The organism is Streptomyces melanogenes, assembly GCF_014649795.1.
GTDB classification, from domain to species: Bacteria; Actinomycetota; Actinomycetes; order Streptomycetales; family Streptomycetaceae; genus Streptomyces; species Streptomyces noboritoensis.
Window position 1 is genome coordinate 236,568 of the sequence record NZ_BMTS01000009.1, and the last position, 57,067, is coordinate 293,634.

The following is a 57,067-nucleotide window of genomic DNA, read 5'->3' on the forward strand; positions in this document are numbered from 1 at the left end:
CCTATTCCGTTCAAGTTTCAACAAACGAGTTTTCCGGGCGTGGCGAGGCCTGTACGGCTGGGTACAGGGGGCGGAGCCCCCTGCGCGGGCGCCCTAATACCGCGGCGGCACCGGCGCGGGCCCCAGCGTCGTAGTCCCCGGTGCCGCCCGATGCCCCAGCCCCGTCCGGTACGCGTCCAGCGCCGCCTCCGTCCGCCCCGTGCGGCGCAGCAGGTCGCCGAGGAGGCGGCACAGGTCCGCCAGGTCGCCCGTGGCGCCGCTGCGCTCCAGCAGGCCCAGGGCCGTGACGTAGTGCTCCTCCGCCGCCTCCAGGTCGCCGCTCTCCTCGCGGATCAGGCCGAGCAGGCGGTGCGCGCCGCCCGCGTGGACCGCGCCGTGCCGGTCGCCCAGCTCCGGCGCCGGATCGACGAGCGGGGTGAGCAGCGAGGCGGCCTCCGCGTGGCGGCCGAGGCGGCGCAGCACGTCGGCCAGCTCGACCTCGACCTGGCAGGTGAAGAGCGCGGCCCGCTTGGCGGCCAGCATGTCGCGGGCGGTGCGCAACTCCCGCTCGGCGGCGCCCAGGTCGCCGTCCTGGGCGTACACGTACCCCCGCATCCAGTGGCAGTGCGCCAGATCGGTCCGCAGGCGCAGCTGGCGGTAGACCGACTGGGCCTTGGCCAGTGACGCGTCGGCGTCGGCCGTGCGGCCCTCGGCGAGGAAGGTGCGCGCCACCTGCCGGTGCATCCCGGCGACCAGTGCCGGGTCGGAGACCTGCGGCGCGAGCGCCAGCGCGAGCTCCGCGGCGTGCGCGGCGCGCGCCTGGGCGCCCATGTCCAGGTAGGGGCCGATGACCGCCGAGTAGAGCAGGACCAGCGACTCCGGGTCGTTGAGGCCGCTCGTGCCGAGTTCGTCGATGGTCGATTCGAGCAGGTAGCAGGCGTAGCGGAGCTCGCCCGCCAGGACGTGGGCGATCGCCCGGCCCCGGATCGCCCGCGCCCGGCGCGGCAGCGGCTCGCCGACCAGCTGGCGCTCGGACGCCTCGAAGTGCCGTATCGCGTCGGCCAGTTCCCCGGTCTCCAGGGCGCAGTCGCCCAGACCCAGCAGGGCCTCCGCCTGCTCGGGGAGCAGGTCGTGCAGCTCGGCCTCGGTCAGCAGCTGGCGGTAGCGCACGGCCGCCTCGTCCGCGTCGCCGGTCGCGAGCAGCCGCTGGGCGTCGGTGAGTCCCAGCCGCAGCTCGGTCGCCAGGTGCGCGGGACGGCCGGTGGCCAGCTCCTCGTACGTGGTGCCGAGGCGCTCGGCGAGGTGGCGCAGCGCCGCCTCGGAGGGCCTGACCTTGCCGGACTCCAGGGTCGACACATAGGCCGGGGTGTAGGCGGGCTCGGCCAACTGCCGCTGGGTGAGTCCCCGTTCGGCACGCAGTCGCTGCACCCGGCGGCCGATCGCGGCAGGTTCGTCCATCGTGTCTCCCTCGTACCGGGGCATTGCGCATGCCCCGTGCGCCCCCTAACTTAAGCGAGCCATTCAATAGATTTACCCGACTGCTTAACTTCCGTCACTGGGGGAGGAATTCATGCGCTCAGCCTTGCGTCTGCGCAGAACCATAGCGGCGACCGGACTCGCCGCGTCCGTCGTTGCGGCACTCCTGTCCGGGCCCGCCGCGGCCGCGGGCACTCCGGCTCCCCGGCCGCGCGTCGAGGTCGAGATACCCGGGCCCGAAGGGGGAGTTGCCGCCGGATCCGGCCATGTGCGGGTCCCGGCCGCCGGGGTGAGCCGACCCGCCGCCCGGCTCTCCGGGCGGGCCGCCGACGCCGACGGCGACGTCAGCGAGATGGTGGACAACGGGCCCAGCGCCGACCGCCTCGACGTCGTCATCGTCGGCGACGGCTACACCGTCGACCAGTTGGCGAAGTTCCACGCCGACGCCAAGGCGAAGTGGGGCGAGGTGACCGGCGTCGAGCCGTACACCACGTACCAGAACCTGTTCAACGTATGGACCGTCGACGCCGTCTCCGCGCAGTCGGGCGTCTCCGGCGACCCCGCCCAGGGCGAGGTGAGGAACACCGCGCTCGGCTCCTACTTCTGGTGCGACGGCATCGAGCGGCTGCTCTGCGTCGACCAGGACAAGGTCGACTCGTACGTCGCCAAGGCCCCGCAGGCCGACCTGGTGATCGTGCTGGCCAACAGCGCCAAGTACGGCGGCGCCGGGTACAACGAGCCCAGCCAGAAGCTCGGTTACGAGGGGATCTCCACCGCGTCGGCCGACAACGCCAAGTCCGGCCAGGTCGCCATCCACGAGACCGGCCACTCGCTGGGCAAGCTCGCGGACGAGTACTTCTACCCGGGCACGCCCGGCTACGAGCACTACTCGGGGCCCGAGGTCGCCGAGTCCAACATCTCGGTGCTGAGCGCCTCGGAGATGGCCGCGCGGCGCACCAAGTGGTACCGCTGGCTGGGCGAGACCTCGCCCGACGGCGGCACGGTGGGCGCGTACGAAGGCGGCGGCTACTACGTCACCGGGCTGTTCCGCCCCACCGACAACTCGATCATGCGCATCCTCGGCAAGCCCTTCAGCCTGCCCGGGCGCGAGGCGATGATCGCCGGGTTCTACCGGCACGCCTCGATCGCCACGGCCGCCGTGCCCACCGCGCAGACCCTGCGCGCCCACGACCGGGCGCGGGTGACGGTGCCCCGCCTCGCGGGCGCGGACGTCAAGCAGCCGGTGATCCGCTGGTACCTGGACGGCCGTGAGCTCCGCCGCTTCGAGGGACGCACCTGGGTGGGCGTCGCGCAGGCGATCATCTCGCCGTGGGACCGGCAGGCGCACCAGCTGAAGGTGACGGTGACCGACCCGACGACGTCGGTCCGGGATCCGCAGATCGCGGCCGGGCTCACGGACTCGGTCACGTGGAGCGTACGGCGGTAGTGGGCAGCCCTTTTAGCAAGCGCTTTCCCTTCGGCGTGTCCGGGGCATTGAACGCCCCGGGCACGCCGTGCTACACCAGCGGGCAGCGGTCTACACCACTTCCCTCCGGGAGTTCCCCGTGTCCTTGCTGCCCCCGTGGTCCCGTCGCACGTTCCTCACCGTCGTGGGAGCAAGCGCTCTCACCCTGACCGTGACTCCCGAGGCGTCCGCCGCCGACGAGTTCGCCCTGCTGCGCGGGCGCTGGCGCGACCTCTCGCTCGGCACCGGCTACGACCCGGGCGCCGAGCCGTACGCCTCCCGGCTCAAGGAGACCGGCGACCGGGCCCGGACCTTCCGGGCCTCGATGGCCCCGGCCGACCGCTCGCTCTGGCCGGACTGCCCGTTCGACCCGCCCGCCGGGATCACCCAGAGCTACGGCCGGCTGTGGACCATGGCCCAGGCCTTCCTCCAGCCCGCCACCGGCCTCACCGGCGACCCGGGCCTGCTCGCCGACGTCGTCGCCGGTCTCGACCACCTGTCGGCGAAGGTCTACAACCCGTCCACCACGCGCTACGGCAACTGGTGGGAGTGGCAGATCGGCAGCCCCCGGCTGCTGACCGACCTGGTCAACGCGCTCTACGAGCACCTGGACGAGGCCCGGATCCAGGCCGCCTGCGCCGCCGTCGACCACTTCGTCCCCGACTCCGCCCTCGGCGACTACTCGGGCACCTCCACCGGCGCCAACCGCGTCGACCTGTGCCGCTCGGTCGCCGTGCGCGGAGCCGTCGGCCGCGCCCCCGCCAAGCTCGCGCTCGCCCGCGACGCCCTGTCGCCGGTCTTCCCGTACGTCACCAAGGGCGACGGCCTCTACGCCGACGGATCGTTCATCCAGCACACCTCGATCGCCTACTCCGGTACGTACGGACAGGTCATGCTCGACGGGCTCGGGCGGCTCTTCACGCTGCTCGCCGGGACGAGCTGGGCCGTCACCGACCCCAACCGGCGGATCGTCCTGGACAGCGTGGAGCGCGCGTACGCGCCGCTGATCCACAACGGGCTGGTCATGGACAGTGTCAACGGGCGGGCGGTGAGCCGGGGGTATCTGCTCGCGGACGATCTGCACGTGATGCGCAGCGACCACTTCCACGGGCAGGGGATCATCGCCGCGATCGCGGTCCTCGCGGGCGGCGCCTCCGAGGCCGAACGGACCCGCTGGCAGGGCATGATCAAGGGCTGGATCGAGCGGGATCCGACCCATCCGGTCCTGGCCGCCCGCCAGTTCGGGGTCGCGGACCTGGCCCGGCTCCAGGCGGTCGTCGAGTCGCCGGTGCCGGCCGCGCCCGAGCCGGTCGGGCACACCCTGTTCGCCGCCATGGACCGCGTCGTCCACCGCCGCCCCGCCTGGACCGCCGCCCTCGCCATGGCCTCGGAGCGGATCTCGTACTACGAGTGCGGCAACGGCGAGAACCCGCGCGGCTGGCACACCGGCGCCGGAATGCTCTACTGGTGGCCGGGGGAGCGGGGCAACGACCAGTACACGGACTGGTTCTGGCCGACCGTCGACCCGTACCGGCTGCCCGGGACCACCGTGTCCACCAAGCGGCTCGCGGACCGGGCGGGCGGCGAGTGGGGCGCGGCCAGGCCCGCCGTGAAGTGGGTGGGCGGGGCGAACGACGGCGAGTTCGGGGCCGTCGGCCAGCACGTGAAGGGCCTCGGCTCGACCCTCGATGCCCGCAAGTCCTGGTTCTGCACGGCCGGGACCGTCATCTGCCTCGGCGCCGGGATCACCGCGACCGACGGCGTCCGGGTCGAGACGGTCGTCGACAACCGCAACCTGGGCGAGGCCGGGACCGGTGCCTTCACCCTCGACACCGCCACTCGCCCCCGCTGGGCGCACCTGGAGGGCCACGGCGGCTGGGTCTTCCCCGGCGGCACCACCGCCCTGCACACCCTGCGCGAGCCCAGGACCGGGGCCTGGAGCGACATCAACACCACCAGCTCGACCGAGCGCCGCACCCGTACCTACCAGACGCTGTGGCTGGACCACGGCGTCGACCCGGCGGGCGCCTCGTACAGCTACCAGCTGATGCCGGGCGCCTCGCGGCAGACGGTCGCGGCCCGCGCCGCCGACCCGGGCTGGCTGTCGGTGCTCGCCAACACGGCCGCCTGCCAGGCCGTGTCCGTGCCCGCGCTCGACCTGCTGTGCGCCAACTTCTGGCAGGCTGGAAGCGCGGGCCCGCTGGCGGTCTCCGCCCCCGCGAGCGTCCTCGTACGGAGCAAAGGCGCGACGGCCACACTCCGGATCAGCGAGCCGCCGCGCACCGGGCAGCCCTTCGAGGTGACCTGGAACCGTCCCGTACGACGGGTGACCAGTGCCGATCCCACGGTCGAGGTGCTCGCCACCGGCAAGGCGCTGCGGCTGCGGATCAGGCCCGGCACGGCGGGCGCCAACCACCGCTGTGACGTGGCTCTCACCTGATCGGGTTGTTGAACCCCCACAAAGCCGGATGGGCCTGAGCTGGCACTTCGCCTGCATCGCGGGATTGTTCTGTTCAGGGCTACCAGGAAAACGGTCCGGAGACTGTACGGAGTCGACGGCGGGAAATTCTTGGTCGGGTTCGTAGGGTCGATGCATGACCGTTGTGGACGAAACCCCGGGTGAGCCGAGTGACGCGCGTGGCCGCGTGGCCGAGCTGCTGGCCCTGCGCGAGCAGGCCCGGCGCGGGCCGAGCGAGCGCGCGACCGAGGCGCAGCACGCCAAGGGCAAGCTGACCGCGCGCGAGCGGATCGACCTGCTCCTCGACCCGGGTTCGTTCAAGGAGGTCGAGCAGCTCCGGCGGCACCGGGCGACCGGCTTCGGCCTGGAGAACAAGAAGCCGTACACGGACGGTGTCATCACCGGCTGGGGCACGGTCGAGGGCCGTACGGTCTTCGTCTACGCGCACGACTTCCGCATCTTCGGCGGCGCCCTCGGCGAGGCCCACGCCACGAAGATCCACAAGATCATGGACATGGCCATCGCGGCCGGTGCGCCCCTGGTCTCCCTGAACGACGGCGCCGGCGCCCGCATCCAGGAGGGCGTCAGCGCCCTCGCGGGATACGGCGGCATCTTCCAGCGCAACACGCGCGCCTCGGGCGTCATCCCGCAGATCAGCGTGATGCTCGGCCCGTGCGCGGGCGGCGCGGCCTACAGCCCGGCGCTCACCGACTTCGTCTTCATGGTCCGTGAGACCTCGCAGATGTTCATCACCGGCCCGGACGTCGTCCGCGCGGTGACCGGCGAGGAGATCACCCAGAACGGCCTCGGCGGCGCGGACGTGCACGCCGAGACGTCGGGCGTGGCGCACTTCGCGTACGACGACGAGGAGACCTGCCTCGCCGAGGTCCGCTACCTCCTGTCGATGCTCCCGTCCAACAACCGGGAGAACCCGCCGTCGCACCCCAGCGAGGACCCGGCGAACCGGCGCGGCGACGTGCTGCTCGACCTGGTGCCCGCCGACGGCAACCGCCCGTACGACATGCACAAGGTGATCGAGGAGCTCGTCGACGACGGCGACTACCTGGAGATCCACGAGCGCTGGGCCCGCAACATCATCTGCGCCCTGGCCCGGCTCGACGGCCAGGTCGTGGGCATCGTGGCCAACCAGCCGCAGTCGCTCGCGGGCGTCCTGGACATCGAGGCGTCGGAAAAGGCTGCCCGTTTCGTCCAGATGTGCGATGCTTTTAATATTCCGATCGTCACCCTTTTGGACGTGCCCGGCTTCCTGCCCGGTGTCGATCAGGAGCACGGTGGAATCATCCGGCACGGCGCGAAGCTGCTGTACGCGTACTGCAACGCCACCGTGCCCCGGATCTCGCTGATCCTGCGCAAGGCGTACGGCGGGGCGTACATCGTCATGGACTCCCAGTCCATCGGCGCCGACCTCACCTACGCCTGGCCGACCAACGAGATCGCGGTGATGGGCGCCGAAGGTGCCGCCAACGTCATCTTCCGCAAGCAGATCGCGGAGGCCGAGGACCCCGAGGCGATGCGCGTGCGCATGGTCAAGGAGTACAAGGCCGAGCTGATGCACCCGTACTACGCGGCCGAGCGCGGCCTGGTCGACGACGTCATCGACCCCGCCGAGACCCGCGAGGTGCTGATCGCCTCCCTCGCGATGCTGCGCACCAAGCACGCCGACCTGCCGTCCCGCAAGCACGGCAACCCGCCTCAGTAACGAGGAGCTCCGTTGACCACCCCGACCTCTTCCTCTCCTTCCGTCCTCCGCGTCGAGAAGGGCGAAGCCGCGCCCGAGGAGCTGGCGGCCATCACGGCCGTCCTGCTCGCCCGCGCGGCCGCCCAGCCCGCCCCCCAGCCCCACACCCGCGACACGGCGGGCTGGCGCCGCCTGGAGCGCACGCCGGGCTTCCGGGCACCGCACTCCTGGCAGGGCTAGGCCCGCAGAGCCTGCGAGAAGGCCCCGCCGCTCCCGTGTGGAGTGGCGGGGCCTTCTCGCGTTCTCGCGCGTACGGTACGGGTCGCCCAGTGGACGCTCACATGCCGAAGGCCCCGCCACTCCAGGAGGAGCGGCGGGGCCTTCCGCGTCGTACGGGCGGGCGCGGGGCTACCGCAGCCGTGCCATCAGCGCGTGCTCGACCAGGGTGATCAGCGCGCTCTTCGCGTCCGCGCGGTGGCGGGCGTCGGTGGTGATGATCGGGGTGTCGGGGCCGATCTGGAGGGCCTCGCGGACCTCGTCCGGGGTGTACGGCTGGTGGCCGTCGAAGCCGTTGAGGGCGATGACGAACGGCAGGCCGCTGTTCTCGAAGTAGTCGACGGCCGGGAAGCAGTCGGCCAGGCGGCGGGTGTCCACCAGGACCACGGCGCCGATCGCGCCGCGCACCAGGTCGTCCCACATGAACCAGAAACGGTCCTGGCCGGGGGTGCCGAACAGGTACAGGATCAGGTCCTGGTCGAGCGTGATGCGGCCGAAGTCCATCGCGACCGTGGTGGTCGTCTTGTCGCCCGTGTGCGTGAGGTCGTCGATGCCCGCGGAAGCGGACGTCATGACGGCCTCGGTACGCAGGGGGTTGATCTCCGAGACCGCGCCGACGAACGTGGTCTTGCCCACGCCGAAGCCGCCCGCCACCACGATCTTCGCGGAAGTAGTGGAGCGGGCAGCACCGCCGCTAGAGCTTGCGAAGTCCACTGAGCACCCTTTCGAGCAGTGTCACATCTGGCTGGCCGCCGGCGGACTCGTCGCCGCCGGGCTGGTGGATGGCGACAAGTCCGGCCTCCGCCAGGTCGGCGACGAGGATTCGGGCAACGCCGAGGGGGATGGAGAGGAGTGCCGAGATCTCGGCGACCGACTTGATCTCACGGCACAGATGGCAGATCCGCTGGTGCTCGGGCAACTGCCCTTGCAGCCTGGCGGGTTCCGCCGTGGTGTGCACCAGCGCCTCGATGGCGAGCTGGTAGCGCGGCCGGGTGCGGCCGCCGGTCATGGCGTACGGACGCACAAGGGGGTTGTGCGTGCCGCCCGCCGGGGAGGGCTGGGGGGTCTGCCGCGGCTGCACCGGCTCGATGCGGGGCTGCGGCGGCTGGTCGTACGGACCCGGCTGACGGTGGGGCTGCTGGTACGGGTGCTGGCCCTGGCCGCTTCTGCTGGGGGCGGAGGGAAAGTTGAACCGGTTCTGCCCGTGCTCACCCGGAGACTGCTGTCCACCGCTGTATGGGTGTCCGCCTGGGGGTGTTGTCACGTTTCCTCCTCCGACTGCCGGTCGCCCGTTCCTGTGGGACCGCGCCACCGCACTTTATGGCGCGGTGGCGAGAAACGCACTGCCTGTCTGGTAGTTGAGAACGGAAGGTTCACAACTAATTAAGGAGACTGCCCTGGAGTTCCGCGCGCAGATCCGGGGTGAGGACGGTGCCCGCGCGGTCGACAAGGAGAGCCATCTCATAGCCCACGAGACCGATGTCGGCCTCCGGGTGGGCGAGTACGGCCAGCGAGGAGCCGTCCGAGATGGACATGATGAAGAGGAAGCCGCGCTCCATCTCCACGACCGTCTGGTTGACGGCGCCGCCCTCGAAGATCCGGGAGGCTCCCGCGGTCAGGGACGTCAGTCCGGAGGCAACAGCCGCCAGCTGATCGGCCCGGTCCCGGGGGAAGCCTTCGGACATCGCCAGCAGGAGTCCGTCGGCGGAGACCACCACCGTGTGGGACACCCCGGGGGTGTTGTCCACGAAGTTGGTGATCAACCAGTTCAGATTCTGCGCCGCCTGGCTCATCGGGCTCACACTAACGCTCCTGGTTGTAGGTGTTACTTGTGTCCGACCCCGCGCTGCGGCCCTGCTGGACGCCCCGGCGCAGGTTGCTCAACCTGCCGCGGACGTCCTCGGGAGCGCGGGAGACCTGTGGGCCGCCCTGCGGGGTCTGCTCGGCCGCGCCCTCGACCAGATTGGCCTTGGGCACCCGCCGGGGAAGCCCGGAGGGGGTGACCCCGCCGGCCTTCGGCTCACGCAGCTTCTCGGCCCGCGTCCAGCGCTCGTCGTTGGTCGAACGCCAGTCGTCGGTGGGCTCGCCGGTGCCGGCGGCGGCGCCGTTCGAGGCTCCGGTTCCGGTTCCGTTCACGGTTCCGCCAGCGGACCCGTTCACGGTCGCGGAGCCGGTGCCGTTGACGGGCTGCCGCTGCTCGGGCCGCTGCGGTTCGGACTTCTGCTGCGGCTCCTGGGCGGCGGGCTGCCAGTTCTGCTGGCTGCTGCCGCGCCTCGGCAGACCGGCGCCGGTCAGCTGGTGGGAGGAGGCCGGGGTGGGGCCCGGACGGTCGAAGCCTACGCGCTCGCGGCCGCCCTCGGGAACGTCCGGAGCGGATTCCGCTTCCTTGTTCGCCTGCGGGTAGTCGGTCGCGTAGGAGTCCTGGTACGCGGCGTTCTGCTGCCACTCGCCCTGGTGGGACGGGTCGCCGTAACCGCCGTCGTACTGCGGGCCGTCGGCCGCGGGCGCCTGGTAGGCGGTCTCCGCGTAGCCCTGGTCCGGGTAGCCGTTCTGCTGCTGGCCCTGCTGCTGTCCGTAGGACTCCTGCGGGTACGCGTCCGGGTAGTCCTGCGCGTACTGCTGCTGCCCGTCGAACTGGTTGTCGTACGCGCCCTGCGGGGTGTTGTACGACTCGTCGAAGCCGCCCTCGTAGGACTGCTGCTGGCCGTACTGCTCGTCGTACGCGCCGCCCTGCTGCACACCGTCGACCTCGTCGCGGTAGAGCGGGCGGTCGCCGCCCTGCGCCTGGGCCTCCAGGGCCGCGCGGCGCTCCTCGCGCATCAGCGAGCGGTTGACCGGGTCGAGCTGGAGGGCCTCGCCCTGCTCGCCCGTCTCGTAGCGGGAGTCGTCGAAGCCGAGCTCGGCGGCGGTGCGCATGGCCGGGGCGGCCGGGGCCTCGAAGCCCTGCTGCTCGGGGATGATCTGCGAGACCGTGAAGTCGTCGCCGGGCAGCGGCTCGCCACCGCCACCGTGGGTGATCGCGTCCGGGAGCATGACCAGCGAGGTGGTGCCCGCCTGCTCGCCGGAGGGGCGCAGCTGGACGCGGATGCCGTGCCGGTCGGACAGCCGGCCGACCACGAACAGGCCCATGCGCTGCGAGACGGCGGCGTCCACGGTCGGCGGGTTCGCCAGCTTGTGGTTGATGTCCGCGAAGTCCTCGGCGGTGAGGCCGATGCCCTTGTCGTGGATCTCGATCATGACGCGACCGTCCGGGAGGCGGGTGGCCGTCACACGAACCTTGGTCTGCGGGGAGGAGAACGTCGTGGCGTTCTCCAGGAGCTCGGCGAGCAGGTGCACGAGGTCGGTCACGGCCTGGCCGTGGATCTCGCTCTCCGGCACCCCGGTCAGCTCGATGCGCTCGTACGACTCCACCTCGGAGGAGGCCGCGCGCAGCACGTCGACCAGCGGGACCGGCTGGTTCCAGCGGCGGCCCGGCTCCTCGCCGGCGAGGACCAGGAGGTTCTCGCCGTTGCGGCGCATACGGGTCGCGAGGTGGTCCAGCTTGAAGAGGCTCTCCAGCTGGTCCGGGTCGGCCTCGTTGTTCTCCAGGTCGGTGATGAGGGTCAGCTGGCCCTCGATCAGGGACTGGTTGCGGCGCGACAGGTTGGTGAAGATCGCGTTGACGTTGCCCCGCAGCAGCGCCTGCTCGGCGGCGAGCCGGACGGCCTCGCGGTGGACCTGGTCGAAGGCGCGGGCGACTTCGCCGATCTCGTCCGTGGAGGTGATCGGGATGGGCTCGACGCGGGTGTCGACCCGGCCGGGCTCGGTGCGCGAGAGCTGGTCGACGAGCATCGGCAGTCGCGTTTCGGCCACCTCGAAGGCGGCGGAGCGCAGTCGGCGCATCGAGCGGCTCATCTGGCGGGCCACCATGCCGGCCAGGATGAAGGCGGCGAGCAGCGAGACCACGACGATGGCGCCGTTGAGGTACGCGGAGGTCTTGGCGTCGTCGGCGATCTGGCCGGCCTCGGTCACGGCCTTGGTGACCAGGTCCTGCTCGATCTCGGTGTAGCCGTCGAACTTGGCGGTGGAGGCGGCCATCCAGGCGTCGGGCGTGATGCCCTGGGCCTTGAGCTGCTTGGCGCTCTGACCCTCGCCGATCGCGGCGGCCATGCTGTTGAACGGCGAGCCGTCGCGGGCCGGGGCGGCACCGATGCGCGGGCCGTCGTCGGCCTGCTGGCGCACCGCCGGAAGGTCCTTGGCGGCCTGGGCGGCCTTGGCCTCCATGACCTGCTTCAGATGGGCGCTGTCCGCGTCCGTACCACCGGCGTCGAACTCGCCGAGGGCGATGAACTCCAGGTAGTTGTACGAGTTGAACGCCTTGACCTGCATCTGGAAGGTCTTGGGGTCCTCGCTCGGGCGCATGATGAGGTGCAGACCGATGGACCGCTGGAGCGACTCCGCGGCCTTGGCGAGGTCGACCGCGTACACCATGCGGCCGTAGCTGGTGATGTTGCCGGTGCCCAGGCCGAGCTCGTTGGAGAACGTGCTCAGGTAGTGGGGGATGGCGGTGTAGCCCTCTTCGGTGAGGACCGGGTTCTTCGCCTCGACGCCCTTGGCGTAGGCGGTCTTGCGCAGCTGGTCGAGGTTCTTCTCGACCTCGCGGACCTTGGTCAGACGGCGCTGCAGGCTCGCCGTGTCCGGCATGCCCTTGACCTCGTCGTCGAACTTGGCGCGGGCCGCGTCCGTGACGGCGTACGCCTTGGCGATGACCTCGTCGTCGCGCTTGTTCTGCAGCAGGGGGCGAGCGGTGAGGTCACGCTCGTTGAGCAGGGCCTGGCCGTACTCCGAGGCGGCGCGCACGATGTTCGCCGTCTTCTCGGCGTCACGGGCGTCGCGCCAGGTGGATATGGAGTTCTTGACCTCGAAGCCGCCCATGACGAGGCCGACGAGGACGGGGATGAGGAGGATGGCGTTCAGACGGGTGGCCACCCGCCAGTTGCGCGGCGAGAACTTGCTGCGGCTGCCGGAGTCGGGGCTCGCGAGCGGACCCGTGCCCTTGCCCGCGCCCTTGCCCCCGGAGGGGGTCGGCAGCTCGTCCGGCGTCGCCGCACTGCGCTGCGGCGGGGTGAAGTTGCCCCGCGCCTGCTGCGTCGCGGAGCTCGTCGTGCTTCGCCTCACTCGACCAACAACCTCTCGGCGCCGGCACCTCTCGTGGTGTGCCTTTAAATGTTCTGAGCCGTACTACTCGGGAGTTCGTCGAATTCCAGCACGCCAGGGGGGTCCGTTCCAAACAGCTGGAATGAGGGGTTCCGAGTGGCACACGCCTCAGATAAAACGGGCATAAAGAGCGAGCCCCGTCAAAAGACGGGGCCGATGTGAGCGCAGTGACACCATGTGAACGCGGCGGGTGTCCGTGACGAGGGAATTCTCTGTCGAAACGTTATGAACACAGGGGCGGATCGTGTCAAAGGACACAGTCCGCCCCCGTTCGTCTACGACAACTGCCGTATGGACCCGACTACTTGAGTCGTGCCATCAGTGCGTGTTCCACCAGCGTGATCAGCGCGCTCTTCGCATCGCCGCGGTGGCGGGCGTCGGTGGTGATGATCGGGGTGTCGGGGCCGATCTGGAGCGCCTCGCGGACCTCGTCCGGGGTGTACGGCTGGTGGCCGTCGAAGCCGTTCAGCGCGATGACGAACGGCAGCCCGCTGTTCTCGAAGTAGTCGACCGCGGGGAAGCAGTCGGCCAGGCGGCGGGTGTCCACCAGGACCACGGCGCCGATCGCGCCGCGCACCAGGTCGTCCCACATGAACCAGAAGCGGTCCTGACCCGGCGTACCGAAGAGGTACAGGATCAGGTCCTGGTCCAGGGTGATGCGGCCGAAGTCCATGGCCACCGTGGTGGTGGTCTTGTCCCCGGTGTGGGTGAGGTCGTCGATGCCCGCCGACGCGGACGTCATCACGGCCTCGGTGCGCAGCGGGTTGATCTCCGAGACGGCGCCCACGAACGTGGTCTTGCCCACGCCGAAGCCGCCCGCCACCACGATCTTCGCGGAGGTGGTAGACCGTCCCGCTCCGCCGCTAGAGCTTGCGAAGTCCACTGAGCACCCTTTCGAGCAGCGTCACATCCGGCGTGCCGCCGGCCTCTCCATTGCCCGGCTGGTGGATGGCCACCATGCCGGCCTCCGCCAGGTCGGCGACAAGAATCCGGGCCACGCCGAGCGGCATCTGCAGCAGCGCCGAGACCTCCGCCACCGACTTCACCTCGCGGCACAGGTGGCAGATCCGCTGGTGCTCCGGGAGCAGCGTGGCCAGGTGTGCCGGGTCCGCGGTCGTGCTGACCAGGGCCTCGATGGCGAGCTGGTAGCGCGGCCGGGTCCGGCCGCCCGTCATGGCGTACGGGCGGACCAGCGGCTGGTCGCCTTCACTGTCGTAGTGCGCGTCGTGCAGAGCGCCGTACGAATCGTGTGAGGCGGGTGGCGGGGTCATGGATCCTCCGGGCGGGACAGCAGGGACAGCGAGTGTCTTCGAGCCGTCGGATGTGGCCGGTGGGGGGCGGGGTGCGGCCGGACGGTGGGTTCTGACTGAGGAGTGGGGTGCCTCAGTGGAGCAGGCTCCCCTGGAGCTCAGCTCGCAGATCCGGGGTGAGGACGGAGCCCGCGCGGTCGACCAGGAGGGCCATCTCGTAACCGACCAGGCCGATGTCGCACTCGGGGTGGGCGAGCACGGCCAGCGAGGAGCCGTCGGAGACGGACATGAGGAAGAGGAAGCCGCGCTCCATCTCCACCACGGTCTGGGCGACGGTCCCGCCCTCGAAGATCCGGGACGCACCCGCGGTCAGCGAGGTGAGACCGGACGCCACGGCCGCGAGCTGGTCGGCCCGGTCCCGCGGAAAACCTTCTGACATGGCAAGCAGGAGTCCGTCGGCAGAGACCACCACTGTGTGGGACACCCCGGGGGTGTTGTCCACGAAGTTGGTGATCAACCAGTTCAGATTCTGCGCCGCCTGGCTCATCTGACTCAACTATCGCTCCTGCTGGTGAGTGGGGTCCATCGAGAAACTGCCGGTCGACGGGCCGTTTCCGGCCTGCCGCCCCTGCTGGATACCCCGGCGGAGATTGGTCAGGCGGCCGCGCACGTCGTCGGGCGCACGCGAGACCTGGGGGCCTGCCTGGTTCTGCTGCTGCTGTGCGGTGCCCGCGACCAGATTGGCACGCGGGACCCGCTTGGGCAGACCGGAAGTGGTGACACCGCCGGCGGCGGGCTTGCGGGCCCGCTCGGCCTGGCGGACGAGTTCGTCGTTGGGCGAGGGGCGCCACGAGCCGTTGCCCGGTGCGGCGTTGCCGGCCGCGCCGTTGGCGTCGCGCTGGACGGGCGCCGGGCGGCGCTCGGCCGGCGGCTGCTGCGCCGCGGCCGGGGGCTGCGCCGGACGGATCCCCTGCTGGGGTCCGCCCTGGCCGCCCTGACCCTGGTTGCCCTGGCCCTGGACGCCCGGTGCGGGCTGTCCCGGCTGCTGGCCGTTCTGACCGCCCTGCCCGTGGAACCAGTTGGTCTCCAGGGTGTCGTACAGCGGCGTACGGCCGTCACCGGCGTTCGGGGCCGGCGGCAGCGCCTCGGGCTGCGGCTGCTGCGGCAGGCTCCCGGCGGCCGGACGCGGCTGCTGGTTCTGCCGGGGCTGCGGCGCCTGGTACTGCGGCTGCTGCGGCTGCTGCGGGGCACGCGGCGCGTCGAACTCCGGCCGGGCGTACTGACCGGTGTTCTGGTCCGCGTCCTGGCCGGTCCGGCCGTACGCGCCGGGGCGCTCGAACTGGCCGTTCGCCTGCGGCGACAGCGGCGCGGCGTTCTGGCCGCCCTGCGGCGCGCCGAAGACGTCCGGGCGCACGAACTGGCCGGTGGACGAGGGGTCCTGGCTGCCGGGCGGCGGCCCGTCGAAGTCCGGGCGGGCGAACTCGGCCGTGGAGCCGGGGCCCTGCCGGTCGTCGAGCTGCGGCCGGGGGTACTGCCCGGTGTGCTGCTCGACTTCCTCGTGGCCGCGCGGGCCGTCCTGGGAGGCCTGCTCGTTGCCCCAGCTCGCGGCCTGCGGGCGCTGCGGGGCGCCGCCGGGCAGCTCGGCGCGCGGGGCGCCGGGCGGCGGGGTCAGCGGGCGGTCGCCGCGGCGCGGGGCCGGGGGCTGCTGGGCCGGGGTGCCGGTGCCGAAGGCGCCGCCCTGGCCGAAGCCGCCCTGGTTCTGGCCGCCCTGCGGCGGCTGCTGGCCGCCGTTGCGCGGAGGCAGCGCGGCACGCGGACCGGCACCGCCGGCCACCGCGCCGCGCGGGGCGCCCGCGCCGAGCCGTCCGTTGCCACCGCTGCCGCCGGCCGGGCCGCTGCCGAGCGCACCGGCGAGACCGGCGCGGGCACCGGGGCCCGGGGTCACGCCGGGACGGCCGCCGCCGGGGCCCGCCGGGCCCTGGCCCTGGGGACCGCCGGGCTTGCCGGGGGCCTTCTTGCCGCCCTGGGCGACGTCGACGGGCAGCATGACGAGCGCCGTCGTACCGCCGGAGTCGGAGGGGCGCAGCTGGATGCGGATGCCGTGTCGCAGGGACAGGCGGCCGACCACGAACAGACCCATGCGGCGCGAGACCGAGACGTCCACGGTGGGCGGCGACGCGAGCCGCTCGTTGATCGCGGCGAGGTCCTCGGGGGAGAGGCCGATGCCGGTGTCGTGGATCTCGACCAGGACGCGGCCGTCGGGCAGCGCGTGACCGGTGACGCGGACCTTGGTCTGCGGCGAGGAGAACGAGGTGGCGTTCTCCAGCAGCTCGGCGAGCAGGTGCACGAGGTCGTTGACCACGCGGCCGGCGACATCGGTGGCGGGCACGGCCGCCAGCTCGATGCGCTCGTACTGCTCCACCTCGGAGGCGGCGGCGCGGAGCACGTCGACCAGCGGGACCGGGCGGGTCCAGCGGCGACCGGGCTCTTCACCGGCGAGGACGAGGAGGTTCTCGCCGTTCCGGCGCATACGGGTCGCGAGGTGGTCGAGCTTGAAGAGCGAGGAGAGCTGGTCCGGGTCGGCCTCGCGGGACTCCAGTTCGGAGATGAGCGAGAGCTGACGCTGGATGAGGCCCTGCGAGCGGCGCGAGAGGTTGGTGAACATCGCGTTGACGTTGCCTCGCAGCAGCGCCTGCTCGGCGGCGAGACGCACGGCCTCGCGGTGCACGTCGTCGAAGGCCGCGGCCACCTGGCCGATCTCGTCGCGCGAGTGCACGCCGACCGACTCCACGGACGTGTCGACGTCCTGCGGGTCGGACTCGGAGAGCTGCTTGACGAGCTCGGGCAGGCGGTCCTGGGCGACCCGGGTGGCGGTGTCCTGGAGGCGCCGCAGCGAGCGGATCATGGACCGGGCCACGACGAACGCGCCGACCAGCGAGACGCCGAGGACGATGAGGATCAGGGCACCGTTGAGGATCGCGTCCCGCTGCGACTGGTCGCGCAGCTCGCGGGCCTTCTGCTCCATCTCGCCGAGCAGGGTCTGCTCGATCGTCTTCATCTGGTTGATCTTGTTGGAGTCCTGGTCGTACCAGTCGAGGTACGAGCGCTTGGTCTCCGTGGCGAGGCCGCCCTTGAGGACGCGCTGGGAGTACGCGTTGGCCGCGGTGATCTCCGAGTTGCCCTTGTCGAGCGGGGCCATCAGCTCTTCGGGGTTGCCGTGGTTGCTCTCGTAGACGATCGAGAACGACGACAGCTCCTGGCGCTCGCCGTCCGCCGCGGACTTGGCGTAGAGGCGGTCGGACTCGGCGAGCGTGCCGCTCTTGTCCTTGGTCGCGGGGAGCGCGGCGGCGATGATCGCGCGCTGGATGGAGGCGTACTCCTTGGCGGAGGAGAACGCGGCCAGCGCACGGGTGCGCTTGATCATCTCCGGGTTGGAGGTGGCCTGCGCCATGTCCTGGGAGAGGCTGAGGAGGCCGCGGATGAGGCGGCTGTAGCCCTCGACGGTCTGGGAGTCCGAGACGTCGCCGTGGTAGGCGCTCTTGCGGATGTTGTCGAGGTCCTGGAGCTGGATCGCGATGGCCGTGACGTTACGGCGGATCGACTCCAGGGCGTCGTCGTTGTCCGGGTTGTCGACGTCCTGGGTGGCCGTCATGAACGACTGCTTGACCCGGTCGGTGGTGCCCCGGGCCGTCTGGACCATGTCCGCGCCGGTGTCGGTGGCCAGCGGGCCCGCCGACTTGTCGCGCTCCTCCTGGAGCGCGGCGGCCAGCTCGGTGGCCTGCTTGGTCATGTCGGTGAGCAGCTGCATGTGGTCGAGCTGCTTCATGTCGTTCATCGACTGGTTGATGCGCAGCCCGCCGAGGGTGGTCGCGGCGACCACGGGGAGGGTGAGGAGCGCGACCAGGCGGGTGGAGATGCGCCAGTTGCGCAGGGCTATTCGCGACCCGGTGTCCACGGCGGGCTTCGGCTTCGGCGCGGCCGACGGCTTCTCACCGCCCGCGGCGGAGCGTCCGGTCGGGCCGGAGGGGCCGCCGGTGTCGTCGCCGCCCGGTGAAGGAGCGGACGGGTTCTGGGTGGCCCGGGGGTTCTGGGCGTGCTGGGGCGAGGAACTGACTGATGTGGGGCCAGTCCCGCCGTGCGGCTCCTGCTCCGCCGCAGCGCTGCCATCCCTCTTGAAACGTCCCTGCACTAGCGTCGCAACCTCTGGACCAGGCGTCCCCCCGCTCTGAACGGAAGGGACGGTGTCGGCGTCGTGGGGCAAGTGTGCGCCCCATGTGTTGGTCGTGAGTGACCGGCGCTTGTTGGTCTCCCCCTCCCCGCCGCCACTCGGCGCTGCGTTGCGCCCTTGCGCGCCGGTCAGTGACCCGCGGCGGTGCGTGGAATTCCAGCACAGTGCCGGATCTCCAACAAGGCCCGCGTACCGGGCTGTGACCTGAGTGACACATTGTGATGGGCGGGTCACGAGCCGTAGAAACCATGCACGGATGAATCGGACTTTTACCCACGAGTCGCTTACGTGGGAGGAGTGACCCAGTCGCCATGATCAAGAGCGGAATGGAGGGTTCAGTGGTGCAATGTCCGTTTCGATGGCCGGAATTGACGGGGCGTAATGCCCGAATTGTTTACCAACTCGTGAGCAAACTCACATGATGATCGTCGCCTCTACGGCCGTTTGCCGGGAATTCGAATGTTTAGCCTGACGCTTTACAGGGATGGCCAATCCGACAACCGGCGCCGCCGCGCGCCCCGCAACCGACAGGGTTCGAACGGCAGATGAAGACGACGATGATGATCCGCACCATAGCCAACCCCCGCCGCACCACCCTCGCGCACCTCGCGGACGCCGAGGAGATGCAGACGGAGCTCCTGCCCGAGCACTCGGTGGACCTGCCCACCCAGACGGCCAACCCGCGCCGCACCGTCCTGATGGACGCACCGGTCGCCGCCGCCCAGTAGATAGCGCGGGTCGCCCCCTCACCCGCGTTAGCCTGGAGCGTCAGTCTCCAGCCAGCGACCAAGTGAGGGGCGACAGCATCCCGTGCGCATCGCCAGATTCTCCATCGACGGCAATGTCGCCTTCGGCGCGGTCGAGGACACCCCGCAGGGGCCCGTGCTCGACATCATCAAGGGCATTCCGTACGCCGACTTCGAGCTCTCCGGGACCAAGGTCCCGCTGAGCAAGGTCCGGCTGCTGCCCCCGGTGCTGCCCAACAAGGTCGTGGCCATCGGCCGCAACTACGCGGAGCACGCCAAGGAGCTCGGCAACGAGGTCCCCGAGGTTCCGGTCGCCTTCTTCAAGCCCACCACCTCGGTGATCGGCTCCGGCGACGCGATCGAGTACCCCTCCTTCTCCAATGAGCTGCACCACGAGGCCGAGCTGGCCGTGGTGATCGGCCGGATGTGCCGCGAGGTCCCGCGCGAGCGCGTCAAGGACGTCATCTTCGGCTACACCTGCGCCAACGACGTCACCGCGCGCGACGCCCAGCAGCGCGAGAAGCAGTGGGCCCGGGCCAAGGGCTTCGACACCTCGTGCCCGCTCGGCCCCTGGGTGGAGACCGACCTCGACCCCACGGACCTCACGATCCAGGCGACGGTCAACGGCGAACAGCGCCAGCTGGGCCGCACCAGCGACATGATCCGCTCCATCGAGGACCTGGTCGTCCACATCACCGAGGCCATGACGCTGCTCCCGGGCGACGTCATCCTCACGGGGACCCCGGCCGGAGTCGGCCCCCTCAACGTCGGCGACGAGGTCGCCGTCACCATCGAAGGCATCGGCACTCTCACCAACAAGGTTGTCAAGCGTGGCTAGCGCATCCGGCTCTCCCGTACGCGTCCGTTTCTGTCCCTCCCCGACCGGCAACCCGCACGTCGGCCTGGTCCGCACCGCCCTGTTCAACTGGGCCTTCGCCCGGCACAACCAGGGCACCATGGTCTTCCGCATCGAGGACACCGACGCGGCCCGCGACTCCGAGGAGTCGTACAACCAGCTGCTCGACTCGCTGCGCTGGCTGGGCCTCGACTGGGACGAGGGCCCCGAGGTGGGCGGCCCGCACGCGCCCTACCGCCAGTCCCAGCGGATGGACATCTACCGGGACGTGGCCGAGAAGCTGCTCACCGGCGGCTACGCGTACCACTGCTACTGCACCACCGAGGAGCTCGACGAGCGCCGCGACGCGGCCCGCGCCGCCGGCAAGCCGTCCGGCTACGACGGCCACTGCCGCGAGCTGAGCGCCGAGCAGAAGGCGGCGTACGAGGCGGAGGGCCGCACGGCCATCGTCCGCTTCCGGATGCCCGACGAGCCGATCACCTTCACGGACCTGGTCCGCGGCGAGCTGACCTTCACCCCGGACAACGTGCCGGACTACGGCATCGTCCGCGCCAACGGGGCCCCGCTGTACACGCTGGTCAACCCGGTCGACGACGCCCTGATGGAGATCACCCACGTCCTGCGCGGCGAGGACCTGCTCTCCTCCACCCCGCGCCAGATCGCGCTCTACAAGGCGCTGATCGAGCTGGGCGTGGCCAAGGGGACCCCCGCCTTCGGCCACCTCCCGTACGTCATGGGCGAGGGCAACAAGAAGCTCTCCAAGCGCGATCCGCAGGCCTCCCTGAACATCTACCGGGAGCGCGGCTTCCTCCCGGAGGGCCTGCTCAACTACCTCTCGCTCCTCGGCTGGTCCTTCTCGGCCGACCAGGACGTCTTCTCGATCTCCGACATGATCGCGAAGTTCGACGTCGCCGACGTCAACGCCAACCCGGCCCGCTTCGACCTGAAGAAGGCCGAGTCGATCAACGGCGACCACATCCGCCTGCTCGACGTGAAGGCGTTCACGGCCGCCTGCGAGCCGTGGCTGACCGCCCCGCACGCCAACTGGGCGCCCGAGGACTTCGACCGCGCCGCCTGGGAGGCCATCGCGCCGCACGCCCAGACCCGGGTCACCGTCCTCTCGGACATCACGGCCAACGTCGACTTCCTCTTCCTCAAGGAGCCGGTCGAGGACGAGGCGTCCTGGGCGAAGGCGATGAAGGAGGGCTCGGACGCGCTGCTGCGCACGGCCCGCGAGAAGCTGGAGTCGGCCGACTGGTCGTCCCCGGAGTCCCTCAAGGAGGCCGTCCTGGCCGCCGGCGAGGCGCACGGCCTCAAGCTCGGCAAGGCGCAGGCCCCGGTCCGCGTCGCCGTCACCGGCCGCACGGTGGGCCTGCCGCTCTTCGAGTCCCTGGAGATCCTGGGCAAGGAGAAGACGCTGGCCCGCATCGACGCGGCGCTGGCGAAGCTCGCCGCGTAGTTTCCGTATGGCGGAGTGACGTACGACCCGAAGGGGCGGTAGCCGGACCGGCTGCCGCCCCTTCGGCGTACCGTCGCCGTATGACCGTCCGCGCAGTGCTCTGGGACCTCGACACTGCATTTTTCGGGGGATAACCCCCGAACCCCCAGCCGGAGAGCACCGCGGGGGTACCGTCGACGTCATGGCGACCCGCGCCGTCCTCTGGGACCTCGACGACACCCTCTTCGACTACGCCTCGGCCGCCCGCAGGGGCATGCACGTACACCTGGAGGCCGAGGGGCTGCCCGCCGCGTACGCGTCGATGGAGCAGGCGCTCACCACCTGGGACGAGCTCACCGCGTACCACTGGGCGCGGTTCGCCGCGGGGGAGACCGACTGGCAGGGGCAGCGGCGCGACCGGGTGCGCGCCTTCCTGGGCGCCGAGCTGAGCGACTCCGAGGCGCAGGCGTGGTTCGAGCGGCACCTGGCCCACTACGAGGCCGCCTGGTCGCTCTTCCCGGACACCCTGCCCGTCCTCGACCTGCTCGCCGACGGCTACCGGCACGCCGTCCTCTCCAACTCCTCCCTCCACCACCAGGAGCGCAAGCTGGAGGTCCTGGGCGTACGGGACCGGTTCGAGGCCGTGGTGTGCGCGGCCGAGCTGGGGATCTCCAAGCCCGACGCCGGCGCCTTCCACGCGGCCTGCGAGGCGCTGGGCCTGGCGCCCCAGGAGGTCGCGTACGTGGGCGACCAGCCGGACATCGACGCGCGCGGGGCGGGTGAGGCGGGGCTCCTGGGGATCTGGCTGGACCGCAACCAGGTGGGCGGGCGGCCCGAACTGATCCGGATCACGGGCCTGGAGGAGCTCCCGCCCCTGCTGCGCCGCGATACCCGTTTTGGAGCGCCGGACACCTTCGGGTAATGTTCTTCCTGCGCCGAGGGGAGCGGGAAGAAAAGCCCGGAACCGAAAGCGCAAGCCGAGCAAGACCCCCACCGGGGGTTGCGTTTTGGTGGCCTATGGTGTAATTGGCAGCACGACGGTTTCTGGTTCCGTTAGTCTAGGTTCGAGTCCTGGTAGGCCAGCTCGCAGAGCTTATCTGCACCGCGGATTCCAGATCCGCAAAGCCCCCGTTGTGTAGCGGCCTAGCACGCTGCCCTCTCAAGGCAGTAGCGCCGGTTCGAATCCGGTCGGGGGTACAGATCCTTCCCAGGGAGACAGTCCGGGTCGCACCCGCTGACTCTCATGCAGGATCGCTAGGGCCCCCGTTGTGTAGCGGCCTAGCACGCCGCCCTCTCAAGGCGGTAGCGCCGGTTCGAATCCGGTCGGGGGTACTGGTCTAAACCACCATGGGCTATGGTGTAATTGGCAACACTACGGTTTCTGGTACCGTCATTCTAGGTTCGAGTCCTGGTAGCCCAGCGGATCGTCAAGATCTGAGGATCTTCCGAGATCCAAGCACGCCCCCGTTGTGTAGCGGCCTAGCACGCCGCCCTCTCAAGGCGGTAGCGCCGGTTCGAATCCGGTCGGGGGTACGTGAAGAAGGGGCCCGGCACACACTGTGTGCCGGGCCCCTTCCGCATGTCCGGGGGATACCCGGGGGCGGGTCGGCCCCCGGGCGGTGCTCACGGCCGGACGAACCGCCGCGCCGACTCCTGCGCCTGGGCCAGCCGCCGCAGACTCAGCAGCACCGGCTCGTACAGGACGGTCAACGCCACTGCCGCCTCGACCTGTTCGGCGGGGGCGTCGTAGCGCTCCACCAAGTCCAGGTCGGTGACCGCCACTTGGGCGGCGGCCGCCGCGTACGGGGCCAACTCCTCGGTGGAGCAGGGGTATCCGAGCCGGGCGAGCGCGGTCACCGCCGCGAGCAGCGTCCGGTACGCGCCCGAGCTGCCCTGCGGGTCCGAGCTGCCGTACTGCCAGCCGAGCCCGTCGACCAGCGCGTCCACCGAGGCGCGCGCCGCCCGGGCGTGCGGGTCGGCGGGGTCGGGCTCCGGCGCGTTCGGCAGGGCCTCCACGGCGACGCCGAGCTGGGAGTGGTGGTCCAGGGAGTCGTCCTCCAGGGCCGCGAGCACCTCCTTGGCGGCGGCCACCGGCACCCGGCCCACCTGGATCAGCGCGCGCACCAGCTTGAGCCGCTGGAGGTGGGCCGTGTCGTAGTCGGCCTGGGTGGCGGTGACCCGGTGGCCCGGCGGCAGCAGTCCCTCGCGCAGGTAGTACTTGATCGTCGCCGGGGCGACCCCGCTCCGCTCGCTCAGCTCCGCCAGTCTCATTCCTCTTGCGCCTTCCCTTGGAGAGTGCCACTATCTAACCATCGGATAGCGGAACTATCCAATACACGGCCCAAGCAACCGTCGTCTGTCACTGGGGGAACGCCATGAGCGAGAAGCCGATCGAAGGACGTATGACCGCCGCCGCCGAGGGGGACGTGGTGGTCTTCCTCATCGGGATGCGCATCAACCGCTTCCGCGCGCTGCGCAGTTGGCTGCCGGTCACGTCCGCGATGCCCCGGATGCTGAAGGAGCTCGTCAAGGAGGAGGGCAGCGGCCTCCTCGGCTTCCAGCCCGTCCTGGCCGGGCCGCGCACGCTGGCGGTGGTGCAGTACTGGGAGTCCAAGGAGAAGCTCCTGGCGTACGCCTCGGCGCAGGACAAGGAGCACCGCCCGGCCTGGACGGCCTTCAACCGCCGGGCGCGGGGTGCCAAGGGCGCGGTGGGGATCTGGCACGAGACGTACGTGGTCCCGGCGGGCTCGTACGAGTCGATCTACGTCGCCATGCCGGGCTTCGGCCTGGGCAAGGCGACGGGCATGGTGCCGGTGGGACGGCGGGGGGACCGGGCGGCGGACCGGCTCAAGGCGGCGTAGCGCTCCGCTGGGGGTCCGGGTTTCGTCTGCAGGCCGCCGCGGGCTGGTCGCACCTACGCGGCGGCGCCCCTGAAGGGCTGTGGCGGAGCGAGTTCTCCGGCGGCCGGGTACCCCCTGAGGGGCGCGGGGAACTGCGCGAGCAACCCACCACTCAGCCGCAGACGAAGACCGGGCCTCAAAACACGCCTCCGGCCCACCGCTGCGGCGTTGGAGCGGTGGGCCGGAGGCGGACGTGGGGGCTAGCCGTTGCGGCGCAGGGCCTCGGAGAGGCGGGCGGCGGCGTCGATGACCGCCTGGGCGTGCATCCGGCCGGGGTGGCGGGTCAGGCGCTCGATCGGTCCGGAGACCGAGACGGCCGCCACCACGCGGTTGGACGGGCCGCGCACCGGCGCCGACACCGAGGCCACGCCCGGCTCGCGCTCGCCGATCGACTGGGCCCAGCCCCGGCGCCGTACGCCCGACAGGGCCGTCGCCGTGAAGCGGGCCCCTTGCAGGCCCCGGTGCAGGCGCTCCGGCTCCTCCCAGGCCATCAGGATCTGGGCGGAGGAGCCCGCCTTCATCGTCAGGGTCGAGCCGACCGGCACGGTGTCCCGCAGTCCGGACAGCCGCTCGGCCGCCGCCACGCAGATCCGCATGTCGCCCTGGCGGCGGTAGAGCTGGGCGCTCTCGCCCGTCACGTCGCGCAGATGCGTGAGCACGGGACCCGCCGTGGCCAGCAGCCGGTCCTCGCCGGCCGCGGCCGCGAGCTCCGCGAGCCGCGGGCCGAGGATGAACCGGCCCTGCATGTCCCTCGCCACCATCCGGTGGTGTTCCAAAGCCACGGCAAGGCGGTGTGCCGTGGGTCGTGCGAGCCCGGTGGCCGCGACCAACCCCGCGAGGGTGGCCGGACCGGACTCCAGGGCGCTCAGGACGAGAGCCGCCTTGTCGAGAACGCCGACGCCGCTAGAGTTGTCCATGAAACGATACTCGCGTCTCACTCTGTGAAACGCAAGTTCAATTTTCTCCGGAACTTGCGAACCTGTACTGGCGGTCCGCACAACGGTCCGCAGCCACCGTCCGGTCCCGGGGGCCCGGGCGGAGCACCCGGTCTCTAGTTGGGCCGGCGACGACGCCGGCCGGAGGGAAAGCGATGGGTAGGACACTCGCGGAGAAGGTCTGGGACGACCATGTCGTCAGGCGCGCCGAGGGCGAGCCCGACCTCCTCTTCATCGATCTGCACCTGCTGCACGAGGTGACCAGCCCGCAGGCGTTCGACGGTCTGCGCGCCAACGGCCGCCCGGTGCGGCGCCTCGACCTCACCATCGCCACCGAGGACCACAACACCCCGACCATCGACATCGACAAGCCCATCGCCGACCCGGTCTCCCGGGCCCAGCTGGAGACGCTGCGCAAGAACTGCGCCGAGTTCGGCGTACGGCTGCACCCGCTCGGCGACGTCGAGCAGGGCGTCGTCCACGTGGTGGGACCGCAGCTGGGTCTGACCCAGCCCGGCACCACCGTGGTCTGCGGCGACTCGCACACCTCCACGCACGGCGCCTTCGGGGCCCTGGCGTTCGGGATCGGCACCTCACAGGTAGAGCATGTGCTCGCCACCCAGACCCTGCCACTGGCGCCCTTCAAGACCATGGCCATCACCGTGGACGGCGAGCTGCCCGACGGCGTCACCGCCAAGGACCTGATCCTGGCCATCATCGCCAGGATCGGCACCGGCGGCGGCCAGGGCTATGTGCTGGAGTACCGCGGCTCGGCCATCGAGAAGCTCTCGATGGAGGCCCGGATGACCATCTGCAACATGTCGATCGAGGCCGGCGCCCGGGCGGGCATGATCGCCCCCGACCGGACCACGTTCGACTACCTCGAAGGCCGCGCGCACGCCCCCAAGGGCGCCGACTGGGACGCGGCGGTCGCGTACTGGCAGACCCTGAAGGCGGACGAGGACGCGGTCTTCGACGCCGAGGTCGTCATCGACGCCACCGAGCTCTCGCCGTTCGTCACCTGGGGCACCAACCCGGGCCAGGGCGCACCGCTTTCGGCGTCCGTCCCCGACCCGGCTTCGTACGAAGACGCTTCGGAGCGCCTCGCCGCCGAAAAGGCGCTGGAGTACATGGGGTTGACCGCGGGCCAGCCGCTGCGGGCCATCGACGTCGACACCGTCTTCGTAGGTTCCTGCACCAACGGCCGCATCGAGGACCTGCGCTCGGCCGCCTCCATCCTGGAGGGCCGCAAAGTCGCCGACGGCGTACGGATGCTGGTCGTCCCGGGCTCGGTGCGGGTCGCCCTGCAGGCCGTCGAGGAGGGCCTGGACAAGGTCTTCACCACCGCCGGCGCCGAATGGCGGCACGCGGGCTGCTCGATGTGCCTGGGCATGAACCCGGACCAGCTGGCCCCCGGCGAGCGCTCCGCCTCCACCTCCAACCGCAACTTCGAGGGCAGGCAGGGCAAGGGCGGCCGCACCCATCTGGTCTCGCCGCAGGTCGCGGCCGCGACAGCGGTTCTCGGCCATCTGGCCTCGCCCGCCGACCTCACCGACGCCCGTACGCCCGCTGGAGTCTGATCAGCCATGGAAGCTTTCACCACGCACACCGGCCGGGCTGTCCCGCTGCGCCGCTCCAACGTCGACACCGACCAGATCATCCCGGCCCACTGGCTGAAGAAGGTCACCCGGGACGGCTTCGAGGACGGACTGTTCGAGGCCTGGCGCAAGGACCCGTCCTTCGTCCTGAACAAGCCCGAGCGCCAGGGGGCGTCGGTGCTGGTCGCGGGCCCCGACTTCGGTACCGGATCCTCCCGCGAGCACGCGGTCTGGGCGCTGCAGAACTACGGCTTCAAAACCGTGATCTCGTCCCGGTTCGCCGATATCTTCCGGGGCAACTCGCTGAAGAACGGGCTGCTCACGGTGGTTCTCGACCAGAAAGTCGTGGACGCGCTCTGGGAGCTGACGGAAAACGACCCGAACGCCGAGATCACCGTTGACCTCAAGGACCGCCAGGTCCGCGCGGAAGGCGTCACGGCCGACTTCGAACTCGACGAGAACGCCCGCTGGCGGCTGCTGAACGGCCTGGACGACATCAGCATCACCCTGCAGAACGAGCCGGACATCGCCGCTTACGAGGCGAAGCGACCCTCCTACAAGCCCAGCACTTCGCTCGTCTGAGGCTTTCGAAGACCGTTCGCCGCCTCCCCGGCGGGTCTTCGGCAGTCTTTCGGCCCAACACGCCCCCTGTCTTTCGGGACAGGGGGCGTGTTGCGTTGCGGGGTGTCAGGGTGGCGTCAACTAGCCTAGGCTGCACAGCAGATGGCCGGATTGGGACTTGCGCGACCGGTGGTCGTTGGGGAACCGGAAACCACCCGGAATCCCTCAGTTGCCCCCGCCGGAGGCGACAACTCGCCCCAGATGGCACAATCGGCGCATGGAACGCGACAGCCAACTCAAGCTCTACCGGGTCGTCGCGGACCGACTGAAAGAAGCGCACACAGTGGTGCGCGAACTGCAAGTCCCGGAGGGCGTACGGATGGCGCTGTCCCGGAAGCTGCTGGTCATCACAGCGGCTGCCAAACACGATCTCGCCGATGCGGCAAGGCGTCTGGACCGGTTGATGAAGGACCTCGACGAGGGCCGATTCCCCGAAGACGACTGAGTCACAAGGAGTTGGTAAGACCGACTTCGTTGCGGCACTAGGGTGATTAGCCCGTTTCGTGTTTGATTTGCGGTATATATCTGCCTAACGTGCGAAAAAGCCAGAACAGATTCGTTCCGGCCAATGTCTCCGAAGGGGAAGACGTGAACAAGGCGCAGCTCGTAGAAGCGATTGCCGACAAGCTCGGCGGCCGTCAGCAGGCCGCGGACGCCGTGGACGCGGTGCTGGACGCGGTCGTCCGCGCCGTCGTCGCCGGCGACCGGGTCTCGGTCACCGGTTTCGGTTCGTTCGAGAAGGTCGACCGTCCGGCCCGTTACGCCCGCAACCCGCAGACGGGTGAGCGCGTGCGGGTCAAGAAGACCTCGGTTCCGCGCTTCCGTGCGGGTCAGGGCTTCAAGGACCTGGTCAGCGGCTCGAAGAAGCTCCCCAAGGGTGACGAGGTCGCCGTGAAGAAGGCACCCAAGGGCAGCCTCTCCGGTGGTACGTCCAGCCGGAGCACGGTCAAGAAGGCGGCGGCTAAGAAGGCCACCACCGCCAAGAAGGCCGCCGCCAAGAAGACCACGGCGAAGAAGACCGTCGCGAAGAAGACCGCCACGAAGGCAGTGGCGAAGACGACGGCGGCGAAGAAGACCACCGCCAAGAAGGCCACCACCGCCAAGAAGGCGACCCCGGCCAAGAAGGCGACCACGACCAAGAAGGCGACCACGACCAAGAAGGCCGTGGCGAAGAAGACCGCGCCCGCGAAGAAGGCCGTCGCGAAGAAGGCGCCCGCCAAGAAGGTCACCGCGCGCAAGACCACCGCCAAGAAGACGACTGCCCGCAAGAAGTAGGCACCGCCGGACGGCTCACGCGCCGGGCCGGGCTCCCCTCGGGGAGCCCGGCCCGCGGCGTGTCCGGCCGCTGTTCAGGCCGTCCGCTGCCGCAGAAGACCGTCCGCGGCCTTGTCAGAAGGTCTGCAGCGTCACCAGCGTGATGCGCAGGGACGTGCCCTCGCCCTCGGTCTCGATGCGCACGCGCTGCCCCACCCGCAGCAGCCGCAGCCCGCCCGCGTCGAACGCCTCGGCCCCGAAGTCCACCGGGGTCCCGTCGTCGAGCAGCACACTGCCGCTGCGGGTCTCGAAGTCGTATGTGTACGCGGTCGCCTGCATACCGGAAAGCCTAGTGCCCCGGTACGACATCGACCGCGCCCCGCAGCGCCGCCGTCGCCGGGCCCGGGCCCAGGGCGAGTGCCGTGCGCAGGTCCGCGCCCGTGTCCACGTCCCGGCGCACCGAGTCCACCCCGCTCAGCAGGATTTCCGCCGCCCCCGAAGCCGAATGCGCGGCGCGCGAGGGGCCGCCGAAAGCCGGGGCCAAATCCACTCCCGGCCCGGCCGAAAGGAATGTCGTCCCGATTCCGGCCGCATCGGCCAGAAATGCGCGCGGAAATACGGAGGCGGCATCAAGCACCCGGCCCAATTCCGCGGGCCGCAGTGCGGGCAGATCCGCGTTCAGGGCCGCCACCGCCGCCCCGGGGCGCAGCGCCCGTACCGCGTACGCCCCATGTGCGAGAGCGGCGTTGAGGCCCGCCCCCGGGCGGTCCGCGATGATCCGGGCGCCCAGCGCGGCCAGCTCCGCGCCCGCCAGCGGATCGTCCGTGACTACCGCCACATCCCGTACCGCCGGGCAGGTGAGCGCCGCCCCCACGGTGTCCAGGGCGAACGCCAGAGCGAGCCGGGGACGCAGCTCGGCGCCGACGGCGGCGGCGAGCCTGCTCTTCGCCAGTGCCAACGGCTTCAGCGGCACGACCAGGGACCAGCGCGCCGGTGGTGCGGTGTTCGTGGCGTCCTCCTGCCTCTCGGCTCTCCCCGCCCCGTCGAACGCATAGTCGCTGGACAGGACCGGGGTCATTGTCACCCGGCCAGGAGGGGGTGCCCCACGGTCGGGGCGTACGGTGTTCTCGACAGACCGGAGGGCCGGGGCGACACTTGCTCCCTGCGTAGCTCGCGCAGTCATCGACAGTGGTCTGTCCTAGAGGAAGGTGCTCCGAGTGTCCCGCCGCAGAATCGGCTTCTGGTACCGCCTGGCGGCGGTCATCGCCAAACCTCCACTGGTGGTGCTTTTCAAGCGGGACTGGCACGGAATGGAGAACATTCCGGCGGACGGCGGTTTTATCACCGCCGTCAATCACAACTCGTATCTCGACATGTTCTCCTACGGGCACTTCCAGTACAACACCGGACGGGTGCCCCGATTCCTCGCCAAGGCGGCGCTCTTCAAGGCGCCCGGCGTGGGACTGCTGCTGCGCGGCACGGGCCAGATTCCCGTCTACCGCGAGTCCTCCAACGCCTTCGGCGCCTTCCGGGCCGCCGTCGAGGCGATCGAGGGCGGCGAATGCGTCGCGTTCTACCCCGAGGGCACCCTCACCCGCGACCCCGGAATGTGGCCGATGACCGCCAAGACCGGCGTCGCGCGCGCCGCGCTCCAGACGAAGGCCCCGGTCATCCCGGTCGCCCAGTGGGGCGCCAACTTGGCGATGCCGCCCTACGCCAAGGAGAAGAAGGTCCGCCTCTTCCCCCGCAAGACCCTCCAGGTGAAGGCCGGTCCGCCGGTCGACCTCGCGCGCTTCTACGACAAGGAGCCCACCCCCGAGGTGCTGCGCGAGGCGACCGAGGTCATCATGGCCGCGATCACCCGCCAGCTGGAGGAGATCCGGGGCGAGAGCGCCCCCGCGAAGCCGTACGATCCGCGCGAAGTCCGCGCGCAGCAGCGCCGCAAGGCCGCCGGGGAGGGCACCAAGTGACGCACGCCGCCACCAAGGCAGCAGTATTCGGAACCGGCTCCTGGGGTACGGCGTTCGCCATGGTCCTCGCCGACGCGGGCTGCGAGGTGACCCTCTGGGGCCGCCGCCCCGAACTCGCCGAGGCGATCAACACTACCCGCACCAACCCCGACTACCTGCCGGGCATCGAACTGCCCGCGGGGGTACGGGCGACCACCGACCCGGCCGAGGCCGCCGAGGGCGCCGACTTCACCGTCCTGGCCGTGCCCTCGCAGACCCTGCGCGGCAACCTCGCCGCCTGGACGCCGCTGCTCGCCCCCGACACCGTGCTCGTCTCCCTGATGAAGGGCGTCGAACTCGGCACCGCCAAGCGGATGAGCGAGGTGATCGAGGAGGTCGCCAAGGTCTCCGCCGACCGCGTCGCCGTCGTCACCGGCCCCAACCTCGCCAAGGAGATCGCCCAGCGCCGGCCCGCCGCCGCCGTGGTCGCCTGCCGCGACGAGGCCGTGGCCCAGCGCCTCCAGGCCGCCTGCCACACCCCGTACTTCCGCCCGTACACCAACACCGACGTCGTCGGCTGCGAGCTCGGCGGCGCCGTCAAGAACGTCATCGGGCTCGCCGTCGGCATCGCCGACGGCATGGGCCTGGGCGACAACGCCAAGGGCTCGCTCATCACCCGGGGCCTCGCCGAGACCACCCGGCTCGGGCTCGCCATGGGCGCCGACCCGCTGACCTTCTCCGGCCTCGCGGGCCTCGGCGACCTCGTCGCCACCTGCTCCTCGCCGCTCTCGCGCAACCACACCTTCGGCACCAACCTCGGCAAGGGCATGACCCTCCAGGAGACCATCGCGGTCACCAGGCAGACCGCCGAGGGCGTCAAGTCCTGCGAGTCCGTACTGGATCTGGCCCGCCGCCACGGCGTCGACATGCCGATCACCGAGACCGTCGTCGGCATCGTCCACGAGGGCAAGCCCCCGGTGGTCGCGCTCAAGGAGCTGATGTCGCGCAGCGCCAAGTCCGAGCGGCGCTGAAGGCGGCGGACCGAACGGGTACGCTCAACGCGATATGAGCAGCGAGAACCTCCCCCAGAGCCCTGAGAGCACCCAGCAGCCGCGCAAGCCGCGGGTGGCCGTCGTGTTCGGCGGCCGCAGCTCCGAGCACGGCATCTCGGTCGTCACCGCCGGTGCCGTGCTGCGCGCCATCGACCGTACGAAGTACGACGTGCTGCCCATCGGCATCACGACGGACGGCCGCTGGGCGCTCACCGCCGACGAGCCGGAGCGGATGGCCATCGCCGACCGCAAGGTGCCCAGCGTGGCCGAGCTCGCCGAGTCCGCCGAGGGCGCCGTCGTGCTTCCCGTGGACCCGAACAGCCGCGAGGTCGTCTACACCGAGCCCGGCGCGGTCCCCAAGGCGCTCGGCGAGGTCGACGTCGTCTTCCCGGTGCTGCACGGCCCGTACGGCGAGGACGGCACCCTCCAGGGCCTCCTGGAGCTCTCCGGCGTCCCCTACGTCGGCTCGGGCGTGCTCGCCTCGGCCGTCGGCCAGGACAAGGACTACATGAAGCGGGTGTTCACCTCGTTCGGGCTGCCCGTCGGCCCCTACCTGGTGGTCCGGCCCCGCGAGTGGGAGCAGGACGAGCAGGGCGCCCGCAAGCGGATCGCCGCGTTCGCGGGCGAGCACGGCTGGCCGCTGTTCATCAAGCCGGCCCGGGCCGGATCCTCCTTCGGCATCACCAAGGTCGACTCCTTCGAGGGCCTGGACGAGGCCATCGAGGAGGCGCGGCGCCACGACCCCAAGTTCCTGGTCGAGTCGCTGCTGCGCGGCCGTGAGATCGAGTGCGGCGTCCTGGAGTTCGAGGACGGGCCGCGCGCGAGCGTCCCCGCCGAGATCCCGCCGGTCACCGACCACGCCTTCTACGACTTCGAGGCCAAGTACATCGACTCGGCCGACGGGATCGTGCCCGCGCCGATCGGCGCCGAGGCCACCGCCGAGGTGCGCCGGCTCGCCGTGGAGGCGTTCGAGGCCGCGTCCTGCGAGGGTCTGGTCCGGGCGGACTTCTTCCTCCAGGAGAACGGCGAGTTCGTGATCAACGAGATCAACACGATGCCGGGCTTCACGCCGATCTCGATGTACCCGCGCATGTGGGAGGCGACGGGGGTCGACTACGCGGAGCTGGTGGAGCGCCTGATCGAGGCGGCGCTGCGCCGGTCGACGGGCCTGCGCTAGACCGTCTTCGGGATGGTCTTCCGGACGGGGGAGCCGAACGGCTGGAGCACGGACGCGTCGTTCGCGTAGCGCTTGCCCGTCAGCAGCTCGACGTAGGGGTCCCGGTACTGGGTGATGAAGCGGGGCCCCTCCGCGCGCTGCTGCACCGTCCAGTCGACGCCCTCCACGCCGACGCCCGGGAGCTTCGGATCCGACATTTCCTCGGGTCGCGGTATGCCGCAGCGCAGTACGATCTCCGCGTCCCCGTCCCCCCACCGGGCCGTCAGCGGTGAGTCAGGGGTGGGGTCGTGCCGCTGCTGCCCGGCCACGGTGTCCGGCAGCGCCTTGTCCAGTGCCGCGCAGGCGGCCGCCTCCTTCGCCGACGGCGAGGGAACCGCGGCCCCCGCGTCGGCGTCGGACGAGGAAGAACAGCCCGCGACCGCCATGAGCATGGCGACCGCAGGCAGGACGAGCAGCGGACGGCGGCGCGGAGAGGTCACCGGTCAAGGGTAAGCGGGGGCTACAGATGAACCACCGGGCAGGTCAGGGTGCGGGTGATCCCGTCCACCTGCTGGACCTTGGCGACCACCATGCGGCCCAGCTCGTCGACCGTGTCCGCCTGGGCGCGCACGATCACGTCGTACGGCCCGGTGACGTCCTCGGCCTGGATCACTCCCGGAATCTTTGCGATGGTCTCGGCGACGGTCGACGCCTTGCCCACCTCGGTCTGGATGAGGATGTACGCCTGTACCACGGAACCTCCAGGGCGGCCACGAGGATCATGTCCCCTCCCTACGGCGGGGAGGCCCAAGGGGGGAAGAAAGAGACGCCACGGTATCGCGTCGCCGTGTGCGCCGGGGAGTACCGCGCAGGCGCGGGCGCTCGCACATCCGCGTGCGCGGAGCAGAAGTTGACGTATGTGTTGACGGTACCCACCGAGGTGACCGCTCGCGACCGCGAGCGCGCCGGGTGCCAAGGGGTACGAGGATGAGAGGTGGCACGGTGAAAGGCACTGTGGGCGAGTTGGGGGAGTTCGGGCTCATCAGGGAGCTGACCTCCCGGCTCACCTCGACCCCCGCGGTCCGGATCGGCCCCGGCGACGACGCCGCGGTCGTGACCGCACCCGACCGCAGGGTGGTGGCGAGCACGGACATCCTCCTGGAGGGCCGCCACTTCCGGCGCGACTGGTCGACCGCGTACGACGTGGGCCGCAAGGCCGCCGCGCAGAATCTGGCCGATATCGCCGCCATGGGCGCGGTCCCGACCGCACTGCTGCTCGGGCTCGTCGTCCCGGCCGAGCTCCCGGCCACCTGGCCGGTCGAGCTGATGGACGGGATCCGCGACGAGTGCCAGGTCGCGGGGGCGGCCGTGGTCGGCGGCGACGTCGTGCGCGGCGACACCATCACCGTCGCCATCACCGCCCTCGGCGACCTGCGCAACCACGAGCCGGTGACCCGCGGCGGCGCACAGCCCGGCGACGTGGTCGCGGTGACCGGCTGGCTCGGCTGGTCGGCGGCGGGCTACGCGGTGCTCTCGCGCGGCTTCCGCTCGCCGCGCGCCTTCGTGGAGGCCCACCGCCGCCCGGAGCCGCCGTACCACGCGGGCCCCGCGGCCGCCGGGCTCGGCGCCACCGCCATGACGGACGTCAGCGACGGCCTGGTCGCGGACCTCGGGCACATCGCGGAGGCGAGCAAGGTCCGCATCGACCTGCGCTCCGGCCTGATCGACATCCCGACGCAGATGAACGACATCGGCCAGGCGGTCGGCGTCGACCCGCTCCAGTGGGTGCTCACCGGGGGAGAGGACCACGCGATCGTGGCGACCTTCCCGCCGGACGTGAAGCTGCCCGCGCGCTGGAAGGTCATCGGCGAGGTACTCAACCCGTCGGCGCTGCCCCAGGTCACCGTCGACGGCGCCCCCTGGACCGCCAAGGGCGGCTGGGACCACTTCGGGGACGCCGAGTGAGCGCCGCGCCGCCCCGGGTGCTGACCGTCGCCGGTTCCGACTCCGGCGGCGGCGCGGGCATCCAGGCCGACCTCAAGACGATGCTGGCCCTTGGCGTCCACGGGATGAGCGTGATCACGGCCGTGACCGCGCAGAACTCGCTGGGCGTCCAGGGCGCCTGGGAGCTGCCCGCCGAGGCGGTCCGGGCGCAGTACCGCTCGGTGGTCGACGACATCGGCGTCCAGGCGATCAAGACCGGAATGCTCTCGTCCGCCGCCCTGGTGGAGACGGTCGCGGAGCTCCTGTCCGGCACGGACGCGCCGGTGGTCGTGGACCCCGTAGGGGTCTCCAAGCACGGCGACGCGCTGCTGGCGGCGGAGGCCCTGGAGTCCGTACGGGAACGGCTGCTGCCGACCGCCACGGTGGCCACGCCCAACCTGGACGAAGTGGCACAGCTCACGGGCGTACGGGTCGAGGACGAGGACGGAATGCGGCGGGCGGCGGAGGCGATCCTCGCCTACGGCCCCCGCTGGGCCCTGATCAAGGGCGGCCACTACCCGGGCGACGCGCTCGACCTCCTGACCGACGGCAAGGAGGAGCACTGGCTCCGGGCCCCCCGCCACGACAACACCCACACCCACGGCACGGGCTGCACCCTCGCCTCAGCGGTGGCCTCGGGCCTGGCGAAGGGCCTCCCGGTCCCGGAGGCGGTGAGACAGGCGAAGGAGTACGTGACGGGGGCGATCGAGGCGGGCTTCGCGCTGGGGGCGGGGATCGGCCCGGTGGACCACGGCTGGCGCTTCCGCACCCCCTAGGGGCGCGGGGAACTGCGCGACCAGCCCCCACCGGCCCGCAGACGAACGGACACGGCAAAAAGCCGGTCCACCAAAGGTGGACCGGCTTTTTAAGGCAACCGCAGGGGCTGCGCTACGACGAAACGTCGCGTGTTAGCGCGAGACCTTGCCGGCCTTGATGCACGAGGTGCAGACGTTGAGCCGCTTCGGCGTCCGACCGACCACGGCACGCACACGCTGGATGTTCGGGTTCCAGCGACGAGACGTACGGCGGTGCGAGTGCGAAATGTTGTTGCCGAAGCCCGGCCCCTTGCCGCAGACGTCGCAGTTGGCAGCCACGGGTCACTCCAAAGACTTCAGATGCACTTACAGTGAAATCCGGCGCACCGGAATCAGAGATCTGAAGTGGCTTGCCGGGGGAATGGCCCGACTCTCGCCGGGCAACCGAAGCAGCATACAACGGCTGCTCCCGAGATACGAAACTACCATGACCGCCGCCGCACCCCACCCCGGGCCGACCCCCCGCCCCGGGTCTACCCTGCTGCTGGCCCGCAGCTCACCGGCCGCTCTAGGAGGACACCAGGTGCCGCAGACTCTCGACGCCGTCGCGGTACGCACCTGGTGCTCGCTGGCCCTGGACGGGCTCGGCCGGGACCGCGAGGAGATCGACGCGGTCAACGTCTACCCCGTCGCGGACGGGGACACCGGCACCAACCTCTATCTGACCGTGGAGTCCGCCCACCAGGCGGTCGAGGCGGTCTTCGCCGCGTACACCGAGGTGCCGCGGACCGGGGCGCCGAAGACGGCCGACGTCATACGGGCCATGGCGCACGGCGCCCTCGTCGGCGCACGCGGCAACTCCGGCACGATCCTCTCCCAGCTGCTGCGCGGCATGGCCGAGGTGCTTGCCGAGCGCGGCACGGACCTGTCCGGGGCCCTGCGCCGGGCCGCCGAGTCGGCGTACGAGGCGGTCGCGCACCCGGTAGAGGGCACGGTCCTGACGGTGGCGACGGCCGCGGCCGACGCGGCCCGGGAGGCGGACGGCGACGCGGCGGCCGTGGCCACCGCGGCCTACGGAGGCGCCCGGCGGGCCCTGGAGGAGACGCCCGGGCAGCTCGACGTCCTCGGCCGCGCCGGGGTCGTGGACGCGGGCGGCTGGGGTCTGGTGACGGTCCTGGGGGCGCTGGCGCAGGCGCTCTCCGGCGAGGCCCCGGTCGTACGGCACGAGGCGCATCCGCCGCTCGACCCGCACACCTGCCCCTCCGACCCCGCCGAGAGCGCCGGACCCGCCTTCGAGGTGATCTACCTCCTGGAGGCCGACGACGACGCCGTGGCCCGGCTGCGGGGCCGCCTGGACGCGCTCGGGGACTCCCTGGTGGTCGTCGGCGGCGACGGGCTGTGGAACGTCCACGTACACGTGGACGACGCGGGCGCGGCCGTCGAGGCGGGCGTGGAGGCCGGGCGCCCGTACCGGATCCGCATCACCCACTTCGGGGCCCGGCTGGAGCCGCGCGAGCAGGTCCAGCGGGCCGTCGTCGCGGTCGTGCCCGGCGAGGGCCTGGCCGGGCTGTGCGCCGAGGCCGGGGCGACCGCCGTCCTCGCCCGGCCCGGCGAGCCCCCGGCCAGCGGCGAGCTCGTCGCCGCGATCCGCCGCGCCCACGCGCGCGAGGTCGTGCTGCTGCCCAACGACGCCGAGCTGCGCCACACCGCCGCCGCGGCCGTGGAGCAGGCGCGCACCGAGGGCGTACGGGTCGCGCTCATCCCCACCCGGTCCGCCGTCCAGGGACTGGCCGCGCTCGCGGTGCACGCCCCCGACCGCCGCTTCGACGAGGACGTGGTCGCGATGACGGCGGCGGCCGGCGCCACCCGGTACGCGGAACTGGCCGTCGCCGAGCGGCAGTCGTGGACCACGGCCGGCATCTGCCAAGCCGGGGACGTGCTGGGTCTCATCGACGGCGACGTGGCCGTGATCGGGCAGGACCTGGCCCGTACGGCCAAGGCGGTCCTGGACCGGATGCTGGCGGCGGGCGGCGAACTGGTCACGCTGGTGCTGGCCGCCGACGCCCCCGCCGACCTGGCGCCCGGCATCGAGGCCCATGTGCGCGAGGCCCATCTCGCGGTCGACACGGTCGTCTACGACGGCGGCAACCAGAGCGCCCCGCTGCTGATCGGCGTCGAGTAGCCGCTCGCGGGACCCGTCGAGTCGCCTCCGTACGCGGAGAGTTGTCCACAGGGGGCCGGGGGATCCTGCGGGATGTCAGTGGTGTGGTGTGCAATGGATCGCGTGCCTGCGCTCGATGAACCCCTCAAGAAGCTGCTCGGCGGCCCCACCGCGAAGGTCATGGCCGAGCAGCTCGACCTGCACACGGTCGGCGACCTCCTCCACCACTACCCGCGGCGGTACGAGGAGCGCGGCCAGCTGACCAAGCTGGCCGAGCTGCCCCTCGACGAGGACGTGACGGTCGTCGCCCAGGTGGCCGACGCGCGCGTGCACACGTTCAACGGCGGCCGCGGCCAGCGCCTGGAGATCACCATCACCGACGGCAGTGGCCGCCTCCAGCTGGTCTTCTTCGGCCGCGGCATCCACAAGCCGCACAAGGAGCTGCTGCCCGGCAGCCGCGCGATGTTCGCGGGCAAGGTGTCGATGTTCAACCGCCGCCTCCAGCTCGCCCACCCCACGTACGCGAAGCTGAGCGCCGACGGCGACGACTCCGCCGAGGTGGTGGACTCCTGGGCGGGCGCGCTCATCCCGATCTACCCCGCCTGCAAGGGCCTGGAGTCCTGGAAGATCGCCAAGGCGGTCGACGCGGTGCTGCCCAGCGCCCAGGAGGCCGTGGACCCGCTGCCTCCCTCCCTGCGGGAGGGCCGTGGCTTCGTCCCGCTGCCCGAGGCGCTGCTGAAGGTCCACCGTCCGCACACCAAGGACGACGTGGAGCAGGCCCGCCAGCGGCTGAAGTGGGACGAGGCGTTCGTCCTCCAGGTGGCGCTGGCCCGGCGCCGCCACGCGGACGCCCAACTGCCCGCCGTGGCCCGCAGGCCCGCCCCCGACGGCCTGCTCGACGCGTTCGACGCCAAGCTCCCCTTCACCCTCACCGACGGCCAGCGCACGGTCTCCAAGGAGATCTTCGACGACCTGGCGACCGAGCACCCGATGCACCGGCTGCTCCAGGGCGAGGTCGGCTCGGGCAAGACGATGGTGGCGCTGCGCGCCATGCTCGCCGTGGTCGACAGCGGCGGCCAGGCCGCCATGCTCGCGCCCACCGAAGTGCTGGCCCAGCAGCACCACCGGTCCATCACGGAGATGATGGGCGAGCTCGCCGAGGGCGGGATGCTGGGCGGCTCCGACCTCGGTACCAAGGTCGTGCTGCTCACCGGGTCGATGGGCATGCCCGCCCGCCGCCAAGCCCTGCTGGATCTGGTCACCGGCGAGGCCGGGATCGTGATCGGCACGCACGCGCTGATCGAGGACAAGGTGCAGTTCCACGACCTGGGCCTGGTCGTCGTCGACGAGCAGCACCGGTTCGGCGTCGAGCAGCGCGACGCCCTGCGCGGCAAGGGCAAGCAGCCCCCGCACCTCCTGGTGATGACGGCGACGCCGATTCCGCGCACGGTCGCCATGACCGTCTTCGGCGACCTGGAGACCTCCGTCCTGGACCAGCTCCCGGCGGGGCGTTCGCCCATCGCCAGCCATGTCGTCCCCGCCCAGGACAAGCCGCACTTCCTGGCGCGCGCCTGGGAGCGGGTCCGCGAGGAGGTCGCCAAGGGCCACCAGGCGTACGTGGTGTGTCCACGCATCGGTGACGACGAGGACGAGAAGAAGGCGGCCAAGAAGAAGTCAGCCGAGGACGAGGCGGAGAAGCGGCCGCCGCTGGCCGTCCTGGACATGGCGGACCAGCTCCGCAAGGGCCCGCTCCAGGGGCTGCGCATCGAGGTGCTGCACGGCCGGATGCAGCCCGACGACAAGGACGACGTGATGCGCCGGTTCGCGGCCGGCGAGGTGGACGCGCTGATCGCGACCACGGTCATCGAGGTCGGGGTGAACGTGCCGAACGCCACGGCGATGGTGATCATGGACGCGGACCGGTTCGGCGTCTCGCAGCTGCACCAGCTGCGTGGCCGCGTCGGCCGTGGCTCGGCCCCGGGCCTGTGCCTGCTGGTCACCGAGATGCCGGAGGCGAGCGCGGCCCGGGCCCGGCTGAACGCGGTGGCCGCCACCCTGGACGGCTTCGAGCTCTCCCGGATCGACCTGGAGCAGCGCCGCGAGGGCGATGTGCTGGGCCAGGCCCAGTCGGGCGTGCGCTCGTCGCTGCGGATGCTCGCGGTCATCGAGGACGAGGAGGTGATCGCGGCGGCCCGCGAGGAGGCGGTGGCCGTGGTCGCCGAGGACCCGGATCTGGAACGGCTGCCCGCACTGCGGACGGCGCTGGACGCCCTGCTGGACAAGGACCGCGAGCAGTACCTCGATAAGGGCTGACGAGGACCGGCAAGCGCCTGCGGGGCCGGGGAGGCGGCGTCGGCGGCCGCTTCTGAGAAACTGAGGGGACACCAGTGACGTACGTAGAGCGACAAGGACTCAGATGACCCGCGTGATCGCCGGCCGGGCCGGCGGACGCCGCCTGGCCGTACCGCCGGGCAACGGCACCCGCCCCACCTCCGACCGCGCGCGCGAGGGCCTCTTCTCCACCTGGGAGGCCCTGCTCGGCACGCTGGAGGGGATCCGGGTCGCGGATCTGTACGCCGGGTCGGGCGCGGTCGGCCTGGAGGCGCTCTCCCGGGGCGCCTCGCACGCGCTGCTCGTCGAGGCGGACGCCCGGGCCGTGAAGACCGTCCGTGACAACGTGCGCGTACTGGGCCTTCCGGGCGCTGAGGTACGTAACGGAAAAGCGGAGCAGATCGTTGCGGGCCCGGCTCCCGAAACCCCCTTTGACGTGGTGTTCCTCGACCCGCCGTACGCGGTGACCGACGACGATCTTCGCGAGATCCTCCTCACACTCCGCGCGGGGGGCTGGCTCGCCGACGAGTGCCTGGTCACCGTGGAGCGCAGCACCAGAGGCGGGGAATTCGGCTGGCCACAGGGGTTCGAGGCACTGCGGGCCCGTCGCTACGGCGAGGGCACGCTTTGGTACGGTCGCGCCGCCTCTACGTGCGAAGACGCACCATGACCGGGAGCGAGGGACTTCAGTTGCGCCGAGCCGTCTGTCCGGGGTCGTTCGACCCCATCACCAATGGACACCTCGACATCATCGCCCGCGCCTCCAAGCTGTACGACGTGGTGCACGTCGCGGTGATGATCAACCAGTCGAAGAAGGGCCTGTTCACCATCGAGGAGCGGATCGAGATGATCCGCGAGGTGACCGCCGACTTCGGCAACGTGGAGGTCGAGTCCTTCCACGGCCTGCTGGTCGACTTCTGCAAGCAGCGCGACATCCCCGCCATCGTGAAGGGTCTGCGCGCGGTCAGCGACTTCGACTACGAGCTCCAGATGGCCCAGATGAACAACGGGCTCTCGGGCGTCGAGACGCTGTTCGTGCCGACCAACCCGACGTACAGCTTCCTGTCGTCGTCGCTGGTCAAGGAGGTCGCGGCGTGGGGCGGAGACGTCTCCCACCTGCTGCCCGCCACCGTCCACGAGGCACTGACCGCCCGGATCGCCGAGCAGCGCTGAGCTGACAGGGTGTCAGCTGGTGTCGGGCGGGCCCCGACTGGCCTTACAGTCGTCCCGTCCGTCTCCCAACCAGTCGTAGAGAGTGGCGAGCCCACGGTGGACGTGCAGAAGAAGCTGGACGAGATCGTCGACGTCGTCGCCGGTGCCCGCTCCATGCCCATGTCGGCCTCGTGCGTGGTCAACCGCGCCGAGCTGCTCGCGCTCCTGGAGGAGGTGCGCCAGGCCCTGCCCGGCTCCCTCGCCCAGGCCCAGGAGCTGATCGGCGGCCGTGAGCAGATGGTCGAGCAGGCCCGCCAGGAGGCCGAGCGGATCATCGAGTCCGCGCACGCCCAGCGGGGCACGCTGATCTCCGACACGGCCGTCGCCCGGCAGTCGCAGGACGAGGCCGACCGGATCCTGGCCGACGCCAAGCGCGAGGCCGACGAGATCCGCGCCGAGGCCGACGACTACGTCGACTCCAAGCTGGCCAACTTCGAGGTCGTCCTCACCAAGACCATCGGCTCGGTCGACCGCGGCCGCGAGAAGCTGCTCGGGCGCGGCCCGGGCCTGGACGAGCAGGGGCAGGCCGACGCGGACGCCCCCGAGTACAGCCCCGACCCGCAGACCCTGATCCGGCGGGCCGACGAGTACATCGACACCAAGCTCGGCGCCTTCGAGGCCGTCCTCGCCAAGACCCTCGAAGCGGTCGGCCGCGGCCGCGAGACCCTGCACGGCCGGATCGCCAGCGACGAGCTGGGCGCGCACATGGCCGCCCAGGACGCCGCCGGGGCGCTCGGCGGGGGCCACACCAGCGACGCGGACTACCTCGCGGGCCTGGCCGAGCTGGCCGACCCCCAGCCGCAGGCGGCCGCCCAGCCCCAGCAGGCCCAGGTCCCGGCGCAGGTCTACGACCCGTACGGCTACGGACAGGCCCAGGCGCAGCCCCAGCAGGACCCGTACGCCTACCAGCAGCCCCAGCAGCAGTACGCCCAGTACGGCTACGACCAGCAGCCGCAGCAGCAGGACCCGTACGGCTACGACCAGCAGGCCTACGGCCACCACGCGCAGCAGGCCGTCCCGCAGCCCGCGCACCCGCCGCAGCCCGCCCTGGACGAGACCAGCCTGTTCGACACGAGCATGATCGACCTGGAGCAGCTGCGGCAGTACGAGCAGGGGCGCTAGCCGGGCGCCGCGGACCGGATTGGGTCAATCGCGGCGCGTCCAGTATCCTGGCTGTTCGGTCGCGCGTACGTCCGCGATCAACGCTGCCCGCGCATCGCCGCACCCACGGCGTCGCATGGCGGCCACCCTCCACGATCCGAAAGCGGGAAGAACCCTGAGCACGCACCTCGACCACCGCAACCCCCTCGTGTTCGACACACACGAGCTGGGTCGGCGTCCCGGTGCGCTCCAGCGGATCTCCCGCACGGTCGAGGCGCCCGCCGATCTCGGGATCGACGGCGTCGTCGGAGTGCCCCAGGGCGCGCCGGTGGAGATCGAGCTCCGCCTGGAGTCGGTCATGGAAGGGGTGCTTGTCACAGGCACCGCCCGTGCATCGGCCGAGGGTGAGTGCGTAAGGTGTCTGGAGCCGCTGGAGCTCGCGCTCGATGCGGACTTCCAGGAGTTGTTCTCGTACCCTGACGCCGACGACCGGGGCCGCAGCAAGCAGGCGGAGCCGGCCGACGACGCCGAGGACGAGGACACCATCCCGCTCGAGGACGGACTCTTCGACCTCGAGCCGGTGCTGCGTGATGCGGTGGTGCTCGCACTGCCGATGCAGCCGGTGTGCCGGGAGACCTGCCTGGGCCTGTGTTCCACGTGTGGATTCAGGCTCGAGGACGACCCCGACCACCACCATGACGCCGTCGACATCCGTTGGGCGGCACTGCAAGGACTCGCCGGGACCATCCAGGACGGCGAGAAGGACAACATGAGCGGCACTGCCTCTGACGTGCAGCGCGCCGCCGAGAAGCAGGAGAAGTAGCCGTGGCTGTTCCGAAGCGGAAGATGTCGCGCAGCAACACGCGCCACCGCCGGTCGCAGTGGAAGGCTGCGGTCCCCACCCTGGTTACGTGCGAGCGTTGCCAGGAGCCGAAGCAGCAGCACATCGCGTGCCCGAGCTGCGGCACCTACAACAAGCGCCAGGTCCTCGAGGTCTGAGCGGCTGGTGAGAGGCCCGATGTCTGATCTGTCGAATGCCGGCGCCAAGAAGGCGGGCAGTAGCGACAACAACTCGGCCTCGTCCCACACGCTTCTGGAAGGGCGGCTCGGGTATCACCTTGAGTCCGCCCTTCTGGTGCGTGCGCTGACCCATCGTTCGTACGCGTACGAGAACGGCGGTCTGCCGACCAACGAGCGGCTGGAGTTCCTCGGGGACTCCGTGCTGGGCCTGGTCGTCACGGACACGCTGTACCGCACCCACCCCGACCTCCCGGAAGGCCAGCTGGCCAAGCTCCGGGCCGCGGTGGTCAACTCTCGTGCGCTGGCGCAGGTGGGCCGTGGGCTCGACCTCGGCTCCTTCATCCGGCTCGGCCGGGGCGAAGAGGGCACGGGCGGCCGGGACAAGGCTTCCATCCTCGCCGACACCCTTGAAGCGGTGATCGGCGCGGTCTATCTGGACCAGGGTCTTGAGGCGGCTTCCGAGCTCGTCCACCGGCTCTTCGACCCCCTGATCGAGAAGTCCTCGAACCTCGGGGCCGGCCTGGACTGGAAGACCAGTCTCCAGGAGCTCACCGCGGCCGAAGGCCTCGGCGTTCCGGAGTACCTGGTCTCCGAGACGGGTCCCGACCACGAGAAGACCTTCACTGCTGCCGCCCGCGTCGGTGGTGTCTCGTACGGCACCGGCACCGGCCGCAGCAAGAAGGAAGCGGAGCAGCAGGCCGCGGAGTCGGCATGGCGCGCGATCAGCGCGTCCGCCGACGAGCGGCTGGCGCAGGCCAAGGCGGAAGCCGAGGCCGCCGTCGCCGCGCCGGACGGCGGGACGCCGACCCCCGCCGCCGACCCGGCCGCCTGAACCGACTTCCTTGATCCCCGTCGCACTCCGGTGCGGCGGGGATCGTGCTTTTCCCCGGGGTTGTCAGAGGCAGCCGGTAGCGTTTGCGCAAAGGTGTTCGGGCGGTGCCGCGCTGTGGAGGTGACGGATGTCTGTGGACGTGCCGGAGATGGTCAACGAGATCGCTCCCTATGTCACCGCGGCGGCCGTGGCGTACGGCGCAGGGGTGCTGGACCGGACCCAGGACGAGGCCGCCACCGCCGTGGTGGGCCTCGGGCGCCGGCTGGCCCAGCGCGTCTTCGGCGTGCGCCGCACGGACGAGGAGCTCCCCGAGGCGCTCGCCGACGTGGTCGAGGCCCCGGACGACACAGATAACCAGGGGGCGTTGCGCAAGGCGGTCCGCAAGGCGCTGCTCGCGGACGGCGCGCTGGCGGACGAGGTGGCGCGCATGCTGGCGGGCGCGCCCCGCGAGATACGGACGGGGGACGGCTCGCCCGTGATCACCGCGAGCGTCATCGGCGGCGACAGCATCCAGATCGGCTCGGTCGGCGGCAACGTCCGCCTCACCACCGCCGCCCACTGAGCGGGGTAGTGCGGTGACGGGGGAGAGCACGGGCGGAAACCGGGTGGAGGGCTCGGTCGTCGGCGGCGACAGCCTGCAGATCGGCCGGGTCGACGGCGACGTCACCGTCCTCACCGGCATGCCGCCCCGCGCCTCGGCCCCCGAAGCGGTGCCCGAAGGCTTCTGGACCGCGCCCGGCCCCGCCACTCCCGCACACCGGCGCCTCGGCCTGCTGCCGGTGCGCGAGGCCGATCCGATCCGGCTGGGGGTGCACCGGCCCATCCGGCCGGTCGGCAGCCAGGTCCCGCGGATGCCCGCCTATGTCCCGCGCGACCTCGACGAACCGGCGCACGGCGGACTGCGCCCGCTGGTCGACGCGGCGGCGCGGACCGGCGGGTTCGTCCTGCTGGTCGGCGGCTCCTCGGTGGGCAAGACCCGATCGCTGTACGAGGCGGTCAGGGACCGGCTGCCCGACTGGTGGCTCCTGCATCCCTCCGGCGCCCGGGACATCGAGCAACTGGTGGGCCTCGCCCCGCGCCGCCTGGTGATCTGGCTCGACGAGCTGCAGAACTACCTGGACGGCGAGCACGGACTCACGGCGGCGACCGTACGGTCCCTGCTCGCCCCCGGCCACCAGGTGCTGGTGGTCGCCACGCTCTGGCCGCACTACTACGACGCGTACACCGCACAGCCCCGCTCGGCCAAGGACGAGGACCGGCACCCCTTCGAACGGGAACTCCTGAAGCAGGCCGACACCGTACGGGTCGCGACCGGCTTCAGTGCCGCCGAGCGGGAGCGCGCCGAGGGGATGGCGGAGGCCGACGAGCGGCTCCGCACCGCGCTGGCGTCGAAGGACTTCGGCCTGACCCAGGTGATCGCCGGGGCGCCCCAGCTGGTGCACCGCTGGGAGTCCGCCGACGCCTACGCGCGAGCCGTGCTGACGGCCGCCGCCGATCTGACCCTGCTGGGTGCGCAGTCCCCTATCCCCGGGGAGCTGCTGCGCGCGGCGGTGCCGGGCTACTGCACTCCCGAGGAGCGGGCCGGGGCGCCCGCCGACTGGTTCGAGGCCGCGCTGGAGTACACGACCCGGCCCCAGCTGGGCGCCACCAGCCCGCTCGTCCCCGTCAACGACGGCCAGACGATGGGCGGCCCCGACGGCTACCGGGTGGCCGACTACCTCGTACAGCACACCGGCCCGCGACGGCGGGTCGTACCGCCGGAGACCTTCTGGACGGCGTGCGCCGAGCGGCTGACCGGCACGGCGGACGCCATCCGGATCGGTGCGAGCGCGGTGGCCCGCCAGCGCTTCGCGGCGGCCGTGCCCCTGCTGCGCCGCGCCGCGCGGGCGGGCGAGCCCTCCGCGATCCATCAACTGGCCGAGCTCTACCGCACGATGGGGGACACCGAGGGCGCCGAGGAGATGGCGGCTCTGCTGGCCGCGTCACCGGACAGCTCCGCGCCGCTCTACCAAGTGCTGCTCGCGGGCTGGGACTTCGAGGAGATCTTCGACCTGGCACTGGCCGGAAACGAGTACGCCATCGATCACCTGATCGAGTACGGCGACGAGGAGCTGGCCATCGATCTGCTGCGCGCCCGGATGGAGCCCGACGACCTCGGGTCCTGGTACCGGCTCGCCACCCTCCTCCACGAGGTGGGCGAGGACGAGCAGGCGATCGCGATCCTGGAGATGCTCCTGGCGCGCGAATACGACGCCGACGGCGATCTGCTGATGTTCCTCACCGAGCTGCTCCAGCACGGCGGCCACGTCGAGCGGCTGTACGAGCTGACGGAGGAGGGGTACTTCTTCGCGGCCCACTACCTGGCGGTCCTCCTCAACGAACGGGGTGAGGGACCGCAGGCGCTCGACATCCTCCGGGAGTTCGCCGGTCAGGGGCACATGGACGTCGACGACCTCCTCGCGGAGCTGCTCGCCGAGCACGAGTGCGTGGACGAACTCCTCGACCGGGCCGCCGACGGGGATCCACGCTCGGCGGTCAAAGCGGTCGAGCTGCTGCGCGGCAGGGGCGAGGTGGAGCGGGCGGCCGCACTGCTGAGGCCGCTCGCCGACGCGGGCGACGCCTACGCGTCGTCGACCCTCGCGAAGCTCCTGGGCAGGGACCGCAGTGCGGACGAGCTCAGGGCCCGGGTGGCGGCGGGGGACGAATGGGCGGCCGAGGCCCTGGCGAAGCTGCTGCTCAGGGGCGGCGAGCTGGAGGAGGCCGTGCGCGTGGCCAAGCTGAGCATCTCCTCCCTGCTCGCGGACGACCTCGTACAGGAGCTGGTGGAGCGGGGCCGGGCGGAGCTGGCCGTGGCGTTCCTGGAGGAGAAGGCCGCGTCCGGCGAGGGCTTCTGGACCGGTCGGCTGGCCAAGCTGCTCAAGGCCCAGGGCAGGGCCGACGAGCTGCGCATACGTATCGACATGGGGGATACCGGCGCCGCCGAGGCGCTGGCCGCGCTCCTTGAGGAGCAGGGGCGGCAGCAGGAGGCCCGGAGCCTGCGGACGTACGGGATGACGGTGGACGGGCGGATCGCGCGGGGCCGGTGAGCCCGGCCCACCGGTCGCGCCCGGGGCCGCGATACGCTCGGACACCCCAGAAACCCGCCGCCTCCGGAGGAGTCCCCGTGCCAGAACTGCCCGAGGTGGAAGTCGTACGGCGGGGGCTTGAGCGCTGGGTGGCCGGGCGGGTCGTGGATCACGTGGACGTGCTGCACCCCCGGGCCGTGCGGCGCCACCCGGCCGGTGCGGCGGACTTCGCGGCCCGGCTCAAGGGGCACCGCATCGGAGTGGCCCGGCGGCGCGGCAAATATCTGTGGCTGCCGCTGGCCGACACCGACCAGTCGGTGCTGGGGCACCTCGGGATGAGCGGGCAGCTCCTGGTGCAGCCCGAGAGCGCGCCCGACGAGAAGCACCTGCGGATCCGGCTGCGCTTCCAGGACGCCGCCGACACCGAGCTGCGCTTCGTCGACCAGCGGACCTTCGGCGGGCTCTCGCTCCACGACAACACCCCCGACGGGCTGCCCGACGTGATCGCGCACATCGCGCGCGACCCGCTCGACGAACTCTTCGACGACGCGGCCTTCTTCACCGCGCTCAGGCTGCGGCGCACCACCGTCAAGCGCGCGCTGCTCGACCAGTCGCTCATCAGCGGCGTCGGCAACATCTACGCCGACGAGGCGCTGTGGCGCGCCAAGGTGCACTACGAGCGCCCCACTTCGACCCTCACGCGCCCCAAGTCCGCCGAACTCCTCGGCCACGTACGGGACGTGATGAACGCGGCGCTCGCCGCAGGCGGCACCAGCTTCGACAGCCTCTACGTCAATGTGAACGGCGAGTCGGGGTACTTCGACCGCTCCCTCGACGCGTACGGGCGCGAGGGCGAGCCCTGCCGCCGGTGCGGCACCCCGATGCGCCGACGCCCGTGGATGAACCGGTCCAGCTACTTCTGCCCGCGCTGTCAGCGCCCGCCGCGCACCGCGTCGTAACGCTCGCGGGCTTCGAGGACCGACGGCATCCGGTCCTCCATCAGATGGATCAGACCGAGCAGGCGCTCGGCGACCTCGTACCCCAGCGGGGTCAGGGTGTAGTCGACGCGCGGCGGGTTGGTCGGCTGGGCCTCGCGGTGGACGAGCCCGTCGCGCTCCAGCGCGTGCAGCGTCTGGGAGAGCATCTTCTCGCTCACGCCGTCGACCCGCCGCCGCAGCTCGTTGAAGCGGAAGCTCCCCTCGTGGAGCGCGCCCAGCGTGAGGCTGCCCCAGCGGCCGGTGACGTGCTCAAGGGTGCCGCGCGAGGGGCACGCCTTGGAGAAGACGTCGAACGGCAGGTCAGCGGGGTCGGCGGTGACGGTCTCTTCCATGCCTCTCACCATACGACGACGCAGCGCTAACCAAAAGTTAGCGCTGCGTCGTAGGGGGCTTATGGGGAAGCGTGCTCTAGAAGCCGAAGTCCTGCGTCCACCAGGGGCCGCCGTCGCCGAAGTGCACGCCGACGCCGAGCGTCTTGTAGTCGCAGTTCAGGATGTTCGCGCGGTGGCCGGGGCTGTTCATCCAGGCCTCCATGACCGCCTTGGCATCGGCCTGGCCGCGGGCGATGTTCTCGCCGCCCAGGTTGCCGATGCCCGCCTTCGCGGCCCGGTCCCAGGGGCTCTTGCCGTCCGGGTCGGTGTGGTCGAAGAAGCCGCGCGCCGCCATGTCGTCGCTGAACGAGGTGGCCAGCGCCGCAAGCGAGGCATCGGCCCGCACCGGGCTGCAGCCGGCCTGCGCGCGCTGCTGGTTGACCAGGGAGACGATGGTGGCGGCGGCCGCCTGCTCGGCGGTGGGCGCCTTGATCTGCCGCTGCTCCGGGACGACGGTCTTCGCCTTGCTGGGCTTCGCGGACGGCGTGGCCGGCTTCGGCGCGGCCGGCGCGGTCGTCTTCTCCAGCGTCGGCGTCGGCGCGGCCGACGACGGCTTCTGGGAGGGCGTGGCGGAGGGAGAGGTGAGGGGCGCGTGGCTGCTCGGCGAGGTGATCGGCGCCGAGGGGGCCGCGCTGGTCGGCTTCACGGACTCGCCGCCCTGCTGACGCAGATCGGAGGTGCCGCCTGCCTGGACGTGCTCGCCCGTGGGGCCGCCGTTGAGCTCGAAGGAGGAGCCGCCCGGCAGCAGGCCGGAGGCTATGGCTACGGCGCCCACCGCCACGGCGGCGGACGCGCCGAGCAGCCCGGTGCGCACGGGCACCACGGGCTTCTTCTTGGCGGGCGCGGCGGAGCGACGATGGCGTCCCATCTGCGGGCCTCCCTCATTGCTTCAGTGCTGTGGTCCCTGAGCCGCGGGCCCCGTCCGGGGGCGACGGATGCTGGTCCGAACGGGTGAGGCTCATTGCGTCGGGACTGTACGCCATGGCGCAAGAGGGCGAAGTGCTCCGTGAGCTATTGGCCGGTTAGCGTGCACCCATGAACGAAGATGCACGGCTCACCGCCTGGGTACGCGGCCGAGTACAGGGAGTGGGCTTCCGCTGGTTCACCAGGGCAAACGCTTTGGAGATCGGCGACCTCGTCGGGTTCGCGCTCAACCTCGACGACGGCAGGGTGCAGGTCGTGGCCGAGGGGCCGCGTGATAAATGCCACCGTCTGCTGGAGTGGCTGAGGGACGGCGACACACCCGGCAGGGTCGACGGGGTCACCGAGATCTGGGCCGCGCCGCGCGGCGGCTACGACGGCTTCGCGATCCGCTAGGACGGCCCGGGTGCCCGCATCGCCGCCCGGGGGCCGCGTACCAGTCGGTCGGTCCGGGTCCGGGGCCCCTGACCTCGTACGACTTCGTTGTTGCCAATCGCGGCCCGGCGTGCAAGGCTGCCGCTAGAAGGATGATCTCCACGCCCCCTGGGCTCCGCGGAGAGGCCTCGCCGGGTGCGTCCCGGCCGAACGGCCCCCGGATTGCCCGCCGATACGGGGCGTGATCGTGTTGACCGTCAAACTTTTTGGTGAGACGCTGGAAGCCCCGCGCACCTTAGCTGTTTGGCATGAAGAACCGCAGTCAAGTCCAAGCACCGCGGGTGCGAATCCCTCACGACCCACACCGCTTCGGTCGGTCACTCATTGTGGAGGACCATCCATCATGGCAAAGGCGCTTCTCGGTTACGTCGGCGGTTCCGACCCGCGACTCCTCGCCGAGATGCGACGGCTCCAGCAGCGTGTCCAGGACCTCGAGTCCGAGCTCGTACGGATCCAGTCCGAGAAGGACGCGCTGTCCGCTGCCGTTGCTTCGCACCGCGGAGACTCGCTGCTCGAAGGCATCGACATCGACGTACCCCAGGCGGAGCCTGCGCTCACCTGATCCACGGGCCGCACCCCGAAGGCCCGTAGGTGAGATCCCACTTCTCCTAGAGTAGAGACAGATATGCAAGGGACGCTTTGGCGTCCCTTCTTTCTTGCCCGGACCCTCTGCTCTTCGCCGCTCTGCTTCTTTCTCATCCGGTGTGCCCTGCGTGGCCAGAGGTGAAACCGCCGGGGCTGCGCCTTCCCGGGGCTCGGGAGGGCGCGGAGAGTAGAGTCCGACGGCGTGCACCTCAAGGCCCTCACCCTGCGCGGGTTCAAATCCTTCGCTTCCGCGACGACACTGAAGTTCGAGCCCGGCATCACCTGTGTGGTGGGCCCCAACGGCTCCGGCAAGTCCAATGTGGTGGACGCGCTGTCCTGGGTCATGGGCGAGCAGGGCGCCAAGTCGCTGCGCGGCGGCAAGATGGAGGACGTCATCTTCGCCGGGACGACCGGCCGCCCGCCGCTGGGCCGCGCCGAGGTCTCCCTCACCATCGACAACTCCGACGGCGCCCTGCCCATCGAGTACGCCGAAGTCACCATCACCCGGATCATGTTCCGGGGCGGCAGCAGCGAGTACCAGATCAACGGCGACACCTGCCGGCTGCTCGACATCCAGGAGCTGCTCTCCGACTCCGGCATCGGCCGCGAGATGCACGTGATCGTCGGGCAGGGCCAGCTCGACTCGGTGCTGCACGCCGACCCGATGGGCCGCCGGGCCTTCATCGAGGAGGCGGCCGGCGTCCTCAAGCACCGCAAGCGCAAGGAGAAGGCGCTGCGCAAGCTGGACGCGATGCAGGCCAACCTCGCGCGCGTGCAGGACCTCACCGACGAGCTGCGGCGCCAGCTCAAGCCGCTGGGCCGGCAGGCCGCCGTCGCCCGCCGGGCCGCCGTCATCCAGGCCGACCTGCGCGACGCCCGGCTGCGTCTGCTCGCCGACGACCTGGTGCGGATGCGCGAGGCGCTGCGGGCCGAGATCGAGGACGAGGCGGCGCTCAAGCAGCGCAAGGACAGCGCCGAGGCCGAGCTGAAGGCCGCCCTCGCGCGCGAGGCGGAGCTGGAGGACGAGGTCCGCAGGCTCACGCCCCGGCTGCAGAGCGCCCAGCAGACCTGGTACGAGCTGTCGCAGCTGGCCGAGCGGGTGCGCGGCACCGTCTCGCTCGCGGACGCGCGCGTGAAGAGCGCCACCGCTCAGCCCCCCGAGGAGCGCCGGGGCCGCGACCCGGAGGACATGGAGCGCGAGGCCGCCCGGATCCGCGAGCAGGAGGCGGAGCTGGAGGCGGCCCGCGAGGCGGCCGAGCGCGCCCTGGAGGACACCGCCTCCCACCGCGCCGACCTGGAGCGGGAACTCGCGCTGGAAGAGCGTCGTTTGAAGGATGTGGCCCGGGCCATCGCGGACCGGCGCGAGGGCCTGGCGCGGCTGCACGGACAGGTCAACGCGGCGCGGAGCAGGGCGGGTTCGGCGCAGGCGGAGATCGACCGGCTGGTGGCCGCGCGCGACGAGGCGGGCGAGCGGGCGGCGCTGGCCCAGGAGGAGTACGAACAGCTGAAGGCCGAGGTCGACGGCCTGGACGCGGACGACCACGAGCTGGGCGAGGCGCACGAGCGCGCCAAGCGCGAGCTCGCCGAGGCCGAGACGGCCCTGGGCGCCGCCCGCGAGGCGGTCACGGCCGCCGAGAGGAAACGTGCCGCCTTGGCCGCCCGGCACGACGCGCTCGCCCTGGGCCTGCGCCGCAAGGACGGCACGGGCGCGCTGCTCGCCGCCCAGGACTCGCTCCAGGGGCTGCTCGGCCCCGCCGCCGCGCTGCTCACCGTCGCGCCCGGCCACGAGGTGGCGGTGGCCGCCGCCCTGGGCGCCGCCGCCGACGCGCTCGCGGTGTCGGGCCCGGCCACCGCCGCCGAGGCGATCCGGCTGCTGCGCAAGCAGGACGCCGGGCGGGCCGCGCTCCTGGTGGGCGGGCTGCCGGGCCCCCAGGAGCCCGATCCCGTACGGCCGGGCGGACCGCCCCATGCGGCGGACCTGGTGCGGGGACCCGAGGAACTGCTGCCCGCCGTACGGAAGCTGCTGCGCGGGGTCGTGGTCGTGGGCACGCTGGAGGACGCCGAGGACCTGGTCTACGCGCAGCCGGGCCTGACCGCCGTCACCGCCGAGGGCGATCTGCTCGGGGCGTACTTCGCGCACGGCGGGTCCGCCGGGGCGCCCAGTCTGCTGGAGGTGCAGGCGTCGGTCGACGAGGCCGCCGCCGAGCTTGCCGAGCTCGCGGTGCGGTGCGAGGAGCTCGCCGAGGTCCAGCGGACGGCGGGGGAGCTGCGGGCGGAATGCGCCGAGCGCGTCGAGGAGCTGGGGGAGCGGCGCCGGGCCGCCGACCGGGAGAAGTCGTCCGTCGCCCAGCAGCTCGGCCGGCTCGCCGGGCAGGCGCGCGGCGCCGCGGGCGAGGCCGAGCGCACGGCGGCGGCCGCCGCCCGCGCCCAGGAGGCCCTGGAGAAGGCCCTTGAGGAGGCCGAGGAGCTCACCGAGCGGCTCTTGGTTGCCGAGGAGATGCCGGTGGAGGAGGAGCCGGACACCTCCGTACGGGACCGGCTCGCCGCCGACGGGGCCAACGCCCGCCAGACCGAGATGGAGGCCCGCCTCCAGCTGCGTACGCACGAGGAGCGGGTGAAGGGCCTGGCCGGGCGGGCCGACGCGCTCGACCGGGGCGCCCGCGCCGAGCGCGAGGCGCGCGCCCGGGCCGAGGAGCGGCGCGCCCGGCTGCGCCACGAGGCACAGGTGGCCGCGGCCGTGGCGGCGGGCGCGCGGACCCTGCTCGCCCACGTCGAGGTGTCGGTGGTGCGGGCCGAGCGGGAGCGGGCCGAGGCCGAGGCCGCGAAGGCCGCGCGCGAGCAGGACCTGGCGGGCGCCCGGGCCACCGGCCGCGACCTCAAGGGCGAGCTCGACAAGTTGACGGATTCGGTGCACCGCGGCGAGGTACTCGGTGCCGAGAAGCGGATGCGGATCGAGCAACTGGAGACGAAGGCGCTGGAGGAGCTGGGGGTGGAGCCGGCCGGGCTGGTCGCCGAGTACGGCCCCGACCAGCCGGTGCCCCCCTCTCCGGCCGCCGAGGGAGAGGAGCTGCCCGAGGACCCGGACCACCCGCGCAACCGGCCCCGGGGTTTCGACCGCGCGGATCAGGAGAAGCGACTGAAGTCAGCCGAACGGGCGTACCAGCAGTTGGGCAAGGTCAACCCGCTCGCCCTTGAGGAGTTCGCGGCCCTGGAGGAGCGGCACAAGTTCCTCTCGGAGCAGCTGGAGGACCTGAAGAAGACCCGGGCCGACCTTCTTCAGGTGGTGAAGGAGGTGGACGAGCGCGTCGAGCAGGTCTTCACGGAGGCGTACCGGGACACGGCCAGGGAGTTCGAGGGCGTCTTCTCGCGGCTCTTCCCGGGCGGCGAGGGGCGGCTGGTCCTGACCGACCCGTCCAACATGCTCGCCACCGGTGTGGACGTGGAGGCGCGGCCGCCGGGCAAGAAGGTGAAGCGGCTCTCGCTGCTCTCGGGCGGTGAGCGGTCGCTGACGGCCGTGGCGCTGCTGGTGTCGATCTTCAAGGCGCGGCCGAGCCCGTTCTACGTGATGGACGAGGTCGAGGCGGCCCTCGACGACACCAATCTGCAGCGGCTCATCCGGATCATGCAGGAGCTCCAGGAGTCCTCGCAGCTGATCGTGATCACGCACCAGAAGCGGACGATGGAGGTCGCGGACGCGCTGTACGGCGTATCCATGCAGGGTGACGGAGTCTCCAAGGTCATCAGCCAGCGACTTCGCTAACTGATCTTCAAGACTTGAACAAGAGCGACACGCGAGGGTCACTCAATTCACATGTCTCGCCCTATTGACTTCGAAACTTGAAGGCATAGTCTCTGCAACGTTGCTTTTACCTTCAAGTGGTGGGTGACCTGAAGTTGTGCGCCACTTGAAGTGCCCCCAACGCCCGGCGACGCTGCCGGGCGGCCCCAGGAGTTCACGTGACCAGTACGCAGCCAAAGGCCTCGGGAGCCCGCACGGCGCACCCCGATCACCTCGGCCATGTCATCTTCATCGCGGCGGCGGCCGCGATGGGCGGCTTCCTCTTCGGCTACGACAGCGCCGTGATCAACGGCGCCGTCGAGGCCATCAGGGGCCGTTACGACATCGGTTCGGCGGCACTCGCCCAGGTCATCGCGATCGCCCTGATCGGCTGTGCGATCGGCGCCGCCACCGCGGGCCGGATCGCCGACCGCATCGGCCGCATCCGCTGCATGCAGATCGCCTCCGTGCTCTTCACCATCAGCGCCGTCGGCTCCGCGCTCCCCTTCGCCCTGTGGGACCTGGCCTTCTGGCGCATCATCGGCGGCTTCGCCATCGGCATGGCCTCGGTCATCGGCCCGGCCTACATCGCCGAGGTCGCCCCCGCCGCGTACCGCGGGCGGCTCGGCTCCTTCCAGCAGGCCGCCATCGTCATCGGCATCGCGATCTCGCAGCTGGTCAACTGGGGCATCCTCAACGCCGCCGGCGGCGACCAGCGCGGCAAGCTGATGGGCCTGGAGGCCTGGCAGGTCATGCTCGGCGTGATGGTCATCCCGGCCGTCCTGTACGGCCTGCTCTCCTTCGCCATCCCCGAGTCGCCGCGCTTCCTGATCTCGGCCGGCCGCGACGCGCGCGCCCGCGAGGTGCTCAAGGAGGTCGAGGGCGAGCACATCGACCTCGACGCCCGCGTCGCCGAGATCGAGCACGCCATGAAGAGCGAGCACAAGTCGACCTTCAAGGACCTGCTCGGCGGCTCGTTCTTCTTCAAGCCGATCGTCTGGGTCGGCATCGGCCTGTCGGTCTTCCAGCAGTTCGTCGGCATCAACGTCGCGTTCTACTACTCCTCGACGCTGTGGCAGTCGGTCGGCGTCGACCCGACGCAGTCGTTCTTCTACTCGTTCACCACGTCGATCATCAACATCATCGGCACCGTGATCGCGATGATCTTCGTCGACCGGATCGGCCGCAGGCCGCTGGCGCTCATCGGCTCGGTCGGCATGGCCGTCGGCCTCGCCCTGGAGGCCTGGGCGTTCTCGTACGACCTCGTCGACGGCAAGCTGCCCGCCACCCAGGGCTGGGTCGCCCTGGTCGCCGCCCACGTCTTCGTGCTCTTCTTCGCCCTGTCCTGGGGCGTGGTGGTCTGGGTCTTCCTCGGCGAGATGTTCCCGAACCGGATCCGCGCCGCCGCCCTCGGCGTCGCCGCCTCCGCGCAGTGGATCGCCAACTGGGCCATCACCGCGAGCTTCCCGTCGCTGGCCGACTGGAACCTCTCCGCGACCTACGTGATCTACACGATCTTCGCCGCCCTCTCGATCCCCTTCGTACTGAAGTACGTGAAGGAGACCAAGGGCAAGGCGTTGGAGGAGATGGGCTAAAACCCCGCTGCCCTCTCTCCTCGACACACGTACTGCCCCGGCTCACCCATGGAGCCGGGGCAGTACGTCGTCCGTGAACAGGCGCAGGCTGCGCCACCCCTCCTCCAGCGGCATCCCGCCGCACAGCGGGTGCAGGACCAGGCTCTCGGCGCCGAGCGCGGCGCACTCGTCCGCCGTCACGATCCGGTAGACGCCCTCGGCGCGCAGCTCCGCCACCGTGGCGGCGGTCGAGCGCACCGCCGAGCGGATGTCCTTGGACTGCCAGGACGCGTACATCCGCGCCTCGTGCAGGAAGTGCTCCCCGTACAGCGCCCAGGCCCGGTCCGGGTCCTCGCTCAGATGCAGCAGGGGCGTCTTCTCGGCGGGCATCATCGTCCAGCCCTCGGTGCCGTGCAGGGCCAGCTGCTCGCGGTAGTACGCCTCCAGGTCCGGCAGATGGGCGCTCGGGAAGAACGGCAGCCCCAGCCGGGCCGCCCGCCGGGCCGCCGCCTTCGAGGAACCGCCCACCAGCAGCATCGGGTGCGGCTGCGTGAACGGGCGCGGAGTGACCCGTACGGTACGGCCCTCGTACGTGAACGGCTCGCCCGTCCACGCCTTGAGCAGCGTCTCCAGGAGCAGGTCCTGGAGCTTGCCGCGCCTGCCCCACTCGACGCCCGCCTGCTCGTACTCCTCGGGCCGGTAGCCGATCCCCGCGACCGTCACCAGGCGCCCGCCGCTGAGCAGGTCCAGGACCGCGATGTCCTCGGCAAGGCGCAGCGGGTCGTAGAGCGGGCCGATGATCGCGGACACGGTGACCGCGATCCGGCTGGTGGCTCCGAAGACCGCGCCCGCGAAGGCGAACGGGGAGGGCAGCCAGCCGTTGCCGGTGCCGTGGTGCTCCTCGGTCTGGACGGTGTCGACGCCGTGCGCGTCGGCGTACGCGGCCATCTCCACCGCGGCGCGGTAGCGGGCCGACAGGGTCTCGGGCGGCTCGTGCGGAGCCACCAGGTTCATGCGTACGACCGTGAACGGCATGGGAAGTCCCCCTCCGCCGGGCTGGATCCGGTGGAGGGGGACGGTAGCTGACGATGCGTCAGACAGCCAGGGGTGCGCGCTCCTCGTCCGCTTCGTCCGCCCCGGCCGGCGCCGGTACGGCGGGCTTCGGCAGGACCACGTACAGCAGGCCCGAGACCACGATGGTGGCCACCCAGCCCAGGCCGTACTCGCCGACCGGGTTGTTGGCGGCGAGCGGGCCGGTGAACCAGTCCGAGGTGGTGAAGAGCAGACCCGAGCCGAGGCCCACCGCCCAGGCGGCGACGGCGGCGGGGGAGAAGCCGCCCGTGTACCAGTAGGCGCTGGTGGGGGTGGTGTCGAGCAGCGCCTTCGCGTCGTACTCGGTGCGCCGCAGCATGT

The 57,067-nt window shown here is 71.3% G+C and carries 53 protein-coding genes and 5 tRNA genes (1 of these 58 running past the window's edge); 38 read left to right on the forward strand and 20 right to left on the reverse strand.

All coding sequences use genetic code 11. The features are described 5' to 3' along the window. Positions 1-93: 93 nt before the first annotated feature. Positions 94-1,437, reverse strand: a complete 1,344-nt coding sequence (locus IE252_RS21160) for a helix-turn-helix domain-containing protein (RefSeq protein ID WP_190091013.1) — start codon at positions 1,435-1,437, stop codon at positions 94-96. 112 nt (positions 1,438-1,549) lie between these two features. On the opposite strand from IE252_RS21160, the gene IE252_RS21165 reads away from it, so the two are divergent. From IE252_RS21165 to IE252_RS21180, 4 genes are all read left to right on the forward strand, one after another. Then, entirely contained in the window at positions 1,550-2,902 is a 1,353-nt protein-coding gene (locus IE252_RS21165) for a M64 family metallopeptidase (protein WP_190091014.1), read from the forward strand. 118 nt (positions 2,903-3,020) lie between these two features. Continuing rightward, positions 3,021-5,360 carry a polysaccharide lyase 8 family protein gene (locus tag IE252_RS21170; RefSeq protein WP_373298586.1) on the forward strand — a complete coding sequence of 780 codons (2,340 nt, stop codon included), beginning with the start codon at positions 3,021-3,023 and terminating at the stop codon, positions 5,358-5,360. A 154-nt stretch (positions 5,361-5,514) separates the two neighbouring features. Then, positions 5,515-7,098, forward strand: coding sequence for an acyl-CoA carboxylase subunit beta (locus IE252_RS21175; RefSeq protein ID WP_190091015.1), 1,584 nt, complete (start codon positions 5,515-5,517; stop codon positions 7,096-7,098). Between the two features lie 12 nt (positions 7,099-7,110). Next, on the forward strand, positions 7,111-7,317 hold the full coding sequence (locus IE252_RS21180) for an acyl-CoA carboxylase subunit epsilon (protein WP_190091016.1): 207 nt from the start codon (positions 7,111-7,113) through the stop codon (positions 7,315-7,317). A gap of 168 nt (positions 7,318-7,485) precedes the next feature. On the opposite strand, the gene IE252_RS21185 is transcribed toward IE252_RS21180, so the two are convergent. The 8 genes from IE252_RS21185 to IE252_RS21220 form a co-directional block, all read right to left on the reverse strand. Next, the gene (locus IE252_RS21185; RefSeq protein WP_069978110.1) at positions 7,486-8,067 is read right to left on the reverse strand and encodes a GTP-binding protein; all 582 of its coding nucleotides are present in this window, start codon (positions 8,065-8,067) and stop codon (positions 7,486-7,488) included. Further along, positions 8,048-8,617 carry a DUF742 domain-containing protein gene (locus IE252_RS21190; protein WP_067164656.1) on the reverse strand — a complete coding sequence of 190 codons (570 nt, stop codon included), beginning with the start codon at positions 8,615-8,617 and terminating at the stop codon, positions 8,048-8,050. The genes IE252_RS21185 and IE252_RS21190 overlap by 20 nt, the downstream gene beginning before the upstream one ends. A gap of 115 nt (positions 8,618-8,732) precedes the next feature. Continuing rightward, the gene (locus IE252_RS21195; RefSeq protein ID WP_026057603.1) at positions 8,733-9,146 is read right to left on the reverse strand and encodes a roadblock/LC7 domain-containing protein; all 414 of its coding nucleotides are present in this window, start codon (positions 9,144-9,146) and stop codon (positions 8,733-8,735) included. A gap of 10 nt (positions 9,147-9,156) precedes the next feature. Then, the gene (locus tag IE252_RS21200) at positions 9,157-12,510 is read right to left on the reverse strand and encodes a sensor histidine kinase (RefSeq protein ID WP_190091017.1); all 3,354 of its coding nucleotides are present in this window, start codon (positions 12,508-12,510) and stop codon (positions 9,157-9,159) included. A 340-nt stretch (positions 12,511-12,850) separates the two neighbouring features. After that, the gene (locus IE252_RS21205; protein WP_190091018.1) at positions 12,851-13,432 is read right to left on the reverse strand and encodes a GTP-binding protein; all 582 of its coding nucleotides are present in this window, start codon (positions 13,430-13,432) and stop codon (positions 12,851-12,853) included. Next, positions 13,413-13,820, reverse strand: a complete 408-nt coding sequence (locus IE252_RS21210; RefSeq protein ID WP_067164662.1) for a DUF742 domain-containing protein — start codon at positions 13,818-13,820, stop codon at positions 13,413-13,415. The genes IE252_RS21205 and IE252_RS21210 overlap by 20 nt, the downstream gene beginning before the upstream one ends. A 112-nt stretch (positions 13,821-13,932) precedes the next feature. Next, positions 13,933-14,346 (reverse strand): roadblock/LC7 domain-containing protein, encoded by a 414-nt coding sequence (locus IE252_RS21215; RefSeq protein WP_067164664.1) that lies wholly within the window; start codon positions 14,344-14,346, stop codon positions 13,933-13,935. A gap of 9 nt (positions 14,347-14,355) precedes the next feature. Then, positions 14,356-17,988 (reverse strand): sensor histidine kinase, encoded by a 3,633-nt coding sequence (locus tag IE252_RS21220; RefSeq protein WP_190091019.1) that lies wholly within the window; start codon positions 17,986-17,988, stop codon positions 14,356-14,358. 584 nt (positions 17,989-18,572) lie between these two features. Between IE252_RS21220 and IE252_RS21225 the strand changes: the two genes are divergently transcribed. From IE252_RS21225 to IE252_RS21265, 9 genes are all read left to right on the forward strand, one after another. Continuing rightward, the gene (locus IE252_RS21225) at positions 18,573-18,755 is read left to right on the forward strand and encodes a hypothetical protein (protein WP_101390311.1); all 183 of its coding nucleotides are present in this window, start codon (positions 18,573-18,575) and stop codon (positions 18,753-18,755) included. 82 nt (positions 18,756-18,837) lie between these two features. Further along, complete coding sequence (locus tag IE252_RS21230) at positions 18,838-19,611, forward strand: fumarylacetoacetate hydrolase family protein (RefSeq protein ID WP_190091020.1); 774 nt, start codon at positions 18,838-18,840, stop codon at positions 19,609-19,611. Then, complete coding sequence (gltX, locus tag IE252_RS21235; protein ID WP_190091021.1) at positions 19,604-21,088, forward strand: glutamate--tRNA ligase; 1,485 nt, start codon at positions 19,604-19,606, stop codon at positions 21,086-21,088. The genes IE252_RS21230 and gltX overlap by 8 nt, the downstream gene beginning before the upstream one ends. Before the next feature lie 181 nt (positions 21,089-21,269). Then, positions 21,270-21,989 (forward strand): HAD family hydrolase, encoded by a 720-nt coding sequence (locus tag IE252_RS21240; RefSeq protein WP_190091022.1) that lies wholly within the window; start codon positions 21,270-21,272, stop codon positions 21,987-21,989. Between the two features lie 89 nt (positions 21,990-22,078). Then, a tRNA-Gln gene (locus tag IE252_RS21245) sits at positions 22,079-22,150 on the forward strand. Between the two features lie 41 nt (positions 22,151-22,191). Beyond that, positions 22,192-22,264 (forward strand) — tRNA-Glu (locus IE252_RS21250). A gap of 62 nt (positions 22,265-22,326) precedes the next feature. Continuing rightward, a tRNA-Glu gene (locus tag IE252_RS21255) sits at positions 22,327-22,399 on the forward strand. Positions 22,400-22,415: 16 nt separating this feature from the next. Further along, positions 22,416-22,487 (forward strand) — tRNA-Gln (locus IE252_RS21260). 40 nt (positions 22,488-22,527) lie between these two features. Further along, positions 22,528-22,600: transfer RNA gene (locus IE252_RS21265), tRNA-Glu, on the forward strand. A gap of 90 nt (positions 22,601-22,690) precedes the next feature. Here IE252_RS21265 and IE252_RS21270 read toward each other — a convergent pair. Then, positions 22,691-23,338 carry a MerR family transcriptional regulator gene (locus IE252_RS21270; protein WP_190091023.1) on the reverse strand — a complete coding sequence of 216 codons (648 nt, stop codon included), beginning with the start codon at positions 23,336-23,338 and terminating at the stop codon, positions 22,691-22,693. 104 nt (positions 23,339-23,442) lie between these two features. Between IE252_RS21270 and IE252_RS21275 the strand changes: the two genes are divergently transcribed. Continuing rightward, complete coding sequence (locus tag IE252_RS21275; RefSeq protein WP_190091024.1) at positions 23,443-23,928, forward strand: DUF4188 domain-containing protein; 486 nt, start codon at positions 23,443-23,445, stop codon at positions 23,926-23,928. A gap of 239 nt (positions 23,929-24,167) precedes the next feature. Here IE252_RS21275 and ndgR read toward each other — a convergent pair whose 3' ends face one another. Next, the gene (ndgR, locus tag IE252_RS21280) at positions 24,168-24,884 is read right to left on the reverse strand and encodes an IclR family transcriptional regulator NdgR (protein ID WP_005311436.1); all 717 of its coding nucleotides are present in this window, start codon (positions 24,882-24,884) and stop codon (positions 24,168-24,170) included. A 173-nt stretch (positions 24,885-25,057) separates the two neighbouring features. Here ndgR and leuC point away from each other — a divergent pair, with 173 nt between their 5' ends. The 4 genes from leuC to IE252_RS21300 all read left to right on the forward strand — a co-directional run bounded on the left by leuC (position 25,058) and on the right by IE252_RS21300 (position 28,396). Further along, positions 25,058-26,482, forward strand: coding sequence for a 3-isopropylmalate dehydratase large subunit (gene leuC / locus IE252_RS21285; RefSeq protein ID WP_190091025.1), 1,425 nt, complete (start codon positions 25,058-25,060; stop codon positions 26,480-26,482). A gap of 6 nt (positions 26,483-26,488) precedes the next feature. Next, positions 26,489-27,082, forward strand: coding sequence for a 3-isopropylmalate dehydratase small subunit (leuD, locus tag IE252_RS21290; RefSeq protein WP_190091026.1), 594 nt, complete (start codon positions 26,489-26,491; stop codon positions 27,080-27,082). Positions 27,083-27,338: 256 nt separating this feature from the next. Then, complete coding sequence (locus tag IE252_RS21295) at positions 27,339-27,566, forward strand: SCO5555 family protein (protein ID WP_101390318.1); 228 nt, start codon at positions 27,339-27,341, stop codon at positions 27,564-27,566. 143 nt (positions 27,567-27,709) lie between these two features. After that, positions 27,710-28,396, forward strand: a complete 687-nt coding sequence (locus IE252_RS21300) for an HU family DNA-binding protein (RefSeq protein ID WP_190091027.1) — start codon at positions 27,710-27,712, stop codon at positions 28,394-28,396. A 114-nt stretch (positions 28,397-28,510) separates the two neighbouring features. Here the strand turns inward: IE252_RS21300 and IE252_RS21305 are convergent, their stop codons facing one another. Both IE252_RS21305 and cofC read right to left on the reverse strand, forming a co-directional pair. Next, on the reverse strand, positions 28,511-28,714 hold the full coding sequence (locus IE252_RS21305) for a hypothetical protein (RefSeq protein WP_190091028.1): 204 nt from the start codon (positions 28,712-28,714) through the stop codon (positions 28,511-28,513). A 10-nt stretch (positions 28,715-28,724) separates the two neighbouring features. After that, positions 28,725-29,453, reverse strand: a complete 729-nt coding sequence (cofC, locus tag IE252_RS21310) for a 2-phospho-L-lactate guanylyltransferase (protein ID WP_190091121.1) — start codon at positions 29,451-29,453, stop codon at positions 28,725-28,727. Between the two features lie 139 nt (positions 29,454-29,592). Here cofC and IE252_RS21315 point away from each other — a divergent pair, with 139 nt between their 5' ends. The 3 genes from IE252_RS21315 to IE252_RS21325 are packed head-to-tail and all read left to right on the forward strand — an operon-like array spanning position 29,593 to position 32,553. Then, the gene (locus IE252_RS21315; protein WP_190091029.1) at positions 29,593-30,345 is read left to right on the forward strand and encodes a lysophospholipid acyltransferase family protein; all 753 of its coding nucleotides are present in this window, start codon (positions 29,593-29,595) and stop codon (positions 30,343-30,345) included. After that, on the forward strand, positions 30,342-31,355 hold the full coding sequence (locus tag IE252_RS21320; RefSeq protein ID WP_190091030.1) for an NAD(P)H-dependent glycerol-3-phosphate dehydrogenase: 1,014 nt from the start codon (positions 30,342-30,344) through the stop codon (positions 31,353-31,355). Before IE252_RS21315 ends, IE252_RS21320 begins: the two co-directional genes overlap by 4 nt. 34 nt (positions 31,356-31,389) lie before the next feature. Next, complete coding sequence (locus IE252_RS21325) at positions 31,390-32,553, forward strand: D-alanine--D-alanine ligase family protein (protein WP_190091031.1); 1,164 nt, start codon at positions 31,390-31,392, stop codon at positions 32,551-32,553. On the opposite strand, the gene IE252_RS21330 is transcribed toward IE252_RS21325, so the two are convergent. Beyond that, positions 32,550-33,032: a DUF3515 domain-containing protein gene (locus tag IE252_RS21330; protein WP_190091032.1), complete on the reverse strand. Its 483-nt coding sequence runs from the start codon at positions 33,030-33,032 to the stop codon at positions 32,550-32,552. The two genes, IE252_RS21325 and IE252_RS21330, sit on opposite strands and share 4 nt — an antisense overlap. A 20-nt stretch (positions 33,033-33,052) precedes the next feature. Continuing rightward, a complete protein-coding gene (locus tag IE252_RS21335; protein ID WP_064070330.1) occupies positions 33,053-33,286 on the reverse strand; it encodes an Lrp/AsnC family transcriptional regulator in 234 nt (77 codons plus the stop codon). Positions 33,287-33,534: 248 nt separating this feature from the next. Between IE252_RS21335 and IE252_RS21340 the strand changes: the two genes are divergently transcribed. Together IE252_RS21340 and thiD are read left to right on the forward strand one after the other, a co-directional pair. Next, positions 33,535-34,497: a thiamine-phosphate kinase gene (locus IE252_RS21340; protein WP_067164689.1), complete on the forward strand. Its 963-nt coding sequence runs from the start codon at positions 33,535-33,537 to the stop codon at positions 34,495-34,497. Further along, positions 34,494-35,291: a bifunctional hydroxymethylpyrimidine kinase/phosphomethylpyrimidine kinase gene (thiD, locus tag IE252_RS21345; RefSeq protein WP_190091033.1), complete on the forward strand. Its 798-nt coding sequence runs from the start codon at positions 34,494-34,496 to the stop codon at positions 35,289-35,291. The genes IE252_RS21340 and thiD overlap by 4 nt, the downstream gene beginning before the upstream one ends. Before the next feature lie 132 nt (positions 35,292-35,423). Here the strand turns inward: thiD and rpmB are convergent, their stop codons facing one another. Continuing rightward, on the reverse strand, positions 35,424-35,609 hold the full coding sequence (gene rpmB / locus IE252_RS21350; RefSeq protein WP_003957616.1) for a 50S ribosomal protein L28: 186 nt from the start codon (positions 35,607-35,609) through the stop codon (positions 35,424-35,426). Positions 35,610-35,853: 244 nt separating this feature from the next. Here rpmB and fakA point away from each other — a divergent pair, with 244 nt between their 5' ends. The 11 genes from fakA (at position 35,854) to mutM (ending at position 47,951) form a co-directional block, all read left to right on the forward strand. After that, the gene (gene fakA, locus IE252_RS21355) at positions 35,854-37,452 is read left to right on the forward strand and encodes a DAK2 domain-containing protein (RefSeq protein ID WP_229848674.1); all 1,599 of its coding nucleotides are present in this window, start codon (positions 35,854-35,856) and stop codon (positions 37,450-37,452) included. A gap of 93 nt (positions 37,453-37,545) precedes the next feature. After that, complete coding sequence (gene recG, locus IE252_RS21360) at positions 37,546-39,744, forward strand: ATP-dependent DNA helicase RecG (protein ID WP_190091035.1); 2,199 nt, start codon at positions 37,546-37,548, stop codon at positions 39,742-39,744. 103 nt (positions 39,745-39,847) lie between these two features. Further along, a complete protein-coding gene (gene rsmD / locus IE252_RS21365; protein WP_190091036.1) occupies positions 39,848-40,432 on the forward strand; it encodes a 16S rRNA (guanine(966)-N(2))-methyltransferase RsmD in 585 nt (194 codons plus the stop codon). A gap of 20 nt (positions 40,433-40,452) precedes the next feature. Continuing rightward, a complete protein-coding gene (gene coaD, locus IE252_RS21370) occupies positions 40,453-40,935 on the forward strand; it encodes a pantetheine-phosphate adenylyltransferase (protein ID WP_190091122.1) in 483 nt (160 codons plus the stop codon). A gap of 96 nt (positions 40,936-41,031) precedes the next feature. After that, on the forward strand, positions 41,032-42,096 hold the full coding sequence (locus IE252_RS21375; RefSeq protein ID WP_190091037.1) for a DivIVA domain-containing protein: 1,065 nt from the start codon (positions 41,032-41,034) through the stop codon (positions 42,094-42,096). Positions 42,097-42,211: 115 nt separating this feature from the next. Continuing rightward, the gene (locus IE252_RS21380) at positions 42,212-42,898 is read left to right on the forward strand and encodes a YceD family protein (protein WP_067164708.1); all 687 of its coding nucleotides are present in this window, start codon (positions 42,212-42,214) and stop codon (positions 42,896-42,898) included. Positions 42,899-42,900: 2 nt separating this feature from the next. Beyond that, on the forward strand, positions 42,901-43,074 hold the full coding sequence (gene rpmF / locus IE252_RS21385; protein WP_101390332.1) for a 50S ribosomal protein L32: 174 nt from the start codon (positions 42,901-42,903) through the stop codon (positions 43,072-43,074). A gap of 19 nt (positions 43,075-43,093) precedes the next feature. After that, positions 43,094-43,927, forward strand: a complete 834-nt coding sequence (gene rnc, locus IE252_RS21390; RefSeq protein WP_190091038.1) for a ribonuclease III — start codon at positions 43,094-43,096, stop codon at positions 43,925-43,927. Between the two features lie 127 nt (positions 43,928-44,054). Next, positions 44,055-44,489: a hypothetical protein gene (locus tag IE252_RS21395; RefSeq protein WP_190091039.1), complete on the forward strand. Its 435-nt coding sequence runs from the start codon at positions 44,055-44,057 to the stop codon at positions 44,487-44,489. A gap of 13 nt (positions 44,490-44,502) precedes the next feature. Beyond that, complete coding sequence (locus tag IE252_RS21400; RefSeq protein ID WP_229848676.1) at positions 44,503-47,013, forward strand: hypothetical protein; 2,511 nt, start codon at positions 44,503-44,505, stop codon at positions 47,011-47,013. A gap of 77 nt (positions 47,014-47,090) precedes the next feature. Further along, a complete protein-coding gene (gene mutM, locus IE252_RS21405; RefSeq protein ID WP_190091040.1) occupies positions 47,091-47,951 on the forward strand; it encodes a bifunctional DNA-formamidopyrimidine glycosylase/DNA-(apurinic or apyrimidinic site) lyase in 861 nt (286 codons plus the stop codon). Here mutM and IE252_RS21410 read toward each other — a convergent pair. Both IE252_RS21410 and IE252_RS21415 read right to left on the reverse strand, forming a co-directional pair. Beyond that, positions 47,924-48,322 (reverse strand): winged helix-turn-helix transcriptional regulator, encoded by a 399-nt coding sequence (locus tag IE252_RS21410; RefSeq protein ID WP_190091041.1) that lies wholly within the window; start codon positions 48,320-48,322, stop codon positions 47,924-47,926. The genes mutM and IE252_RS21410 overlap by 28 nt on opposite strands. Before the next feature lie 76 nt (positions 48,323-48,398). Further along, on the reverse strand, positions 48,399-49,229 hold the full coding sequence (locus IE252_RS21415) for a CAP domain-containing protein (protein WP_190091042.1): 831 nt from the start codon (positions 49,227-49,229) through the stop codon (positions 48,399-48,401). Between the two features lie 167 nt (positions 49,230-49,396). Between IE252_RS21415 and IE252_RS21420 the strand changes: the two genes are divergently transcribed. The 4 genes from IE252_RS21420 to IE252_RS21435 all read left to right on the forward strand — a co-directional run bounded on the left by IE252_RS21420 (position 49,397) and on the right by IE252_RS21435 (position 55,675). Then, positions 49,397-49,678, forward strand: coding sequence for an acylphosphatase (locus IE252_RS21420; RefSeq protein WP_190091043.1), 282 nt, complete (start codon positions 49,397-49,399; stop codon positions 49,676-49,678). A 382-nt stretch (positions 49,679-50,060) separates the two neighbouring features. Next, complete coding sequence (locus IE252_RS21425; protein WP_067164723.1) at positions 50,061-50,279, forward strand: hypothetical protein; 219 nt, start codon at positions 50,061-50,063, stop codon at positions 50,277-50,279. A 225-nt stretch (positions 50,280-50,504) separates the two neighbouring features. Next, entirely contained in the window at positions 50,505-54,062 is a 3,558-nt protein-coding gene (gene smc, locus IE252_RS21430) for a chromosome segregation protein SMC (protein WP_190091044.1), read from the forward strand. Between the two features lie 197 nt (positions 54,063-54,259). Beyond that, a complete protein-coding gene (locus IE252_RS21435) occupies positions 54,260-55,675 on the forward strand; it encodes a sugar porter family MFS transporter (protein WP_190091045.1) in 1,416 nt (471 codons plus the stop codon). A 42-nt stretch (positions 55,676-55,717) separates the two neighbouring features. Here the strand turns inward: IE252_RS21435 and IE252_RS21440 are convergent, their stop codons facing one another. Continuing rightward, the gene (locus IE252_RS21440; RefSeq protein ID WP_190091046.1) at positions 55,718-56,689 is read right to left on the reverse strand and encodes an LLM class flavin-dependent oxidoreductase; all 972 of its coding nucleotides are present in this window, start codon (positions 56,687-56,689) and stop codon (positions 55,718-55,720) included. Positions 56,690-56,747: 58 nt separating this feature from the next. Then, positions 56,748-57,067 carry the 3' portion of a cytosine permease gene (locus IE252_RS21445; RefSeq protein WP_190091047.1) on the reverse strand. Its footprint extends 1,132 nt past the window's final position, so the window shows 320 of its 1,452 coding nt (coding positions 1,133-1,452); the start codon falls outside the window, past its right edge — the gene reads right to left on this strand; the stop codon is at positions 56,748-56,750.

Excerpts from the sequence above, each read along its gene's own strand:
- IE252_RS21160 (WP_190091013.1), bottom strand. The coding sequence starts at position 1,437 with ATGGACGAACCTGCCGCGATCGGCCGCCGGGTGCAGCGACTGCGTGCC.
- IE252_RS21165 (WP_190091014.1), top strand. The coding sequence starts at position 1,550 with ATGCGCTCAGCCTTGCGTCTGCGCAGAACCATAGCGGCGACCGGACTC.
- IE252_RS21175 (WP_190091015.1), top strand. The coding sequence starts at position 5,515 with ATGACCGTTGTGGACGAAACCCCGGGTGAGCCGAGTGACGCGCGTGGC.
- IE252_RS21195 (WP_026057603.1), bottom strand. The coding sequence starts at position 9,146 with ATGAGCCAGGCGGCGCAGAATCTGAACTGGTTGATCACCAACTTCGTG.
- IE252_RS21210 (WP_067164662.1), bottom strand. The coding sequence starts at position 13,820 with ATGACCCCGCCACCCGCCTCACACGATTCGTACGGCGCTCTGCACGAC.
- IE252_RS21215 (WP_067164664.1), bottom strand. The coding sequence starts at position 14,346 with ATGAGCCAGGCGGCGCAGAATCTGAACTGGTTGATCACCAACTTCGTG.
- IE252_RS21225 (WP_101390311.1), top strand. The coding sequence starts at position 18,573 with ATGAAGACGACGATGATGATCCGCACCATAGCCAACCCCCGCCGCACC.
- IE252_RS21240 (WP_190091022.1), top strand. The coding sequence starts at position 21,270 with ATGGCGACCCGCGCCGTCCTCTGGGACCTCGACGACACCCTCTTCGAC.
- IE252_RS21270 (WP_190091023.1), bottom strand. The coding sequence starts at position 23,338 with ATGAGACTGGCGGAGCTGAGCGAGCGGAGCGGGGTCGCCCCGGCGACG.
- IE252_RS21275 (WP_190091024.1), top strand. The coding sequence starts at position 23,443 with ATGAGCGAGAAGCCGATCGAAGGACGTATGACCGCCGCCGCCGAGGGG.
- ndgR (WP_005311436.1), bottom strand. The coding sequence starts at position 24,884 with ATGGACAACTCTAGCGGCGTCGGCGTTCTCGACAAGGCGGCTCTCGTC.
- leuC (WP_190091025.1), top strand. The coding sequence starts at position 25,058 with ATGGGTAGGACACTCGCGGAGAAGGTCTGGGACGACCATGTCGTCAGG.
- leuD (WP_190091026.1), top strand. The coding sequence starts at position 26,489 with ATGGAAGCTTTCACCACGCACACCGGCCGGGCTGTCCCGCTGCGCCGC.
- IE252_RS21295 (WP_101390318.1), top strand. The coding sequence starts at position 27,339 with ATGGAACGCGACAGCCAACTCAAGCTCTACCGGGTCGTCGCGGACCGA.
- IE252_RS21305 (WP_190091028.1), bottom strand. The coding sequence starts at position 28,714 with ATGCAGGCGACCGCGTACACATACGACTTCGAGACCCGCAGCGGCAGT.
- cofC (WP_190091121.1), bottom strand. The coding sequence starts at position 29,453 with ATGACCCCGGTCCTGTCCAGCGACTATGCGTTCGACGGGGCGGGGAGA.
- IE252_RS21325 (WP_190091031.1), top strand. The coding sequence starts at position 31,390 with ATGAGCAGCGAGAACCTCCCCCAGAGCCCTGAGAGCACCCAGCAGCCG.
- recG (WP_190091035.1), top strand. The coding sequence starts at position 37,546 with ATGGATCGCGTGCCTGCGCTCGATGAACCCCTCAAGAAGCTGCTCGGC.
- rsmD (WP_190091036.1), top strand. The coding sequence starts at position 39,848 with ATGACCCGCGTGATCGCCGGCCGGGCCGGCGGACGCCGCCTGGCCGTA.
- IE252_RS21380 (WP_067164708.1), top strand. The coding sequence starts at position 42,212 with ATGGCGGCCACCCTCCACGATCCGAAAGCGGGAAGAACCCTGAGCACG.
- rnc (WP_190091038.1), top strand. The coding sequence starts at position 43,094 with ATGTCTGATCTGTCGAATGCCGGCGCCAAGAAGGCGGGCAGTAGCGAC.
- IE252_RS21395 (WP_190091039.1), top strand. The coding sequence starts at position 44,055 with ATGTCTGTGGACGTGCCGGAGATGGTCAACGAGATCGCTCCCTATGTC.
- IE252_RS21410 (WP_190091041.1), bottom strand. The coding sequence starts at position 48,322 with ATGGAAGAGACCGTCACCGCCGACCCCGCTGACCTGCCGTTCGACGTC.
- IE252_RS21415 (WP_190091042.1), bottom strand. The coding sequence starts at position 49,229 with ATGGGACGCCATCGTCGCTCCGCCGCGCCCGCCAAGAAGAAGCCCGTG.
- IE252_RS21420 (WP_190091043.1), top strand. The coding sequence starts at position 49,397 with ATGAACGAAGATGCACGGCTCACCGCCTGGGTACGCGGCCGAGTACAG.
- IE252_RS21425 (WP_067164723.1), top strand. The coding sequence starts at position 50,061 with ATGGCAAAGGCGCTTCTCGGTTACGTCGGCGGTTCCGACCCGCGACTC.
- IE252_RS21440 (WP_190091046.1), bottom strand. The coding sequence starts at position 56,689 with ATGCCGTTCACGGTCGTACGCATGAACCTGGTGGCTCCGCACGAGCCG.